Annotated in this window: 59 protein-coding genes, 1 tRNA gene and 1 pseudogene (1 of these 61 running past the window's edge); 9 read left to right on the top strand and 52 right to left on the bottom strand. The window is 39.6% G+C overall.

Features of this window, described 5'->3' with window-relative positions; all coding sequences use genetic code 11:
• The 10 genes from HMPREF2795_RS03540 to HMPREF2795_RS03495 form a co-directional block, all read right to left on the bottom strand.
• Positions 1-594 carry the 5' portion of a class II fructose-bisphosphate aldolase gene (locus tag HMPREF2795_RS03540; RefSeq protein ID WP_001019005.1) on the bottom strand. 288 nt of this gene lie to the left of the window's left edge, so 594 of the gene's 882 nt are visible here — the first part of the coding sequence; its start codon is at positions 592-594; the stop codon falls past the left edge of the window.
• A 135-nt stretch (positions 595-729) separates the two neighbouring features.
• Entirely contained in the window at positions 730-2,061 is a 1,332-nt protein-coding gene (gene vncS, locus HMPREF2795_RS03535; protein WP_001254600.1) for a sensor histidine kinase VncS, read from the bottom strand.
• Positions 2,058-2,714, bottom strand: coding sequence for a response regulator transcription factor VncR (vncR, locus tag HMPREF2795_RS03530; protein WP_000697930.1), 657 nt, complete (start codon positions 2,712-2,714; stop codon positions 2,058-2,060). The genes vncS and vncR overlap by 4 nt, the downstream gene beginning before the upstream one ends.
• Positions 2,715-2,785: 71 nt before the next feature.
• A complete protein-coding gene (gene vex3 / locus HMPREF2795_RS03525; RefSeq protein WP_000903010.1) occupies positions 2,786-4,165 on the bottom strand; it encodes an ABC transporter permease subunit Vex3 in 1,380 nt (459 codons plus the stop codon).
• A gap of 43 nt (positions 4,166-4,208) precedes the next feature.
• Positions 4,209-4,856, bottom strand: a complete 648-nt coding sequence (gene vex2 / locus HMPREF2795_RS03520) for an ABC transporter ATP-binding subunit Vex2 (RefSeq protein WP_000173721.1) — start codon at positions 4,854-4,856, stop codon at positions 4,209-4,211.
• 13 nt (positions 4,857-4,869) lie between these two features.
• Entirely contained in the window at positions 4,870-6,147 is a 1,278-nt protein-coding gene (locus tag HMPREF2795_RS03515; RefSeq protein ID WP_007554556.1) for an ABC transporter permease, read from the bottom strand.
• A 133-nt stretch (positions 6,148-6,280) separates the two neighbouring features.
• Positions 6,281-6,366 (bottom strand) — tRNA-Leu (locus HMPREF2795_RS03510).
• Between the two features lie 81 nt (positions 6,367-6,447).
• Entirely contained in the window at positions 6,448-7,023 is a 576-nt protein-coding gene (locus HMPREF2795_RS03505; protein ID WP_000158714.1) for a cysteine hydrolase family protein, read from the bottom strand.
• Entirely contained in the window at positions 7,023-7,811 is a 789-nt protein-coding gene (gene codY, locus HMPREF2795_RS03500) for a GTP-sensing pleiotropic transcriptional regulator CodY (RefSeq protein ID WP_000940720.1), read from the bottom strand. The genes HMPREF2795_RS03505 and codY overlap by 1 nt, the downstream gene beginning before the upstream one ends.
• A gap of 272 nt (positions 7,812-8,083) precedes the next feature.
• A complete protein-coding gene (locus tag HMPREF2795_RS03495; RefSeq protein WP_000671070.1) occupies positions 8,084-9,661 on the bottom strand; it encodes a degradosome RNA helicase CshA in 1,578 nt (525 codons plus the stop codon).
• A gap of 339 nt (positions 9,662-10,000) precedes the next feature.
• On the opposite strand from HMPREF2795_RS03495, the gene HMPREF2795_RS03490 reads away from it, so the two are divergent.
• The 4 genes from HMPREF2795_RS03490 to HMPREF2795_RS03475 all read left to right on the top strand — a co-directional run bounded on the left by HMPREF2795_RS03490 (position 10,001) and on the right by HMPREF2795_RS03475 (position 14,737).
• A complete protein-coding gene (locus tag HMPREF2795_RS03490) occupies positions 10,001-11,317 on the top strand; it encodes an FAD-containing oxidoreductase (protein ID WP_000958915.1) in 1,317 nt (438 codons plus the stop codon).
• Between the two features lie 95 nt (positions 11,318-11,412).
• Entirely contained in the window at positions 11,413-12,756 is a 1,344-nt protein-coding gene (gene murT, locus HMPREF2795_RS03485) for a lipid II isoglutaminyl synthase subunit MurT (protein WP_000770010.1), read from the top strand.
• Entirely contained in the window at positions 12,756-13,538 is a 783-nt protein-coding gene (gene gatD / locus HMPREF2795_RS03480) for a lipid II isoglutaminyl synthase subunit GatD (RefSeq protein WP_000263198.1), read from the top strand. The genes murT and gatD overlap by 1 nt, the downstream gene beginning before the upstream one ends.
• A 116-nt stretch (positions 13,539-13,654) precedes the next feature.
• Positions 13,655-14,737, top strand: a complete 1,083-nt coding sequence (locus tag HMPREF2795_RS03475) for a M24 family metallopeptidase (RefSeq protein ID WP_000040944.1) — start codon at positions 13,655-13,657, stop codon at positions 14,735-14,737.
• Positions 14,738-14,785: 48 nt separating this feature from the next.
• Here HMPREF2795_RS03475 and HMPREF2795_RS03470 read toward each other — a convergent pair whose 3' ends face one another.
• The 19 genes from HMPREF2795_RS03470 to HMPREF2795_RS03380 form a co-directional block, all read right to left on the bottom strand.
• Positions 14,786-15,328 (bottom strand): GNAT family N-acetyltransferase, encoded by a 543-nt coding sequence (locus tag HMPREF2795_RS03470; protein ID WP_000645370.1) that lies wholly within the window; start codon positions 15,326-15,328, stop codon positions 14,786-14,788.
• Between the two features lie 397 nt (positions 15,329-15,725).
• A complete protein-coding gene (gene nadE / locus HMPREF2795_RS03465) occupies positions 15,726-16,550 on the bottom strand; it encodes an ammonia-dependent NAD(+) synthetase (RefSeq protein ID WP_000058042.1) in 825 nt (274 codons plus the stop codon).
• The gene (locus HMPREF2795_RS03460; protein ID WP_075228245.1) at positions 16,547-18,007 is read right to left on the bottom strand and encodes a nicotinate phosphoribosyltransferase; all 1,461 of its coding nucleotides are present in this window, start codon (positions 18,005-18,007) and stop codon (positions 16,547-16,549) included. The genes nadE and HMPREF2795_RS03460 overlap by 4 nt, the downstream gene beginning before the upstream one ends.
• A 107-nt stretch (positions 18,008-18,114) precedes the next feature.
• On the bottom strand, positions 18,115-18,603 hold the full coding sequence (locus tag HMPREF2795_RS03455) for a DUF6773 family protein (RefSeq protein ID WP_075228244.1): 489 nt from the start codon (positions 18,601-18,603) through the stop codon (positions 18,115-18,117).
• Positions 18,593-18,802, bottom strand: a complete 210-nt coding sequence (locus tag HMPREF2795_RS03450) for a helix-turn-helix transcriptional regulator (RefSeq protein WP_061862855.1) — start codon at positions 18,800-18,802, stop codon at positions 18,593-18,595. Before HMPREF2795_RS03450 ends, HMPREF2795_RS03455 begins: the two co-directional genes overlap by 11 nt.
• A gap of 147 nt (positions 18,803-18,949) precedes the next feature.
• Positions 18,950-19,546, bottom strand: coding sequence for an HAD family hydrolase (locus tag HMPREF2795_RS03445; protein ID WP_075228243.1), 597 nt, complete (start codon positions 19,544-19,546; stop codon positions 18,950-18,952).
• A gap of 51 nt (positions 19,547-19,597) precedes the next feature.
• Positions 19,598-20,008 carry a GNAT family N-acetyltransferase gene (locus HMPREF2795_RS03440; protein WP_075228242.1) on the bottom strand — a complete coding sequence of 137 codons (411 nt, stop codon included), beginning with the start codon at positions 20,006-20,008 and terminating at the stop codon, positions 19,598-19,600.
• A gap of 98 nt (positions 20,009-20,106) precedes the next feature.
• Positions 20,107-21,480, bottom strand: coding sequence for an amino acid permease (locus HMPREF2795_RS03435; protein ID WP_075228241.1), 1,374 nt, complete (start codon positions 21,478-21,480; stop codon positions 20,107-20,109).
• A gap of 82 nt (positions 21,481-21,562) precedes the next feature.
• Positions 21,563-22,045 carry a transcription elongation factor GreA gene (greA, locus tag HMPREF2795_RS03430; protein ID WP_000818756.1) on the bottom strand — a complete coding sequence of 161 codons (483 nt, stop codon included), beginning with the start codon at positions 22,043-22,045 and terminating at the stop codon, positions 21,563-21,565.
• Positions 22,046-22,401: 356 nt separating this feature from the next.
• The gene (mltG, locus tag HMPREF2795_RS03425) at positions 22,402-24,144 is read right to left on the bottom strand and encodes an endolytic transglycosylase MltG (RefSeq protein WP_075228240.1); all 1,743 of its coding nucleotides are present in this window, start codon (positions 24,142-24,144) and stop codon (positions 22,402-22,404) included.
• Positions 24,145-24,225: 81 nt separating this feature from the next.
• Complete coding sequence (locus HMPREF2795_RS03420) at positions 24,226-24,720, bottom strand: GNAT family N-acetyltransferase (protein ID WP_075228239.1); 495 nt, start codon at positions 24,718-24,720, stop codon at positions 24,226-24,228.
• On the bottom strand, positions 24,717-25,232 hold the full coding sequence (locus HMPREF2795_RS03415) for a GNAT family N-acetyltransferase (protein WP_075228238.1): 516 nt from the start codon (positions 25,230-25,232) through the stop codon (positions 24,717-24,719). The genes HMPREF2795_RS03420 and HMPREF2795_RS03415 overlap by 4 nt, the downstream gene beginning before the upstream one ends.
• 8 nt (positions 25,233-25,240) lie before the next feature.
• Positions 25,241-26,575, bottom strand: coding sequence for a UDP-N-acetylmuramate--L-alanine ligase (gene murC / locus HMPREF2795_RS03410; protein WP_001140867.1), 1,335 nt, complete (start codon positions 26,573-26,575; stop codon positions 25,241-25,243).
• Between the two features lie 11 nt (positions 26,576-26,586).
• On the bottom strand, positions 26,587-27,183 hold the full coding sequence (locus HMPREF2795_RS03405; RefSeq protein ID WP_000192399.1) for a divisome accessory protein ZapJ: 597 nt from the start codon (positions 27,181-27,183) through the stop codon (positions 26,587-26,589).
• A 58-nt stretch (positions 27,184-27,241) separates the two neighbouring features.
• Positions 27,242-30,328, bottom strand: a complete 3,087-nt coding sequence (locus tag HMPREF2795_RS03400) for a pilus expression-regulating Snf2 family helicase (RefSeq protein ID WP_075228237.1) — start codon at positions 30,326-30,328, stop codon at positions 27,242-27,244.
• 91 nt (positions 30,329-30,419) lie between these two features.
• Complete coding sequence (locus tag HMPREF2795_RS03395; protein ID WP_075228236.1) at positions 30,420-31,586, bottom strand: MalY/PatB family protein; 1,167 nt, start codon at positions 31,584-31,586, stop codon at positions 30,420-30,422.
• Positions 31,587-31,590: 4 nt separating this feature from the next.
• Positions 31,591-32,685: a cystathionine gamma-synthase gene (locus tag HMPREF2795_RS03390; RefSeq protein ID WP_075228235.1), complete on the bottom strand. Its 1,095-nt coding sequence runs from the start codon at positions 32,683-32,685 to the stop codon at positions 31,591-31,593.
• A 145-nt stretch (positions 32,686-32,830) separates the two neighbouring features.
• Complete coding sequence (locus HMPREF2795_RS03385; protein ID WP_075228234.1) at positions 32,831-34,789, bottom strand: peptide ABC transporter substrate-binding protein; 1,959 nt, start codon at positions 34,787-34,789, stop codon at positions 32,831-32,833.
• A 200-nt stretch (positions 34,790-34,989) separates the two neighbouring features.
• A complete protein-coding gene (locus tag HMPREF2795_RS03380; RefSeq protein WP_075228233.1) occupies positions 34,990-36,612 on the bottom strand; it encodes a putative polysaccharide biosynthesis protein in 1,623 nt (540 codons plus the stop codon).
• 105 nt (positions 36,613-36,717) lie between these two features.
• On the opposite strand from HMPREF2795_RS03380, the gene HMPREF2795_RS03375 reads away from it, so the two are divergent.
• Complete coding sequence (locus tag HMPREF2795_RS03375; protein WP_070459105.1) at positions 36,718-38,163, top strand: UDP-N-acetylmuramoyl-L-alanyl-D-glutamate--L-lysine ligase; 1,446 nt, start codon at positions 36,718-36,720, stop codon at positions 38,161-38,163.
• 41 nt (positions 38,164-38,204) lie between these two features.
• Here HMPREF2795_RS03375 and HMPREF2795_RS03370 read toward each other — a convergent pair whose 3' ends face one another.
• The 23 genes and pseudogenes from HMPREF2795_RS03370 to HMPREF2795_RS03260 all read right to left on the bottom strand — a co-directional run bounded on the left by HMPREF2795_RS03370 (position 38,205) and on the right by HMPREF2795_RS03260 (position 54,336).
• Positions 38,205-38,852: a DUF1803 domain-containing protein gene (locus tag HMPREF2795_RS03370; protein ID WP_070459103.1), complete on the bottom strand. Its 648-nt coding sequence runs from the start codon at positions 38,850-38,852 to the stop codon at positions 38,205-38,207.
• Positions 38,836-39,348 carry a YiiX/YebB-like N1pC/P60 family cysteine hydrolase gene (locus HMPREF2795_RS03365; protein ID WP_070459100.1) on the bottom strand — a complete coding sequence of 171 codons (513 nt, stop codon included), beginning with the start codon at positions 39,346-39,348 and terminating at the stop codon, positions 38,836-38,838. The genes HMPREF2795_RS03370 and HMPREF2795_RS03365 overlap by 17 nt, the downstream gene beginning before the upstream one ends.
• Before the next feature lie 122 nt (positions 39,349-39,470).
• Positions 39,471-39,797, bottom strand: coding sequence for a DUF2568 domain-containing protein (locus HMPREF2795_RS03360; protein WP_070459097.1), 327 nt, complete (start codon positions 39,795-39,797; stop codon positions 39,471-39,473).
• Positions 39,798-39,850: 53 nt separating this feature from the next.
• Positions 39,851-40,786, bottom strand: a complete 936-nt coding sequence (locus HMPREF2795_RS03355; protein WP_075228232.1) for a manganese-dependent inorganic pyrophosphatase — start codon at positions 40,784-40,786, stop codon at positions 39,851-39,853.
• Between the two features lie 84 nt (positions 40,787-40,870).
• Entirely contained in the window at positions 40,871-41,155 is a 285-nt protein-coding gene (locus tag HMPREF2795_RS03350; protein ID WP_075228231.1) for a GIY-YIG nuclease family protein, read from the bottom strand.
• The gene (locus tag HMPREF2795_RS03345; RefSeq protein WP_000229054.1) at positions 41,145-41,891 is read right to left on the bottom strand and encodes a tRNA1(Val) (adenine(37)-N6)-methyltransferase; all 747 of its coding nucleotides are present in this window, start codon (positions 41,889-41,891) and stop codon (positions 41,145-41,147) included. Before HMPREF2795_RS03345 ends, HMPREF2795_RS03350 begins: the two co-directional genes overlap by 11 nt.
• 49 nt (positions 41,892-41,940) lie before the next feature.
• Positions 41,941-42,303 (bottom strand): S1 RNA-binding domain-containing protein, encoded by a 363-nt coding sequence (locus HMPREF2795_RS03340; protein WP_000689622.1) that lies wholly within the window; start codon positions 42,301-42,303, stop codon positions 41,941-41,943.
• 1 nt (position 42,304) lies between these two features.
• Positions 42,305-43,705 carry a bifunctional Cof-type HAD-IIB family hydrolase/peptidylprolyl isomerase gene (locus HMPREF2795_RS03335; RefSeq protein WP_075228230.1) on the bottom strand — a complete coding sequence of 467 codons (1,401 nt, stop codon included), beginning with the start codon at positions 43,703-43,705 and terminating at the stop codon, positions 42,305-42,307.
• Positions 43,706-43,785: 80 nt separating this feature from the next.
• Positions 43,786-44,289, bottom strand: coding sequence for a GNAT family N-acetyltransferase (locus HMPREF2795_RS03330; RefSeq protein ID WP_075228261.1), 504 nt, complete (start codon positions 44,287-44,289; stop codon positions 43,786-43,788).
• Positions 44,290-44,510: 221 nt separating this feature from the next.
• The gene (gene rpsR, locus HMPREF2795_RS03325; RefSeq protein ID WP_075228229.1) at positions 44,511-44,750 is read right to left on the bottom strand and encodes a 30S ribosomal protein S18; all 240 of its coding nucleotides are present in this window, start codon (positions 44,748-44,750) and stop codon (positions 44,511-44,513) included.
• Between the two features lie 32 nt (positions 44,751-44,782).
• The gene (gene ssbA, locus HMPREF2795_RS03320; RefSeq protein ID WP_000609604.1) at positions 44,783-45,253 is read right to left on the bottom strand and encodes a single-stranded DNA-binding protein SsbA; all 471 of its coding nucleotides are present in this window, start codon (positions 45,251-45,253) and stop codon (positions 44,783-44,785) included.
• 11 nt (positions 45,254-45,264) lie between these two features.
• Positions 45,265-45,555, bottom strand: coding sequence for a 30S ribosomal protein S6 (gene rpsF / locus HMPREF2795_RS03315; RefSeq protein WP_001151786.1), 291 nt, complete (start codon positions 45,553-45,555; stop codon positions 45,265-45,267).
• Positions 45,556-45,683: 128 nt separating this feature from the next.
• Positions 45,684-46,340, bottom strand: a complete 657-nt coding sequence (locus HMPREF2795_RS03310; RefSeq protein ID WP_000268637.1) for a CBS domain-containing protein — start codon at positions 46,338-46,340, stop codon at positions 45,684-45,686.
• A gap of 459 nt (positions 46,341-46,799) precedes the next feature.
• Positions 46,800-47,510 carry an ABC transporter ATP-binding protein gene (locus tag HMPREF2795_RS03305; RefSeq protein WP_075228228.1) on the bottom strand — a complete coding sequence of 237 codons (711 nt, stop codon included), beginning with the start codon at positions 47,508-47,510 and terminating at the stop codon, positions 46,800-46,802.
• Positions 47,510-48,274 (bottom strand): ABC transporter ATP-binding protein, encoded by a 765-nt coding sequence (locus tag HMPREF2795_RS03300; protein WP_075228227.1) that lies wholly within the window; start codon positions 48,272-48,274, stop codon positions 47,510-47,512. Before HMPREF2795_RS03300 ends, HMPREF2795_RS03305 begins: the two co-directional genes overlap by 1 nt.
• Positions 48,274-49,230 carry a branched-chain amino acid ABC transporter permease gene (locus HMPREF2795_RS03295; protein ID WP_075228226.1) on the bottom strand — a complete coding sequence of 319 codons (957 nt, stop codon included), beginning with the start codon at positions 49,228-49,230 and terminating at the stop codon, positions 48,274-48,276. The genes HMPREF2795_RS03300 and HMPREF2795_RS03295 overlap by 1 nt, the downstream gene beginning before the upstream one ends.
• A 3-nt stretch (positions 49,231-49,233) precedes the next feature.
• Positions 49,234-50,103, bottom strand: a complete 870-nt coding sequence (locus HMPREF2795_RS03290) for a branched-chain amino acid ABC transporter permease (RefSeq protein ID WP_075228225.1) — start codon at positions 50,101-50,103, stop codon at positions 49,234-49,236.
• Between the two features lie 113 nt (positions 50,104-50,216).
• Positions 50,217-51,377 carry an ABC transporter substrate-binding protein gene (locus HMPREF2795_RS03285; protein ID WP_000726157.1) on the bottom strand — a complete coding sequence of 387 codons (1,161 nt, stop codon included), beginning with the start codon at positions 51,375-51,377 and terminating at the stop codon, positions 50,217-50,219.
• An 88-nt stretch (positions 51,378-51,465) separates the two neighbouring features.
• Positions 51,466-51,735 carry a YlbG family protein gene (locus tag HMPREF2795_RS03280; protein WP_000486587.1) on the bottom strand — a complete coding sequence of 90 codons (270 nt, stop codon included), beginning with the start codon at positions 51,733-51,735 and terminating at the stop codon, positions 51,466-51,468.
• Between the two features lie 75 nt (positions 51,736-51,810).
• Positions 51,811-52,404 (bottom strand): annotated as a pseudogene (locus tag HMPREF2795_RS03275) (ATP-dependent Clp protease proteolytic subunit); the annotation flags it as partial.
• 169 nt (positions 52,405-52,573) lie between these two features.
• On the bottom strand, positions 52,574-53,203 hold the full coding sequence (gene upp / locus HMPREF2795_RS03270; protein WP_006150334.1) for a uracil phosphoribosyltransferase: 630 nt from the start codon (positions 53,201-53,203) through the stop codon (positions 52,574-52,576).
• Between the two features lie 89 nt (positions 53,204-53,292).
• Complete coding sequence (locus HMPREF2795_RS03265) at positions 53,293-53,760, bottom strand: deoxycytidylate deaminase (protein WP_075228224.1); 468 nt, start codon at positions 53,758-53,760, stop codon at positions 53,293-53,295.
• An 18-nt stretch (positions 53,761-53,778) separates the two neighbouring features.
• The gene (locus HMPREF2795_RS03260; protein ID WP_004252362.1) at positions 53,779-54,336 is read right to left on the bottom strand and encodes a TetR/AcrR family transcriptional regulator; all 558 of its coding nucleotides are present in this window, start codon (positions 54,334-54,336) and stop codon (positions 53,779-53,781) included.
• Positions 54,337-54,460: 124 nt separating this feature from the next.
• Between HMPREF2795_RS03260 and HMPREF2795_RS03255 the strand changes: the two genes are divergently transcribed.
• From HMPREF2795_RS03255 to HMPREF2795_RS03240, 4 genes are read left to right on the top strand one after another with little or no spacing between them, the layout of a single operon-like run.
• Positions 54,461-55,306, top strand: coding sequence for a DegV family protein (locus HMPREF2795_RS03255; RefSeq protein WP_075228223.1), 846 nt, complete (start codon positions 54,461-54,463; stop codon positions 55,304-55,306).
• Between the two features lie 56 nt (positions 55,307-55,362).
• Positions 55,363-56,529, top strand: coding sequence for an aminoacetone oxidase (locus tag HMPREF2795_RS03250; protein ID WP_007554923.1), 1,167 nt, complete (start codon positions 55,363-55,365; stop codon positions 56,527-56,529).
• Between the two features lie 50 nt (positions 56,530-56,579).
• Entirely contained in the window at positions 56,580-57,101 is a 522-nt protein-coding gene (locus HMPREF2795_RS03245; protein ID WP_000400057.1) for a DUF1697 domain-containing protein, read from the top strand.
• Positions 57,102-57,111: 10 nt separating this feature from the next.
• Positions 57,112-57,567, top strand: a complete 456-nt coding sequence (locus HMPREF2795_RS03240) for an 8-oxo-dGTP diphosphatase (RefSeq protein WP_001081772.1) — start codon at positions 57,112-57,114, stop codon at positions 57,565-57,567.
• Positions 57,568-57,671 lie beyond the last annotated feature (104 nt).

The following is a 57,671-nucleotide window of genomic DNA, read 5'->3' as shown; positions in this document are numbered from 1 at the left end:
TTCAGTCAATTTTTGCAAGTGGTCAAGGTGAAGACCTTTCCAGTTTGCTGGGTAAGGACCGTGGATGTTACCGATACCAGCTGCCAAGAAGTCAATACCAGTTGCAACCATTGCTTTAGCGTCTTCAATTGGAGCCAATTCACCGTCACCGATGATTCCGTCTTCTTCACCACCGATAGTTCCAACTTCAGCTTCTACTGATACACCATTTGCGTGAGCAAATTCTACAACTTTACGAGCTTTTTCAAGGTTTTCTTCAACTGGAAGGTGTGAACCGTCAAACATAACTGAAGTATAACCAACTTGAATACACTCAAGTGCATCTTCGTAGTGACCGTGGTCAAGGTGGATAGCTACTGGTACAGTGATACCCATTGATTCAACAAGGTTAGCGATCAAGTTGCGAGCAACTTTGTAACCACCCATGTATTTAGCAGCACCCATTGAAGTTTGGATCAAAACTGGAGCTTTTTTAGCTTCTGCTGCGCGCAAGATAGCTTGAGTCCACTCAAGGTTGTTTGTGTTAAATCCACCAACTGCATAACCGTTGTCACGAGCTGCTTGGACAAATTTTTCTGCTGAAACGATTGCCATTTTATCAGGCCTCCTGTATATTTTTATGGGACATCCCATTTACATTGTTCATTTTATCACTTTTTAGCAAAAAAAGCTAGTTTTTCCCATACTTTAGATTGAATTTCTTCCAATTAGATAGATGTAAACCCTTTCTTAATCACTTTCCAACTCGGTCTGAGGTAGCTTCATGAAAAATACTAGGTGATCTTCAGCTCTTTCAAAATGATAGTTAATTTCTTCATTTTCTAATAAACTTTTGACCACGAAAAGTCCCAAGCCAGCTCCCTTACTTTGTCGACTAGAAGCCGTAAAGGATTGTTCAAACTTATCTTGCTCCTCAGGTGTACAGGCGTTCTCAATGAAAACCCAACCATCTTTTGCTCCAATTTTTAGATAGCCTCCTTGAACAGAGTGTTTCACAGCATTACTGATAAGATTGGAAAGAATAAGCTTGAGTACAGAAGGATTTAGATAAGTTTGTTGGTTAGTCAGTTGATTGTCTACAGTGATTTCTCTCTCTTTGGCTAATAAGTCATAGTCCTTCAATAGAAGATTGGTCATATCCAAAAGATTGATTTCTTCCTTCTTATCTCGCAATTCCTGTACCGAAGAAAGGGATAGAATTTGCTGGACATGGTGACTTAAATCATCCACAATTCCTAGAGAAACTCCAAGGTAATGGTCTCTATCTTTATAACGTCCGATATTGGCTTGCATATTTTCCAGAAGAATCTTCAGACTAGCAAGAGGTGTCTTGAGCTCATGGGAAGCACCTCTCAAAAACTCTACCTTCATTTTTTCTAGTTGGAGGATTGCCTCATTTTTCTCATGCAAGTCTGCAATAACGGTCAAGAGATGCTGATAGAGACTATTAATCTGGTCTTTGAGATCACCAATCTCATCCTTGGAATCCACGCGCAAGCGTACTTGAGCATCCAAGTCCATCATCCGTCGAGTCACTCGTTTGATTTCCAAAATCGGAGCTACAATGGTTTTCGCATAGATAAAGGCGATGAGGAGCGAAATGATGAAAGACGCTAATAAAGTATAAGGCAGAAATTGAAGACTGATGTCTTCTGCTTCTTTCTGCAAATCCATAGAGGCTAAAAACTGCAAGGTCATAGTCTGACCATCCTTGGTTTGAACTTCTCTTTCCTCAATGACCAAGGAGGCTGTTTGTCGTTCTTTATCAATGGGAAGATTGTCCTTGACCTCCAACTTATCTTGGGTCATCTCTCCCTTGATAGATCCCTTAATATCACTACTTTGAGAATAGAGTTCAAGGACTTCCTGGATAGTTTGACTGTCCTTTCCTTGGAGGGATTGTGCAATTTCGGTAGCCTTGAGGCCTATGCTCTCCTGACGGTGACTGAGATAGGTCGATGGAAAGAGGAAATAGATGGCCAAATGCAAACAAATGACCAAGGTAGAAAATACCGAGAAGGTATAGATAAAAATTTTTTTAAATAAACCTGAACGTCTCATTTTCTCTCCAATTTATAACCAACGTTGCGCACGGTAAGAATACAGTCTAAATCCAATTTTTTCCGTAGTTCCTTGATATAGACATCGATCACTCTGTCAAAAGGGATCTCATCTGTCATCTTCCATACAGCATCGATAATCTGCGACCGTGTTAAGGCTCGACCTTCATTTTTAACCAGATAGTCTAAAATTTCCAGTTCTTTTGCATTCACTGCAACCTCTTGGCCAGCCACTTTGGCGCTATAACTGTCAAAGTCTACCTCGGTGTCTCTATAGGTAAAAATACGACCAGTATCATAATAACGTTTAAAGATGGCATCCACTCGTACTTTTAACAAAGATAGAGAAAAAGGCTTTTCCAAATAACCATCTGCTAATGCAGCAAAGGCACTCATCTTATACTCCTCGTCTTGAAAAGCTGTCAACATCAAAACAGGAACTTGACTGGTCTTGCGGATTTCTGATAAGACCTCTAAACCATTGAGTTTAGGCATTTGAATATCTAGGAGAACCAAGGCAACCTGATGATGAGAAAATTGTTCTAAGGCCTCAAGGCCATCTGCTGCCTGAAGGGTTTCATAGCCACAATCCGCCAAGTAATCACTAATTCCCTCACGGATCATGTCTTCATCTTCTACAATTAGAATTTTCATATAAATCCTTTTCTAACAAAAATGCTACCTATATTATATCTCATTTGAGTGAGAATAGGTAGCAGGTTTTTTTATTCACTATCCAACAAGAGTTCTTTTGGTTGTTTAAAGAGGAGATTGCTGGAAGCAAGTGCCATAACTAGTACTACTAGAACCAAGCCAAGTACAAAGATGATGGCAAAGTCTGAAGGTTGAATAGAAATATCCAAACTTGAAAGAGTCTTGCTAAAGCCGTCAACTTCTGCACCACCACCGAGATTGGAAGCTTGGGCTGCCTTACTTGCCTGCTTAGCCACATCTGATGTGACATTGGCTAGTACTGTATTTCCAATAGCACGAGCTGTATAATTAGCTAGGAAGTAGGCTGAAATGAGAGCTGGAATAGCAATCATAACTGCTTCTGTGATAAATTGACCTAGAATACTTGCTTGTTTAAGACCAATTGAAAGGAGAATTCCAACCTCTTTACGACGGGCGTTAATCCAAAGTGTGAGTAAGAGAGCAAGTAGTAGAACAGAAAAGCTCAAGCTACCCCAGAAAAGCAGATTAGCCATCTTGTACATGCCGGAGATGGATTGTTCAAGGGCAGGATAGTTAGATGAACTCTTAATCAAGCTATACATTTTCCAGTTGATGCCGTTTATTGACCCTAGTTCTTGCATGACACTATCTAGGTTCTTATCTCCAGCTACAAAGAAGGTAGCATCGCCATAGATAGCTGTATCTTCAGTATAACCATAGAGCTGGGCAGCTGTGTGAATATCTGTGATAGCTGTATTCTCATAAAGTTCTTGTGAGTAGGTCACAGCAGATTTGTTATGTCCATCAAAGAGTCCTTTGATCGTTACTTCTACTGTTTCCTTGGCTCCTTTTTCATTATCGGCATCGTAAATATTGGAGTTCAGTTTGACCTTATCTCCTACCTTCCAGCCATGTTTAGCAGCCAAGTCTTTGTGCATGAGAATCTGGTATTTGTCATCGTTTGTTAAATGCTCACCTTCAACTAGTTTGTAAGAGCCTGATACAAACTTGTCTTCTTTAGAAGAGTCATTAACACCTGTTATCATCAAACTACTTCCAAAACGTTGAGCTCGATCTGGCGTTAGATTTTTCTTGGTTTCAGGTGTCTCAATCAATTCGTAGCCTGTTAAATCACCGATAGCATTGATACGTTTGATGTAAGATTCGATGGCCTTATTTTCAGTAATTTTTTTAATATCTTCACCCTTGATATTCCCTGCACCACGTGGAGTTCCTTGGTTAACTCTACGATTGATTTGCATAGAAAAACTATTGGTGATATTCTTAAAGGTTTCTTGAGAAGCCTTGGCTGTCGCACCCTTGATAGACAAGCCGATCAAACTCAAACTAGCCATCAAGAGAATGATGAGAAAGATCACAAGCGACTTAAAAAATTTTCTTGTGACATAGGCAAATGCGTTGTGTAACATAAGATTCCTTTCTAGATTTACTTCGCTTATATATTTAAAAGTTTTAGTTACTATTTCTTCTTGTTTCTGTCAGCTTTTTATCCTTCAATTCCAGTGTAATATCTGACGCCTGTGCTACTTCCTTACTGTGGGTCACAACGATCACACACTTGCCTGTTTTCTCAGCAAGAGATTTGAGCAGGTCAATGATATCCCCAGCTGTCTTAGGATCTAGGTTTCCTGTTGGTTCATCCGCTAAAATCACTGGTGCTTCCGATACAAGGCTACGAGCAATGGCCACCCGTTGTTGCTGCCCTCCTGATAATTGGAGAACATTCCGCTTGATTTGACTTTCATCTAAACCAAGTTCAAGAAGGATATCCTTGCTAGCTTTTTTATTAACCAAGCGGATATTTTCCAATGGAGAAAGATAATCAATCAAGTTATAGTTTTGGAAAACCAAAGAGATATGGTGCATGCGATGATAAGAATAACCTTGTTCACGAATATCCTTGCCTTCGAATAAGATAGCTCCTTCGACTGGGCTATCAAGTCCTGCTAATAGAGATAAGAGTGTTGACTTCCCAGCTCCTGAGTCTCCGATAATACTATAAAACTTGCCTGGTTCAAAATCGTAATTGATTTTATATAATACTGCTTCTGCAGTGTTCTTGTAACGATAAGTAAGATCTTGTAATTGTAGTAAAGTCATGATTTCTCCTTTATTAACTGATGGATGATAAAATTTCTTTCGGTGATTTTCTAAATAAAAAGATAAAACAAAGTGCAACTGACAAGGAGCTAATCACAAGGAGAAAGACATAAGATTCTCCAAATGAAAGAAGACTTGTTGAAAGATTAGTCGCTTTGGCCAGTGTATCTTGTAATGCGACTTGATCGCCACTTGCTAGTACAGTTTTTAAAAGATAGGAAGTAATGGCATTTCCTGCAAGAAATGCTGGTAAAATTGCTGCCAATGAAACCAGGATAACTTCCAGGCAGAATTGACTAAAGATTGCTATTTTTCCTTTTCCTAGCGCCAATAAAATACCAACCTCGTAGACTCGCTCTCGTAACCAAAGTGACAAGACCAAGACCAGAGCTCCTACACCAGCAATCATAATACCATAGAGGAAAATTTGTAGGAAGGTTTGGAAGGTCGAAACTGAATCCTTGATTTGTTCAAAGGCCTTATTTTCCTTTTCCACTTGAAAGCCTTGATTTTCAAGAGATAACTTTTCAACCTCTTGAATGATGTCATCCATATCTTTGGGATTTTCAAGATAGAAACGGGCTGCAGTGATTTGATCTTCCTTATTTCCAAGAAGAGTTTGGCTACTTTCGAAGTCTGTATAGACCGTGTTTTCACTAAAATCTGAGCTAAGACCAGTGAATTTTTCTTGCTTCTTACCTGAGAAAATACCTACGATTTCATAGTCTAGCCTTTGTCCACTATTTCCTTCCACTTGAGCAGGATTTAAGCTAATCTTATCCCCAAGTTTTAAGTTATTCTTCTTAGCTAATTCTTCATGGACTAAGATTTTTTTACTGTCCCCTTTTTCGAGATGTCTTCCTTCTTTAAGGGTAAAGGCAGAGCTTGTAAAGGAGACATCCTTAGAAGAATCTTCTAAAGCAATCAAAGTGATAAGATTTTTTTCAGCCTCTGTCAAATCATCCCTTTGGATACTTTGTTCTCCAGTAATGACTTCTTTGTCAGTTAACTTGGCTATTGTTTCAAGCTCAGGTGAAATCTTCTCAAGGCCCTTTATCTTTTTAAGGTCATCTAGTTGAGACAGTTGAAAAGTCTGATCTGCTTCTATTCTTTTAATAGAAAAAGATGTATTCAATGAACGATAGAGATTATTTTCTACTGTTTGGTTGGACTTCATAAGCGTCAAACAAGCCGATATTCCTGCCAATAAAACAAATAGAATCAAGAATAATATGAGACTTCTCAGTCGTTTTCTGCTGATGTAAGCCCAAGCTCTTTGAGTGGGATTCATATAGCACCTCCATGTTTCTAAGTCTATTATAATATCCAAATATGAAATGTTTATGAAATCACAAAAAAAGAGCAAAATCTTTGCCCTTGTTTATATAAAAATAAAGAGCTAGCTGAAGCTAACTCTTTTCCTATGCGGAGAGAGGGACTTGAACCCTCACGACCTAAAGCGGTCACAGGATCCTTAGTCCTGCGCGTCTGCCAATTCCGCCATCCCCGCGTCGATTACTTTACTAGTATATCAACTTTCACAAACTTTGTCAACACTTTTTTCAGATTTTTTTCATTTTTTTTGAATACATTATTCTTTGATTTCAACTAGGTTTTCATCAAGGAGTTTCGCTCCTAATGTATTCTTAAAATGTCCAAGTGCAAACTGGTGGTTTTCAGGCCAAATAGATGCGACTGCTGGCTTAACAACTTCTATCTGATAACCCAGATTATAGGCATCGATAGCCGTATGCAATACACAGATATCTGTCAGAACACCTGTTAAAATGACTGTATCCACGCGACGCTCTCTCAGACGGATATCCAAATCTGTGCCAGAAAAAGCCGAATAGTGACGTTTGTCCATCCAGAAAACACGACTATCGCCAGCATATTCCTGATAGAACTCGGCTAACTTACCATATAGATTACGCCCGCTAGTCCCAATCAGATTATGAGGGGGAAATAGTTTACTTTCTGGATGAAAGACATCATTTTCCTCATGAGCATCAATGGTAAAGAAAATATAATCTCCACGGTCAAATGCTAATCTAGTCACCTGATTGATCGCTTCTGATATAGCTTGAGCAGGAGCTCCAGCTGTCAATTTTCCATGATCCGCTACAAAATCTTCTGTATAGTCAATCGAAATTAAAGCCTTAGTCATTAATAATCCCTCTTTTTCACTTCTTCAAAGATATCTGGGATCAAGACCTTAAGATAAGTTCCCTTCATCCCCAGTGAACGACTTTCAATAATTCCTGCAGATTCGAGTTTTCGAAGGGCATTGACAATCACAGAACGCGTAATACCGATACGGTCTGCAATGACTGACGCAGTTAATTGTCCTTCATTGCCATTCAATTCACCCAAAATAGCTGACACTGCTCGTAACTCAGAGTAAGAAAGAGTGTTGACTGCCATAGTTACGGCTGTACGACGACGGATATTTTTCTCGTCTTCTTCACGTTGGAAGTTCAAAAGCTGAATACCAACCACCGTACTAGCTATCTCAACAAGAATCAAATCCTCATCTTCGAATTTCTTATCATTACGCCAGATAATCAAAGATCCCAAACGAATCCCAGAAACATGGATTGGAGCAATTGTTGTCAAACCTTCTGAGAAATCTGCACGACTCTCAACTGGAAAGATGCTTAATTCGTGATCTACAGTCAGATTTGCTTCTGTATCGTAAATCATGTTTGCACCTTGAATATAGTCCTCAGGAAAAATTTTTGATTGGAAAAATTGCTCTACACGATCATTATTAGTCTTGTAACGCATGAAGTATCCCAAAAGACGTCCCTTACTATTTAGGATACAAGCGTTGCAATCAATAATATCCGCTAATTGGCGTGTGATGGCATTATATGGAAGATCATCTTGTAATTTCTCCTCCGCACGCTTCAGGATAGACGTAATTTTTCTCGTTTTTTCTAATAAATGTGCCATTTTTCACCTCGTATTTAATCGCTTCCATTATATCATAAATTGATCATTATTTCAATAATTATCTGAAAATTGTTTATTGAATTGCAATTCATGACTGTTCGAAAATTTTTACTAGTTTTTTCTAATTTTCTTGTTGACAGGTTCCTAAATTTTTGATAATATAATATTACAAGATAGCAAATATATAAATCTATTTTCTCGTATTAAACTTTTATTAACTCTCGGTCTCCTTATATATAAAAGCGATCCACCTCAGTGAACCGCTTTTTTTATTATTTATCACCCTTGTTACGGATTACAAAACCAGTTTTCTTCTCACTTGAAGTATTACGTGGTTTTTTATTATCCTTACGGTAACGTTTTTCCTTCTCAAAGCGGTCGTTTTTGCGACTGCCTTTTTTGAAATCATCTCGACGTTCACCACGACGATTGTCGCGACGGCGATCACGATCTCGACGATCCTCACCACGACGTCCTCCCTTGCCTTTACCACCGAAGCCATTACCTGATGGTTTAAATGGCAGTGGTTTCTCACGCGCAATTTCAACTTCTGGAAGACTATCTGGATCCTGAACTGTCAAACTTAGGATGTACATTGCCAATTCTTCTGGGCTGAATTCAGCTGCAAGTTTACGGGCATCTTTTGCGAATTTGTCAAAGTTTCCACGAACAGTCTCTTCAGCAAAGTCACGTTCAATTTTCTTCAACGCAACATGCTTTTTAGCTTGGAAGGCTTCTTCTGCTGTCGCTGGTTTCAACCCCTTCATGCGTTTCTTGGTCAAGTTTTCGATGATTTGAAGATAGCCCATCTCATTTGGTGCTACGAAAGTAATCGATTGACCTGACTTACCAGCACGACCTGTACGACCAATACGGTGAACATAGCTTTCAGGATCTTGTGGGATGTCATAGTTGTAGACATGTGTTACACCAGAGATATCCAAACCACGAGCTGCTACGTCAGTTGCTACGAGGACATCCAGGTTACCATTTTTGAAATCACGAAGGACACGAAGACGTTTGTTTTGGTCAAGGTCTCCATGAATCCCTTCAGCACGGAAGCCACGGATTTTCAGACCACGAGTCAACTCATCCACACGGCGTTTTGTCCGTCCAAATACGATTGCCAGTTCTGGTTGCTCTACGTCCATGAGACGAGTCATAGTGTCGAATTTTTCTTGTTCCTTAACACGGATATAGTACTGGTCAACTAGTTCTGTGGTCAACTCTTTAGCCGCAATCTTCACATGCTCAGGTTCTTTCATGAACTGAACCCCGATACGTTTGATAGCTTCTGGCATAGTTGCTGAAAAGAGTAAAGTTTGACGATTTTCTGGGACACGTGAGATGATGGCTTCAATATCCTCAAGGAAGCCCATGTTGAGCATTTCGTCTGCTTCATCAAGGATTAGAGTTTCAATATCTTGCAATTTCAATGCCTTGCGTTTGATCAAATCTAGGAGACGACCTGGTGTTCCCACCACGATATGGGCACCAGATTTAAGAGCCTTAATTTGTTTTTCAATGCTTGAACCACCATAAACAGAACGGACTTTTACACCCTTGCTTCGACCAAAACGGAAGAGTTCTTCCTGACTTTGCACAGCTAGTTCACGTGTTGGTGCAATGACCAAAGCTTGAATGGTTGCTTCTTCTGTACGAATCTTTTCAAGGGTTGGCAAGCCAAAGGCTGCGGTTTTTCCTGTACCTGTTTGAGCTTGTCCGATAACATCTTTTCCTTCAAGAGCCAGAGGAATGGTTTGCTCTTGGATAGGACTTGCTTCTACAAATCCTGCTTTTTCAATTTCTGCTAATAAATCAGCAGAAAGGTTAAATTCATTAAATTTCACGTTATTCTTCTTTCTAAAGATGGTGCGAAGCCATCCTATAGCGCTTAGTTTATACTTTTCTTGTCATGACGTACTTTCATATCTTTTATGAAAGACCGTGTTGCTTCTTTTCCACTAAAGAAAAGTACTGCTTTTTTGCAACCTATCTAGTATAACACAAGAGAGGGTCAAAAGATAGTCTAACCTCCTGATTAAATCATGTAAACGATTTTTCTATCGATTTTCTTCACTCAAAAAGTATTTGTTAGAGCATTCGGTTCCTGAAACTATTTTCCGTAGCAGATTTGTGCAAAAGTTTTTTTCTTGTGCTAGAATGAAAATCGAACAGGAGGAATAAAAATGTTAACATACGATTTAATTGTAATAGGATTTGGTAAGGCAGGTAAAACGCTTGCTGGAAAACTAGCTTCAGCTGGTAAAAAGGTTGCCCTTATCGAACGTAGTAAGGCGATGTACGGTGGAACTTGTATCAATATCGGTTGCATCCCAACTAAAACCTTGCTAGTTGCTGCTGAGAAAGACTTGTCTTTTGAGGAAGTCATGGCTACTAAAAATACGGTTACTACACGCCTCAATGGAAAAAATTATGCTACTGTAGCTGGTACAGGTGTAGATATCTTTGATGCTGAAGCACACTTTGTCTCAAACAAGGTTATTGAAATTCAAGCTGGTGATGAAAAACAAGAACTAACAGCTGAAACTATCGTCATCAACACTGGTGCTGTTTCAAATGTATTACCAATCCCAGGTCTTGCTACAAGTAAGAACGTCTTTGACTCAACAGGAATCCAAAACTTGGAACAATTGCCTGAAAAACTTGGAATTCTTGGTGGTGGAAACATTGGTCTTGAATTTGCTGGTCTTTACAACAAACTCGGAAGCAAGGTAACAGTCTTAGATGCAATGGACACTTTCTTACCTCGTGCAGAACCTTCCATCGCAGCTCTTGCTAAACAATACATGGAAGAAGACGGCATCGAATTGTTTCAAAACATCCATACTACTGAAATCAAAAACGATGGTGACCAAGTTCTTGTTGTGACTGAAAATGAAACCTATCGTTTCGATGCCCTTCTCTATGCAACAGGACGTAAACCAAATGTTGAACCTCTACAACTTGAAAATACAGATATTGAACTAACTGAACGTGGTGCTATCAAGGTGGACAAACATTGTCAAACAAACGTTCCTGGTGTCTTTGCAGTTGGAGATGTCAACGGCGGCCTTCAATTCACTTACATTTCACTTGATGACTTCCGTGTTGTATACAGCTACCTTGCTGGTGATGGCAGCTACACCCTTGAAGACCGTCTCAATGTACCAAATACTATGTTCATCACACCTGCACTTTCACAAGTTGGTTTGACTGAAAGCCAAGCTGCTGAATTGAAGCTTCCATACGCTGTTAAGGAAATCCCTGTTGCAGCTATGCCTCGTGGACATGTAAATGGTGACCTTCGTGGTGCCTTCAAAGCTGTTGTCAATACTGAAACAAAAGAAATTCTTGGCGCAACTATCTTCTCTGAAGGTTCACAAGAAATCATCAACATCATCACTGTTGCAATGGACAACAAGATTCCATACACTTACTTCACAAAACAAATCTTCACTCACCCAACCTTGGCTGAGAACTTGAATGACTTGTTTGCGATTTAATAGATTTAATAATAGAAAGCAGCCCTCCTTGGGCTGTTTTTCTTTTTCTAAAATCTCAAATCTGTCTTTTTCAGCATTTATGATATAATAGAAACATGAAATTAAAAACTACTTTGGGCCTTCTTGCTGGGCGTTCTTCTCACTTTATTTTGAGTCGTCTTGGACGTGGAAGTACGCTGCCTGGAAAACTTGCCCTTCAATTTGATAAAGATATTTTACAACATTTAGCGAAGAACTATGAGATTGTTGTGGTAACTGGTACCAATGGAAAAACCTTGACAACCGCTCTCACTGTCGGTATCCTTAAGGAAATTTATGGTCAAGTTTTAACTAATCCAAGTGGTGCCAACATGATCACAGGGATTACAACGACTTTCTTGACTGCAAAATCTTCAAAAACTGGAAAAAATATTGCGGTTCTTGAAATCGATGAAGCTAGTCTCTCACACATCTGTGACTATATCCAGCCTAGTCTTTTCGTCATTACCAATATCTTCCGTGACCAAATGGACCGCTACGGTGAGATTTATACGACCTACAACATGATTTTGGATGCTATTCGAAAAGTTCCTACTGCTACTGTTCTGCTGAATGGTGACAGTCCTCTTTTCTACAAGCCTGCTATTCCAAATCCTGTTCAGTATTTTGGCTTTGATATGGAAAAAGGTCCAGCAAAGCTTGCTCACTACAATACTGAAGGTATTCTCTGCCCAGACTGTCAAAGTATTTTGAAATATGAGCTTAATACTTATGCCAACTTAGGAGCTTATATCTGCGAAAACTGTGGATGTAAACGCCCTGACTTGGATTACCGTCTGACAGAATTGGTTGAGTTAACCAACAATCGCTCTCGCTTTGTTATTGACGGACAGGAATACGGTATTCAAATCGGTGGACTCTACAATATCTACAATGCTCTGGCTGCGGTTGCTATTGCGCGTTACCTTGGTGCTGATTCTCAACTGATTAAGCAAGGATTTGATAAGAGTCGAGCTGTTTTTGGACGCCAAGAAACCTTCCAAATCGGTGACAAGGAATGCACACTGGTTCTCATCAAGAATCCTGTTGGTGCTACCCAAGCTATTGAAATGATAAAACTCGCTCCTTATCCATTTAGTCTATCTGTTCTCCTCAATGCGAATTATGCAGACGGGATTGATACCAGTTGGATTTGGGATGCTGATTTTGAACAAATTACTGAGATGGATATCCCAGAAATCAACGCCGGTGGCGTTCGTCATTCTGAAATCGCTCGTCGTCTTCGAGTAACTGGTTATCCAGCTGATAAAATCACTGAAACAAGTAGTCTGGAACAAGTTCTTAAAACGATTGAAGTCCAAGACTGCAAACATGCTTATATCCTTGCGACTTATACTGCTATGCTGGAATTCCGAGAATTACTGGCCAATCGTCAGCTTGTTAGAAAGGAGATGAACTAATGGTTTATACTTCACTTTCCTCAAAAGACGGCAACTATCCTTACCAGCTAAATATCGCCCACCTCTATGGCAATCTCATGAATACCTACGGGGATAATGGGAATATCCTCATGCTCAAGTATGTGGCTGAAAAGCTAGGTGCTCACGTAACAGTTGACATCGTTTCTCTCCACGATGACTTTGACGAAAATCACTATGATATCGCCTTTTTCGGTGGTGGTCAAGACTTTGAACAAAGTATCATTGCTGGTGATTTGCCTGCTAAAAAAGTAAGCATCGATAACTTTATCCAAAATGATGGTGTTGTTCTAGCTATCTGTGGTGGCTTCCAACTATTGGGTCAATACTATATCGAAGCTTCTGGAAGACGTATCGAAGGTCTCGGTGTTATGGGACACTATACACTCAACCAAACCAACAACCGCTTCATCGGTGATATTAAAATTCATAACGAAGAATTCGATGAAACCTACTTTGGCTTTGAGAACCACCAAGGCCGTACCTTCCTCTCAGATGACCAAAAACCACTCGGTCAGGTCGTATACGGAAACGGAAATAATGAAGAGAAAATTGGCGAAGGCGTTCACTATAAAAATGTCTTTGGTTCTTATTTCCACGGACCTATTTTATCCCGTAATGCAAACTTAGCCTATCGCTTGGTCACTACTGCCCTCAAGAAAAAGTATGGTCAGGACATCGTCCTTCCAGCTTATGAGGACATTCTCAGTCAAGAAGTTGCTGAAGAATACAGCGATGTGAAAAGCAAGGCAGATTTTAACTAAACTTCCTATTTCCAGCATGCCATAGGCTGTTGGAATTTTTTTAAGCTCTTTTCCCCTTCTCTCTTGCATTTTCTACTATTTTTTGCAAAAATAGAGGGGTAGAAAGAAGGTAACATATGTCTAAATTACAACAAATTGTAACATATCTTGAATCAGAAAAGCTAGACGTCGCTGTCGTATCTGACCCCGTCACTATCAATTACCTCACTGGTTTTTACAGTGATCCACACGAACGCCAAATGTTCCTCTTTGTCCTTAGAGATCAGGAACCACTTCTCTTTGTTCCAGCTCTTGAAGTTGAGCGCGCAACAAGCACTGTCTCTTTCCCAGTTGTTGGTTATGTAGACTCTGAAAACCCTTGGAAAAAAATCCAAAATGCCTTGCCACAACTTGATTTCAAACGTGTCGCAGTTGAGTTTGATAACCTCATCTTGACTAAATACCACGGTTTAAAATCTGTCTTTGAAACTGCTGAATTTGAAAACTTAACTCCACTAATCCAGCGTATGCGCTTAATTAAGTCAGCTGACGAAGTACAAAAGATGATGGTAGCAGGTGTCTATGCAGACAAGTCTGTCAAAGTTGGTTTTGACAATATCTCTCTTGACAATACTGAAACTGATATTATCGCACAGATTGATTTTGCCATGAAACGCGAAGGCTATGAAATGAGCTTTGATACTATGGTCTTGACAGGTGATAACGCTGCAAATCCACACGGTATTCCTGGAGCCAACAAGGTTGAAAACAATGCCCTTCTCCTTTTTGACCTCGGTGTAATGGTCAATGGTTATGCATCAGATATGACTCGTACAGTCGCTGTTGGTAAACCTGACCAATTCAAGAAAGACATTTACAACTTGACTCTTGAAGCCCAACAAGCTGCCCTTGACTTTATCAAACCTGGTGTCACTGCGCATGAAGTAGACCGTGCTGCCCGTGAAGTTATCGAAAAAGCAGGTTATGGTGAGTACTTCAACCACCGTCTCGGTCATGGTATCGGTATGGATGTCCACGAATTCCCTTCAATTATGGAAGGAAACGATATGGTTATCGAAGAAGGCATGTGCTTCTCTGTTGAACCTGGTATCTACATCCCTGGTAAAGTCGGTGTCCGCATCGAAGACTGTGGTGTTGTGACAAAAGACGGCTTTGACCTCTTTACAAGTACCAGCAAAGATTTGCTTTATTTTGATTAAAAAGTATATTATAAAAAAAAATAAGATGGAAAAGCTTAACTTTCCATCTTATTTTTTGATTTGATAATAAATTTTATCAGCTCTATAACCTTTTCGTTCAACTGCATTTGGAATCGTCTTCCAAAAAGTCATACCCGCCTTTTCCATAACACGACCAGATGCTGGGTTTAGACTTACATAGCAAGCATCAACCTCTTCAAATCCAATCTCATCTAGACAGTATGATAAAACTGCCTTCAAGGCTTCTGTCATGAGTCCTCGTCCCCAGTAGTCCATCCCTAAGATATATCCAATCTCACAGCTAGAGTTTTCTTCATCCACACTAACAAGACTGATATCTCCAATGGTATGGTCTGAATTTTCTTTAAGACAAATGGCCCATTTGTAGTAATTTGGATCGTCATAGGATTTTACCCAATTGCCAATAGAATTTTGAGTCTGTTCAACATTCAGGTGTGGATTCCAAGTCACATAAGTCAGATTTTCTGAGCGTGAAGCCCAATTATCAAACATGGCTTGAGCATCACCTTCCACAAATCTCCTCAGTATCAAACGTTCTGTCTTAATAGTTTGTGTCCCTAGTGCTTTCATAATGGTAACTCTCTTTCTATTTGAATGTTCAAGCTAAAAAGGTCCACTGGACCTTCTTAGCTTTCTTATTTCTAGGCTCGGGGTAAAAACACTACACTCATAAACATTGAGAAAACAACAGTTTCCTCTAATTTCATGACGCAGTCGCTGTCTGGCTTGAAATGCACTTTAGCAAGTTTTTTCAAGCCTAGTCAGCCTTGCGGGGGTGAGACAAGGAAAATCGAACTCTTCGAGTTACCGACCTGCCTCGTTTCCCTATTCCTAGATTCGGGGTAAAAACCTCCACTGGAGGTTATTCTTGCTTTCTAATTTCTAGGCTCAAGGTAAAAAGGTCCCCCGGACTTACTCTCACTTTCTTATTTCTAGGTGAGAGGGTAAAAACCTCCACTGGAGGTTTTTACTCCCAAAACTTATCAAATACGGTGATTGGTAAGTGGCGTTTGTGTTGGCCTTTGTACCACCATTTTTCAATGGTGGCTTGGGCTTCTGGGCTGACTTGCTTTCCTTCGAGGTAATCATCAATTTCATTGTAAGTGACTCCCAAGGCTACTTCATCTGCAATGCCTGGTTTTTCTTCTTCCAAATCTGCTGTTGGGATTTTTTCATAGAGGGCTGGATCAGCTCCAAGTTCCTTCAAAAGCTGTTTTCCTTGGCGTTTATTGAGGCGATAGAGTGGGAGAATATCTGCACCACCGTCACCAAACTTGGTAAAGAAACCTGTGATATTTTCCGCAGCATGGTCTGTCCCGATAACAGCTCCGCTATGAGCACCTGCAAGGGCATATTGGGCAATCATTCGGCTACGAGCCTTGATATTTCCTTTGTTAAAATCGGAAACAGGACTGCCTGTTGCTTCTACTGCTGCCGTCATAGCATCAGCAGAGTCCTTGATATTCACTACCAGGCTCACATCTGGCTGGATAAAAGCTAGGGCTTTTTGGGCATCTGCTTCATCAGCTTGCACTCCATAAGGCAAACGAACAGCGATAAATTTATAGCTGTCGTCACCTGTTTCTGATCGCATTTCTTCCATGGCTAATTGAGCCAAGCGTCCTGCCAAGGTCGAGTCCTGTCCCCCAGAAATTCCTAAGACAAATGTCTTTAAAAAAGGATGTTTTTTCAAGTATCTTTTCAAAAAGTCAATCGAACGACGGATTTCTTCCTGGGCATCAATCACTGGTTTAACCCCCAGTTCTTGGATAATGGTCTCTTGCAAACTCATTCTTCTTCTCCTTCACCTAGAGCTTCCTTACGCATTTTATCAATCAAGTCCATCTTGTCCTGCCATACATCACGAGCCAAGTCGACAGGGTAATGTTGTGGGTTAAGAACGCGTTTGTATTCGTCCCAGAGCTTGTCAAATTCCTTACGAGCATAGGCTTGAATTTCAGGCAGTGTTGGCAAGTCATAGACCAGTTTACCATCCTTAAAAATATCAACCAAGAGAGGAACAGCATCAAAATTACGGACAGTTTTCTTGATGTAAGTATAGGTTGGATGGAACATCTTGATTTCAGTCATGCTAGCAACATCGACACCATCATAGGTAATGTAGTCACCTTCTGACTTGCCTTTTTCACGACTGGTGATGCGCCAAACTTGTTTCTTCCCTGGCGTTGAAACCTTCTCTGCATTGTTTGAAAGCTTGATGGTATTGCGCATATGACCGTTCTCATCTTCGATGGCAACAACCTTGTAAACTGCTCCAAGTGCTGGTTGGTCATAAGCAGTGATGAGCTTAGTCCCTACACCCCAGACATCAATCTTAGCTTTTTGCATTTTGAGGTTAAGGATGGTATTCTCATCAAGGTCATTTGATGCATAGATCTTAGCATCTGTAAATCCTGCCTCGTCCAGTTGTTGACGAACTTTTTTAGAAATATAGGCGATATCTCCAGAGTCAATACGGACACCAAGGAAATTAATCTTATCACCAAGTTCACGCGCAACCTGAATTGCTGCTGGAACACCGATCCGAAGAGTATCGTAGGTATCCACTAGGAATACACAGTTTTTGTGCGTTGAGGCATAAGCCTTGAAAGCCTGATAATCATTGCCATAGACTTGTACCAAGGCGTGAGCATGAGTCCCTAGAACAGGAATACCGAAGAGCTTACCAGCACGTACATTACTAGTTCCATTGGCACCACCAATGACAGCGGCACGAGTTCCCCAGATAGCTGCATCCATTTCTTGAGCACGACGTGTACCGAACTCCATCAAAGGCTCATCTTCAATGACTGAACGAATACGAGCCGCCTTAGTCGCAATCAAGGTTTGAAAGTTGACGATGTTCAAGAGAGCTGTTTCAACCAATTGACACTGAGCCAAAGGACCTTCCACTTGAACAATCGGTTCATTGGCAAATACCAAATCCCCTTCTTGAGCAGAACGTACAGTCAATTCCAACTTGAGATTACGGAGATATTCCAAGAAAGCACCATGATAACCAAGTGACTCCAAATAAGCAATATCGCTATCCGAAAAACGCAAATTTTCAAGGTATTTCACAATTCGTTCCAAACCTGCAAATACAGCATAACCGTTTTTGAAAGGTTGTTGGCGGAAATAAACTTCAAAAACTGCTTTCTTGTTATGAATGCCTTGGTCGAAGTAAACTTGCATCATGTTAATTTGATACAAATCAGTGTGCAAAGTTAAACTATCATCTGGGTACATATACTGTCCTTCTTCCCTATTTGTAAAAAGATGAAAATGTTTCTTCTTTTCTCATAAATTAGTACTATTATAACACATTTTCTCGATATTGATAAAAAGCTAACAAGCTATTCCATGCTCTCGAGTTCATCCATATCTTTTTCATACTTTTTCTGAGCCCATTCACCATAACTTTTTAATCCTAAGTTTCCAATAAAGACCCAAGGAAGATAAAGGAGATATGTAATGACCCATGCATAAATATACTTAATATGAAGAGGGTTGTGCTGATAAATTTCGATATTGAACTGGTAGTTCTGTAGCATCAAGGTAGCTGTAATCACTAGAGTTAATAATAGGCAACCTAAAATTGTAAAATGAAAACGACTATAGTAGGTCACACCTAGACTTCGAGCACGGTTGAAAAAGTAAAAATTCCCTATGATTATAATTACGAGAAGCATGCTAGGATTAAAAAGGCTTGGTGCTAACACTGATATGAAATAAGCTAGAAACAATAATCCGATAGAAATATGAAAACTCTCTGCACCAGCTTTATGAAGTTGTTGCTCTTCTCTTTCATCTAATAATTGATAATAATAAAATCTATTTTTCATCTTCTTCCTCCCAAAATAATTGGTCTAAAGTTTTGCCTAAGCATCTGCAAATGGACTGGCAAAGGGAGAGACTAGGATTATATTTCCCAGCTTCTATCAAACCGATAGTCTGTCTAGTCACACCTACAGCTTCTGCCAAGTCACCTTGTGTCATATCATGCTCTACTCGAGCTAGTTTTAATTTTAAATTCTTAACCACTTCTTACCTCCTCCTTAATTTTAAAAGTCGCGCTTCTTCTAAGTTCATTATATCATATAGTTTATATTATGCAATATATATCTGTCAATTTGTACGATTTTTTTAACAAGAAACTCTCTACCAGCTAAATGATAGAGAGTTTTCTGCTTATTCAAATTTTTTCAAAATATCTACAACGTCACTTCTCTGTTTGACTTGATAGGCTCTGATTCCTAGACTTTCAGCCATCTTAGTGTTGTCTGCTATATCATCAAGAAAGACACAATTTGCTGGATTCAACTGATATTTATGGAGGATTTCTTCAAACATTTTTCGATCAGGTTTGATAGCCTTGATATCACAGGAAAGAACAAAACCATCTAAAATCTTTTCTAGAGGTGCTAGTTGATCTTTCAATAATTCATAAAAAACTGGTGAGGTATTAGATAGAACAAAAATACGATGGCCATTTTTCTTTAAACGTGCAAGAAGCGGAAAGACTTCCGTGTAAATATCGATATAGGCAGGCCAGTTCCAAATGATTTCTTCAACCTTTTTCTGATAGCAATCTCCTAACAGGGAAAGAACGTTATCAACCAATTCTTCTCGAGTCAAGGTCCCCAGGTCCAATCTTTCCCAGAGTCCCGACTGAAAAATAGCCTTGTCTAAAATTAGATAATCTTTCTGAGTTTTAGCTACAGCCTTCAAAATCTTATCCTTGTTCCATTCCAGTAGAACATTACCCATATCTAGTATGATATCCATTAACTCACCTCCATTATGAAGTGCCACTCTCTTCAATCGTTCATTTTCCGTTTACAACTCTTTTTGATAATAGTGCCTTTGTCCAGTATACGGATAGTCTTTTAAGGTAAAGACTTCCTTGTAGCCCTGCTTTTGATAAAAGGCTGGCGCTTGAAACTGATAGGTATTCACAAAAGCAAAGCGACAGTTTCTCTTCTTAGCTTCACTCTCTGCTTGCTGCAATAGTTGGGAGCCGAATCCTTGTCCTCGCAAATCCTCTTTCACAAATAAATACTCGATTTCTAGCCAATTTCCAAAGGTCTCTGCTACTAAACCAGCCATGAGTTGACCGCTATCATCTTCGACATAAAGGTTAAGTGGCTCACTTTCAGCTGCTTCTCTCTTAGAACGATTATAGGAGCGAATCAAATTCCCTATTTCCTGTGATTTCTGAGTCTCTGTATTATCCAATCGAATGTGCATCAAAACCTCCTCGAAGATACTTATAGCTTGATTATAGTCTTATTACCAAGAGCTGTCAAACTAGAAAACTCATCAACCTAAGTTGATGAGAGTAAAACTTATTTTCTAAATTTCCATTGGCTATAAATACCAAATGCGACAATCCAGATAGCTGAACCTCTAGCTCCCATTACAGTTGATTCTTGTAAGAAGAGTGTTCCAAATACAAAGATAAAGAAGAGCATGGTCAGAGGATTTAGCAAGCGGTATTGAGGCATGAGATAGCCATTTGCCATAAAGTCTTTAGACTTGCGATACTTGAGATGGGCTACCATAATCAAGATGTAGATGGCGATATAAACACCTGATGAAGAAGCTGTAATCAAAGCAAAGGCATCTGATACGCCAGGAAGTACATTGATGAAGGCTGCAAAACCAATCAATACGGCAGAAGCAATGATTGCATTCTGAGGAACGTTGTGACGTGAGAGCGTGTCTGCCTTAATAGCTTTCAAGAAACGATTTGGTGAATCATGGGCAATTTGGTACAAGTGACGACCTGTTGAGTAAAGGGTTGAATTCAAGGCTGACGCTGCTGAAGTCAAGACAACAAAGTTAATTAAAGCTGCAGCCCACTTAAGACCAACAAGTTCAAATACCGTTACAAATGGTGAATCTGTCGCAGAAAGCTCACGCCAAGGAATAATAGACATGATGGCTAAGAGAGCTCCACCGTAGAAAAAGATAATTCGCAAAGGAATTTCCTTAACAGCCTTAGGCAATACTTTTCGAGGATCCTTGGTTTCAGATGTTGTAACACCGATAAACTCAATCATCAAGTAAGCAAAGAAAACCATCTGGAAGGCCATGACAAAGTTCATACCTCCATTTGGGAAAAGGGAGAAGTGTTCACTGATATTAGCAAGACTTGCTGAACCATAAGGCGTTTCAAAGCCAGTCAAAACTAGAAAGACACCTGTCGCAATCATGGCAAGAATGGCCACGATTTTGATCATAGCAAACCAAAATTCTACTTCACCAAAGATTTTAACGGCAATCAGATTGACCAATCCCAAAATTGTTAGGAATACAACCTGAATCAACCAAGATGGCCAGGATGGAAACCAAAACTGAACATAGTGAGCAATAGCCGTGATCTCAGCCATACCGATAAAGACTACTGAGAGCCAGTATGACCAGACTGAGAAGTAACCCCAGCCCTGACCAAGATAACGCGTGATAAAGTTGATAAAGGTATGTTGCTCCGGATCTTGGTACAACATTTCCCCGATAGCACGCATCATAAGATACATAAAGCCACCCGTAATCATATAGACCAAGACGATTGACGGACCTGTCAAACTTATAGAGCGACCAGCCCCTAGAAACAGTCCCGTTCCGATTGTTCCTGCAATCGCCATAACCTGAACATGACGATTGGTTAACCCACGTTCCATTTTATTTTTCTTTTTGTGCTTATTTTCTGAATTCATATAGTCTCCTCTAGTTTTTAGAATTAAGAAAAGGAGTGATGGGAAGCGCTTTCCCTGTATCTACTCCTTCTTTTCATTCCTATTAAACTGTTTTTTCTACTTTTAAGATTTTAACATCATAGCTTCCTACAGGTGTTTCAATCGTAGCGGTATCACCTGTTTTCTTACCAATCAAGGCTTGCCCAATTGGGCTTTCATTTGATACTTTACCTGCAAAGGCATCTGCACCCGCTGATCCCACGATGATATATACTTCTTCGTCGTCTTCACCAATTTCTTGGATTGTTACTGTTTTCCCGATAGCAACTTCATCTTGAGCAACCGCATCGCTATTGACAATCTCAGCATAACGGATTTTTGTTTCCAAGCTAGAGATTTGTCCTTCAACAAAGGCTTGCTCGTCCTTAGCTGCTTCATACTCACTATTTTCTGACAAGTCACCGTATGAACGCGCAATCTTGATGCGTTCTACAACTTCTGGACGACGAACTAGTTTCAACTCTTCTAATTCTTTTTCGAGTTTTTCCTTTTCTTCAAGGGTCATTGGATATGTTTTTTCTGCCATTTTTCTCAACTTTCTTTTGATTAAATTTAAATTTCTTTAGGTAGTAAAGCAAAATTATGTGGTAAACCACATAATTTTACAATGAAGACAAAGTCTTTTTAAAGCTTTCCTTAAATGATTTTAGTCAGTATCGACCTTTTAAAATTTGTGCCTAAACCGAATGATTCTATCACTTCTAGACTCAGGTTCAAATAAGAGGTAAGTTTTTACTTTCGCAATTTCCGAACGCTTAAACTTGTGGATTTCAGGCGTTTCTGATCATAGCGGAAAGACTGGTAGGACTTGCTTTGATGAGCGTGAAAAGAAGAGATTCTTTTCTACATTCACGGATTTAATAGCAAATCTTGTTCTAAGAGTTAGTTTGAACTACTTGATTGTGTCAGTTTACTGTTAACATGCTCTGCAACGTTTCGATCATGTTCTTCTCGTGTCGTTGCAAAGTAAACCTTGCCATCTTGTACATTAGCTACAAAGTAAAGATAGTCGCTCTTAGTTGGATTGATACTTGCTTCAATTGCATCCAGACTTGGACTGTCTACTGGGCCAGGCATTAAGCCAAGGTTTGTATAAACATTATATGGTGAATTGATTGTTGTATCAATTGCTGCATCATCTGCCAAGCTAATATTTTGTCCTAGCTTACCTTCTGCATAGAGAATAGCAATATTACTTTGGAGCGGCATACCAAGGTTCAAACGATTATAGAAAACTCCAGCGATCAGTTTGCGATCATCAGTTTTCAAACCTTCTTTTTCCACAAGTGATGCGATGGTGAGGAGTTCATTCACTGTCAAGTTCTTTTCTTTGATTGCAGTGTAATGTGCTGACAAGTTTTTGTCCATAGCTGCCACCATTTCATCAATCAAGCTTTCAATAGTTGTGCTTTCTTTGATAGCATAAGTTGCTGGGAATAGGTATCCTTCTAAACGATAACGAACACCACTTTCTTTAGTTGGTAGACTTTCGAGAAGGGTTGGATACTTAGCAACTAATTGAGAGATGAAGGTTTCATCTTGCACTTTTGCCAAGAAGGCATCTGCAGTTAAAGGTTCTTTAAAGTCTCCTTGAAGCTGACCAACTGTTTGTGCGATTTGATCAAGGGTATAACCTTCGGGGATTGTAAGATTTGCAAGTGCAACCTCTTGAGGTTGAGGTGTTCCACCCTTTTGCAATTCTTTGATGATATCATCTGTACTCATGCTCTTTTGCAAATTATAGTAACCAGATTTTAGATCAGAGTAGTCTTTATACTTAGCATAAAGGCTAAAGATAAAACCATGTTTTACCAATCCAGAGTTTTCTAAGGTATCACCAATTTGCTGAAGATTAGCCCCTTCTGGAATCTGAACCGTGACATACTGTTTTGAATTTGCATCAACCGATTGGAGTGCAGATTCGACATAACGGTAACCAAAGAATCCACCCACACCTAGTAAAATCAATAAAACAAATACTGTTACGAAAAATCCTTTCAAGCGTGATTTTTTCTTTTTCTTGATTGGTTTCACTGATTCTTTACGACTTCTTCTAGGAAGTTCCGTTCTAGTTTCAACTGGAGCAACTGGTTCTTGACTTGGAGTTTCTTTTGCAAGAACTGTTGGTTTCGGTTGAGGTTTAATATTCTTTCGAGCAGGACTTGGTTTGGCCTGATTCGTACGATAAGAAACTGGAATCCTTGTCGAAATAGCATTGAACTCTCTCTCTTCTTCCACTGGTTGAGCAGGTTCAAGAGGCTTGACAGGTTGAACAGGTTCTGTCGTTGGTAGAGGATCTGGAGCTACAGTTGGCTCTGAAGCTACAACTGGTTCTGGAGCAACAGAAGTTTCAACTGAATCATCTTGTAAAACTGGACGTGGTGGAACTGCTGGAGCATTAGCAAGCAATTCATCCACTAAAGAAACAGAATTGGCCATCAAGTCTTCTACCGAAGGCTCTTCCACTGGTTTTTCCGCTTCTGAACTATTACTTAAATTTGAAAACAAATCATCGTTGCTACTTTTCGTATTTGAGAGGCCGTCTTCTCTTTTTAATCTTTCTAAATCTCTTAAAATTTGTTCTTTAAAACTTAACTTTTCTTCTTCTGGAGAATTTTCGCTCAAAGGTGTTACCTCCTTGTTGATAATCCATAATATTATATCTTAAAAACTAAAGAAAAGCAACCATAGATGCCTTTCTGATGCCTAATTCGTGTTTTCCCAGACCATATCATACCATTCTTCACCAGCAAAAGTCGACTTGGATTTTCCTTCATTCACAAAACCATGTTTTTCATAATATCCAATAAGATAGTCATGGCAGGTTAGATTGATTCCCTCACGCTCATGCTTAAGAGCTACCTCTTTCAATGCTGCCAGTAGTTTTTTTCCCAATCCTAGAGATTGAGCTTTTTTAGCTATAGAAAGACACGTAACAGATATATAACCACCTGCTCTATGACTGTGATCTTGTATGTCTTCTGTAAAGGACTGGTCTTGTAAATGTCGATGAGGGACTACTGGTCCCTCAATATAGCCTAGTATTTCCCCCTCTTTTTCAGCCACTAAAAAACTGGTCTTAATTTCCTTCAGATGAGCTTCAAAAACAGGACGAGGAATGGCTTCTTCAATTGAAAAATTTTCTAGTTCAATTTCAAAGATACGATCTAAATCTGTCAATCTAGCTTGTCTAATAATCATATTTCCTCCTGATAATAGGGATTCTGCCATCGCATGAGAAAGTCAACTTCACTGCTCCTTTCTCCATCTACGATCCCCTGTTCTACAAATCCATTCATTTCAAAGTAGGCCAGCAACTCATCCTCACAAAGCAGATAAATACCTGGTCTATCTTGCTGACGGGTAACTTCCTTCAAAGCTGCTAGCAACAAAGTTCCAAAACCTTGCCCTTGGTAATCGGGATGAACAGCTAAATCTTCAAGGATGATTGAGTTCTCATTAATGAATTCCTCACCTCCAATCTCAAGCATCCATTTTCTTAAAGAGGGAATAGGAAGTATCGTCGCAGTGATATAAGCAATCCCTTGATCATCCAGGCTAGCTAAGAGAAACGTACCCGCATGGTTGCGGATACGTTCTTCTATTATTTTTCTATTCAATATTTCTAGGGAGCTTGAAATACTTTCTTGTATCAAGTAAATCTGATCAATATCTGATTGCTGAGCTTCCCTGATTTTAATTGGAAATTCCATGATCTTCCTTACTGAACATTGCTTGTCAAATTAGACAAGAGACGTTCGAATGAATATTCATAAGTTTGGATATCGCCAGCTCCCATGAAAACATAGACAGCATTGTCATGGTCTAGGAGTGGAGAAACATTTTCAACTGTGATAACTTGATGTTTCTTGTTGATTTTATTGGCAAGGTCTTCTACCTTGACATCACCATGGTCCACCTCACGAGCTGAACCGTAGATTTGTGCGAGGTAAACTGCATCAGCCTGATTCAAGGCTTGGGCAAAATCATCCAACAAGGCAATTGTACGAGTAAAGGTATGTGGTTGGAAAATTGCCACGATTTCCTTGCTTGGGTATTTTTGACGTGCAGCATCTAGCGTCGCAATGATCTCAGTTGGATGGTGAGCAAAGTCATCGATGATAACCGTATTATTAACAACCTTTTCTGTAAAGCGACGTTTCACTCCACCAAAAGTCTTCAAGTGTTCACGCACTAAATTCAAATCAAAGCCAGCAGTATAAAGCAAACCAATCACTGCTGTGGCATTCATGATATTGTGGCGACCGAAAGTTGGAATGTGGAATTGACCCAACTCTTGACCACGGAAGTGAACGGTAAAGGTTGAACCTGTTGTAGAACGAAGCAAGTCACTTGCTACAAAGTCATTACCTTCTGTTTCAAAACCGTAATAATAGATTGGGGCATTTGCTGTAATCTTACGCAACTCAGCATCTTCACCGTAAACGAACAAGCCTTTAGTAATTTGTTTGGCATAATCATTGAAGGCGTTGAAGACATCTTCCAAGCTTGTGAAATAGTCAGGGTGGTCAAAATCGATGTTAGTGATGATAGAGTACTCTGGGTGATATGGCATGAAATGGCGCTCATACTCGTCTGATTCAAAGACAAAATACTTGGCATTTGCAGAACCACGACCTGTACCATCTCCGATCAAGTAGCTAGTGTCAGTAATGTGTGACAAGACGTGAGAAAGCATCCCAGTCGTTGACGTCTTACCGTGTGCACCAGCAACTCCCATGCTGATAAAGTCACGCATAAAGCTACCAAGAAACTCATGATAACGTTTGTAGCTGATACCATTTTGGTCAGCATAAGCAATTTCAACATTGTTATCTGGACGGAAGGCATTACCAGCGATAATTTCTAAATCTCCTTGAAGATTTTTTTCATCAAAAGGTAAAATTGTAATTCCTGCTTGCTCTAGTCCACGTTGTGTAAAGTAGTACTTTTCAACGTCAGAACCTTGCACCTTGTGCCCCATTTGATGTAACATCAAAGCCAAGGCACTCATACCTGATCCTTTGATTCCGATAAAATGATAGGTTTTTGCCATTTTCTTCCCCTCTATTCGCTCATTCTAGTCAAGTTAAGCTCTTGGGCCACTTGACGTTCTTGTTCTTTTTGTTTACTTTTTTTGTTATAAATTTGGCTTTTCTTTAAAAAGTCATAATTGTTTTTCTTGGAATGACTTGTTTCACCATCTGAAATTGGATGTTCCACTTGAGAAACTGTTTCTGCCAAAATATAGTGAGACTGACCTAACTTCTGACTATATTTCGCAAATTCTCCTGGATTTTCTTTTTGAAAAGGTGCTGTCGGTTGATTTGCTGGACGCACATTGCTTGTCTTCGGTTGACGTCTCGTATGACTTACATCCTGAGTCAAATATCGAGCCGAGCGCTTCTTTTTCAAATCCGCGCGCGCTTCTTCACGCGCTAATTCAGCATAGGATTTTTCTTTTTTCTCAATCGGTTTTACAAGAGGCTTTGCTTCCTCTTGTTTTTTGTCTTTAGTGATTGGAGACCATTCCAAGTAGTTTTTATCTTGGTAATCACCTTTTATATTACTGATGAAATCAGACTCATCATAGAGATTCATAACTGGCATTTCTGTCAACATGACTTCATCATCTGCCACTATTGGAAATCGTTTTTGTGTCATATTTATTTCCTTTCAATACACCATTATAGCGTAATGTCTTGATTTTTCAAGTATAGGCTCATGAAATCCCTAAAATTTCTCGTATTTCAGCTAGACTCAGACTACCACGAGACTCTGTTCCATCCAAGATTTCAGAAACAAGATTTTTCTTTTTCTCTTGTAATTCTTGAATCTTTTCTTCAATTGTACCTCGAGTCACAAGGCGATAAACTTCAACAGCTTGCTCTTGCCCCATACGATGGGCGCGACCGATAGCCTGCGATTCAACTGCAGGATTCCACCATAAGTCTACTAAAATGACTGTATCGGCACCAGTGAGATTGAGACCGACCCCGCCGGCCTTTAGAGAAATTAAAAATACATCGCGCTCCCCTTGATTAAAGGCTTTGGTCATCTCTTGACGTTCTTGTGAAGGAGTTGAGCCCGTAATTTTAAAGGAAGTCAAGCCTAAGTCAGGCAGCTCTTGCTCAATCCGATCCAGCATACCTCTAAATTGTGAGAAAATAAGTACACGGTGTCCACCTTCAGCAATCTGAACCAGCAAATCTCGTAAACTATCCAGCTTTCCGCTCTCTCCTTGGTAGTCCTCCATAAAGAGCGCAGGCGTATCACAAATCTGACGCAGACGCATGAGTCCAGTCAAAATTTCGACGCGATTTCGTTGAAATTCCGAATCGCTTACCTGTCCCAAACGTTCCTGCATCTGTTGCAGTTGAGCAAGATAGATAGCTTTTTGTTGATCCTCCAGTTCATTCTTATAGACAACTTCAATCAAGTCAGGCAACTCTGTCAAAACCTCTTCTTTCTTACGTCTCATGACAAAGGGTTTGATAAATTGAGCCACTCTCTCAGTTGATAGTTTCATAAAATCCTTCTTAGCAGGTAAGAGACCTGGTAAGACAATCTGAAAAATCGACCAGAGTTCTCCCAGATGATTTTCAATCGGTGTTCCTGATAGTGCAAAGACAGATGGAACCACAAATCGTCGCAAACTTTGAGCAATCTTCGTTTGTGCATTTTTCATGACTTGAGCTTCATCTAGAAAAAGAAAATCAAAAGATAAGTCTCGATAAATTTCACTATCTTGACGGAAAGTAGCATAGCTTGTCACATAAATCTGATGATTTTCTGCCAAAATTGACTCTCGATGAGATTTTAAGCCATGCACGACCACGACATCCAAATCTGGAGCAAACTTTTGAAATTCATCAGTCCAGTTATAGATTAAGCCAGACGGAGCAAGGATTAGGACACTAGTATCTGCTTGAACATGACTACTTAAAAAGGCGATGGTTTGCAAGGTCTTCCCAAGTCCCATATCATCTGCTAAAATCCCACCAAAGCCATAATGGTGAAGCATCTGAAGCCACTGAATTCCCTTTTTCTGATAGTCTCTAAGTTCTGCTTGGATATTCAGCTCTTTCATCGGAAAATCTTCTGGATGCGTCAAATCATGGGCCAGATTGCGAAATTCTTCGGTGAAAGAAATTTGATCCTGATCCTTAAATAGATGAGATAGGGTATAAGCTAGGGATTTACGAGCTCGAAAAGCTCCATCTTGTAGGTCCTCTATCCCTAATTCTTCTAAATCCTGACGGATACGCTTGGTCTGATCATCGAAATAGTAAACCTGATTCGAAGAGCTGATGTAATAATCCTGCTTCTCAACTAGCGCTTTCATCGCTCGATCGATTTCTTCTTGATCTATATTTTGAAAATCAAATTGAATTTCTAATAGGCTTCCCTTGGATGAGATGTGTACTTGAGGCTTCTGAACCTGATAGAGATCTTGCAAGCTCTCAGAAATCTTTAATTCTCCAAGCGCTTCAAAAGCTGGTAAAACCTCCTGAAAGAAGGTATGAACTGCATCAGCTTTCAAACTTTGACGCCATGAACGAAAATCTGCTTCAAATCCAGCAGATAGAGCCAACTGAAAGACTTGCTTCTCCAGTTGAATATCACTAGCAAAAGGAAGACTCTCCAGTTCATTGCGATTTGTTACTAAGCAAGTTTCATACTGAAACTGCATATCCAAACGAATAGAACCATCCTCTTCTCCTTCCATGTAGAAAGAAGGACGGAAAGACTGAATTTGAAGCGCATCAGGGGATTTTACCTCTCCTATGTCTTTAAACTGCGACAAGGTCGAAGCTAAAAGATCTCGATCACTAGTATCAAATTGTAAAATCTTTCTACCACCTTTATCAATAGGGACTTTTTTTAATTTTTCTATAAGTCTAGCTTGTTCTTTAGACAGAAGATAAAATGTACCTTTAGTAAACAAGACTTGTCCCTTATAAAACGAATTAAGTCCTACCTGTTGAAAAATTTCCATCTCAAAATAGTTGGACTTTTCTTCAATTTGAAAGGTAAACAAACCTGCTTGACCATCAAAATCTTGAAATACAAGGTGGTGATAATTCGAAATCTGATGGTCAAATTGAAATGCATCTAAGCCCATCAGCAGACTAACACCCTGCTCAAAAAAAGACAGTGGGAAATAGAGATGACGACCTTGATTCTGGAAAAAGAGAGTATCCCCTGCTTCATCTTCTAGAAGTCCCCGAAGGAAATCCAGAACAAACTGACTACTTTCATCAAAACGACGAATATTCAAGGAAGTTTCATATAACTTCCCAATCATATAGGGTTTGCTAGTTTCTAAAACCTTCAGAAAAAGGGGTATATCTCGGATTACATAGAATTTCTGTGTCTGGATAAGACCGACTCTCAAAGTCCAAATAATGCGATTAGTCCCTGCTTCCACCTGACCTTGAGCAGACAACTGATAGATTTCAGAAAGACTAGGAATTTGGACAGATTCTAAAAACTTTCCTCCAAAAGTAACCTGAGTTTCGACTTTTTCCTTTTTTTCGTGCACATTTTCCAGATTTTCCAAAAGTTCCTTACCAATGTGATCGTTTTTCAGGTAATGCTCTAGTGCTGCCAGATGCACACAAAACCCTCTTTTTTGGAAAAAATCACAAGCACAAAAAACCAAATCATCATCCAGGCTATAGCGAATTTCTTCATCTGCTACACGCGCATAGAGACGATGGTCTTTCTCTTTGATAATTTCAATCTGACTAGTTTCGTAGAGTTGAGCTCCCTCCATTCGAAGCTTCCCTGGAATCAATTTAGCCATATTTTCCCCTTTACTTTATCCCTTAATTATACCACATTTCTTCTTACGAAAATAGCCTTCTCAGAAGAGTTCTCTTCTTGAAGGCTAATGGTTAAAGTTTCGTAAATGTTGAGATGATTCGTTGGCAAACTTCTTCCAAGACAGATGTCGGCATGGCTACATTTAAGCGAGCATGGAGGGCTCCTTCTTCACCAAAGTCCAAGCCCCTATTCAAGATAACCTTGGCTTCATCTCTTAAGAGACTTCTTAGCTCTTCATCGCTAATATCATAGGCTGAAAAATCAAGCCAAATAAGATAGGTTCCTTGAGGTTTCATGACCTTGATTTTCGTTTCTTTACCAAACAAATCCACTACATAATTGATATGCTTCTCAATCAGTTCTTTGAGTTCTGTCAACCAATCCTCCCCATAGCGATAGGCAGTTTCTGTTGCTAAATATCCCAAACCTGAGATTTCATGTTGATTATTGGCTAGCTGACGTTTTTGGAAAGCAAGTCTCAACTTTGGATTCTCGATAATAGCGTAAGAATTTTTCGTTCCAGCAATGTTAAAGGTCTTGGTAGCACTGCTTAAAATCAATGAAAATTCTTTAAAATCTTCATTTACCGTATTGAATGACTGGTGTTGATTTCCAAACAAGGCTAAATCTTGGTGAATCTCATCAGATACTAGCAAAACTCCATGTTTTTGACACAGTTGTCCAATCTTTTCCAAGACTTCTTTCTCCCAAACCCGTCCACCAGGATTATGAGGATTACAGAGAACGTAGAGCTTCACATCCTCTTCGATAAAATCTTTCTCCAATTGATCAAAGTCAATCTCAAAAAGTCCATCTTTTTCTACTAGAGAGTTGGTGATTAATCGACGATTGTTGAGCTTAATGCTCCGAGCAAAAGGAGGATAAACCGGTGTGTTAATCAGAACCGCTTCACCTTCTTTGGTAAAGGCTTGAATGGCTGTTGAAATGGCTGGTACTACTCCTTCGATAAAGACTAGAGCATCCTTATCAAAACGATAACCATGGTGTTTTTCTTCCCAGTCTTGAACGGCTTCAATCAAACCATCACTAGCATAGGTATAGCCATAGACTAATTGCTCCGCATAGTCATGGACAGTCTGACGAATCTCAGGTAAGACTTCAAAGTCCATATCAGCAATCCAGGCCGGCAATACTTGACGGTCAGTCTCTGCTTCTTTCCATTTATAAGTATGATGTCCAAAACGATTGGGCAAAGTCGTAAAATCATATCTTCCCATAGTCTTATCCTTCCAAGGCTTGACGCAAATCTTCAATCAAATCTCTAGCATCCTCAATACCAATAGACAAGCGCAAGAGGTCATCGGTCAGTCCATAAGAATGACGAACCTCTGCAGGAATGTCTGCATGGGTTTGAGTGGTTGGATATGTAATTAGACTTTCTACACCACCCAGACTTTCAGCAAAAGAGAATACTTTCAAAGTATTTAAGATATGAGGGATGCGCTTCTCATCTGCCACTTTAAAGGAAATCATTCCCCCACGACCTGTATACAAAACTTCTTTGACTGCAGGTGATTGTTCCAAAAAGGCTACGATTTCCTGAGCATTAGCTGTTGAGCGCTCCATACGAAGTGACAAGGTCTTGAGACCACGAATCAATTGATAACTATCAAATGGTGACAAGACAGCCCCTGTCGTGTTGAGATTGTAAAAGAGTTTTTCGTACAAATCAGCATTATCTGTCACAACTACACCAGCTAGAACATCATTATGGCCTGCAAGGTATTTTGTCGCCGAATGAAGGACAATATCTGCTCCATCTTCAATTGGACGTTGGTAAATCGGGCTATAGAAGGTATTGTCGACGACAACTTTAGCATCCTTAGCATGAGCTAATTGAGCCAATTTTTCAATATCAAATTCCAACATCAAAGGGTTGGTTGGCGTTTCGATATAGAGTACATCCACATCCTTTTCTAGCTCGGCAATTAGTTCTTCTTCTGTGTTAGCATAGGTAAAGTGGAAACGTCCTTCCTGCTCCACTTGATTGAACCAGCGGAAAGAACCACCGTAAAGGTCACGGACAGCCAAAACCTTGCTTCCTACTGGAAAAACGCTAAAGGCTAACACAATCGCAGACATACCTGAACTAGTCGCCAAAGCATAGTTGGCTGATTCAATAGCTGCCAAAACTTCCTCTGCCTTGCTACGAGTTGGGTTTTTGGTGCGGGTATAGTCAAATCCAGTTGATTGACCAAATTCTGGGTGCTGATAAGTCGTTGAAAAGTGAAGTGGTGTAACCAAAGCACCTGTTGCCTCATCAGACTTGATCCCTGCTTGTGCTAAAATTGTGTTGATGTGAAATGATTTACTCATACAATACCTCCAAATCTATAGTAACTATTGTACCACTTATTTTGTATCCTTCGTTTTCTTGTTTTCAAGAGCTAGTTATAGTTTCAAACTATATAAAAACGATAGCTTCTTAAGAAACTATCGTTTTTCCTGTTGAATAGACTGATTATTTAATGTGTTTAGCTAATTCTTCTTGGGCTTTTTTATTAGATTCTTCTTTTTCTTTCAGCCATTTTTGTCTAGCTTTTTCATACTCATCAGCCGTTACAGTCTTATCTTGCAACTTGAGGTACTTGTATGATTCGACACCCTTATTTCCAGCTTGTGAGAATGGCGATGAGAATGGAACTGTCTTTCTCAAGGTCGGTGTTCCACCCTGAGAAACGTTTGGAATAGCAAGGGCGCTATCAACGAGCCAAGCTTGAACTTCAGCATATTTTTCATAACGTTTTGCTGGTTCTTGCTCCTTGTTCGCTTCTTCTAGCATTTGAGTGTAAGTATCCAGACCAACTGCCTTAGCCTTGTCATTTACCTCACCTGGTTCTAGACCAATGTTTTGCAACATACCACCGTTATTGACATTTAAGATATCAAGATAACTTGATGGATCCAAGTAGTCCGCACTCCAACCGCCATTATAGATATCAAAGTCTTTTTGAGCTGCAGTTTGAGCGAGGTAGCCAGAATTATCGTAATCATCTGTTGATAATTGTTGGATATCGATAACCACATTCTCAGCTCCTAGAACAGATTCGATGGATTGTTTCAAAGAGCTTGCTTCAAGTACGCCTTTTTTAGCTGATTGGTCAACTGTTACATCCAAGTGGATTGGGAATTGCACACCCTTAGCTTCCAATTCTTTCTTGGCTTCCGCAAATTTAGCCTTAGCCTTTTCAGGATTGTAGTATGGGTCTTGCGCATCTGCAAAGTTGATTCCTTGCCATTCTTGGCCATAGTTGACCATCTTTTCTGAAACAACATCACCAAAGTCTTTTCCGTTGATGCTTACAAATGTAGGAGGTACAACTAGGTTACGAATAATCTTCGTTGCTCCGTCTTCCCCTTGAGATTGAGCTCCATAGGCTGTACGGTTATAAGCATAGTTAAAGGCTTGACGGAAGTTTTTATTCAGAACTGCTTCTTGAGTTGATTTCTTTTCGATATCTGAGGACTTAGAAGTGAAGTTATAAGACTTTCTGTCCAAGTTGAAGTTCAAGTAATAAGAAGTTGCATTTTGCATACTATAGATGATGTTATCCTTGTTCTTCTCTTTAATTCCTTCAAAGCTTGAGCTATTTGGATAGAGACGTGCGTAGCTGTAGACTCCTTCTACAAAGTTACGAGCTAGTGCATCTTGGTCACTACCATCATAATAGGCCAATTTCACATCATCTACAAAGACATTTTTTTCATCCCAGTAGTTGGGATTTTTCTTGAACTCGATGACAGATTTTGAAACAAAGGATTTCATCAAGAAAGGTCCATTGTACAAAATACTAGAAGGGTCTACCTTACCAAAGTCGTCCCCTTTTGATTTCAGGAAGTCTGCATTGACAGGGAAGAGAATGGTTGATGTTGTTTTAGAATTCCAATAAGATTCTGGTCGTGTCAAAGTGTACTGAACTGTTTGGTCGTCAATCGCCTTAACACCGACAGTTGAAAAGTCAGTTGTTTTTCCGTTGATATAGTCACCCAAACCAGCAACAGAATCTTGTACGAGGTACAAAGCTTCGGATTTTTTATCAGCTGCATATTTCAAACCAGTTACAAAATCTTGGGCAGTTACTGGAGCATATTCTTCACCTTCAGAGGTATACCACTTAGCATCTTTACGAAGTTTATAAGTGTATGTCAAACCGTCCTGAGAAACACTCCAGTCCTCTGCTAAGGATGGAACGTAGTTACCGTATTGGTCATTTTCCATCAACCCATCTACCAAATTGGTAACGATGTCATTGGTTGTTGCACGATTTTCTGCAAGATAGTTCAAACTAGACGGATCGCTAGAATAGACATAGTTGTATGTCTTTGTAGAACTAGCTGAGTTGCTACAAGCCGCCAAGAGTAGACCGGCACTTAGGGCAAGGCCTGCCAGCGTCAGATATTTTGCCTTAGACTTTTTCATTTCCAGAACCTCCAAATTTAAATATTTGTATCATTATACAGCTATTGTTTTTTTTAGTCAAGTGATTTTATCTATTTTTTACCAAATTATAGATTTTTTTCTACTAATTTTATGTTTTATCCTATTTTTAAATAAAAAAATGAACAATTTGAACTTTTCCGGATAGAAAAGTTCAAACTGTTCGTTTTATTTATAAACTATTATGATAATTTCAAACGTGCTCGCAACTGGTCAGCTTTTGCCTGACCAATAACCTTATCCAAAAGTCGAGTATAGAGAGTCATGAATCCATAGAGCCCGCCACCGATAGTACCGATTATAGCAACATAGATGAAACTCCAGAAACGTCCACTTGGTTGGAATACAAATCCTATCATCCATTGTAAGAAGCCTACCAGGATAAACATGACTAAAGTCAAAATTGTGACTAAAATTGTTCTCTTCAGAATAATCTTTCGACGTGCACCTGTCACCTCACAGATATCTCGGTACATCAAGACATTTGGAATGATGAGACCAATTGTCGTTGAAATGAGGGGACCATAACTATGGAAAATCGCAATTGATGGTAATTGAAGAACAATCTTAGCAATTGAGCCATAAACAAAATACAAGACTGCTTTACGATTACGAAACATAGCTTGAAGCATCGGTGACAAGACCATGTACAAACCAAGAATAGTTGACTGTAAGACTGCAAAAACAAACAAGCCCATCGCCAAACTATCTGGCTTACCATAAAAGACTGTATAGAGAGGTTCACCAACCATGACTACTCCAACAGTTGCTGGAAGTAAGAATAAGAAGAGCATGGTGATACTATCTTGAACGAGACGAGAAGCCGCTGGCAAATCCCCCTTGACATAGTTCTCTGTCAAGAGAGGTAGCCCAACGCTACCAATCGAAACTCCAACCGAAATCAAAATCATGGTGATTTTATTAGGATTGGCGGAGAAATAAGAAAACATGACAACCAAGTCTTCATTACTGTAGTTGGTAAACCACTTCATACTATTGATAAAGGTCATTTGGTCCAAGATTTGGAAAAGCTGAATAGCCGAACCAGTCAAGATAAACGGAATTGCTTCCTTAATCGTATCAACCAAAAGACTCTTACTGTCAATCTTATCTCGTGTTTCAAAAACTTTTTGGAGCAATCCTTCCTTATAAAGGAAATAAAGCAAGACTGCAAAACTAGCTACCATTCCCACAAAAGCTGCAAAGGTAGATTGGGTAACAGCTGATAGATAATCCTTTGAACCGAGCTTCATGATGATAAAGGTTGCTAAGAGCATCCAAATGACACGGATAACCTGCTCAGCAATTTGACTCATGGCATAGGGCTTAAGATTATTCATCCCTTGGAAAAATCCACGGATAACACTCATAGACGGGAATATCAAGACAGCCCACGCTAGACTTTGCATAATGGGGATCAAGTCCTTACCGACTCCAGAAAGGTCCGCCAACCAAGGTGCAAAGAGGTATAAAATCAAGGCAAAGGCAAGTCCTAGCACAGTCATAAAGCCTAAGAAGCTCCGAATCAGGGCAAAACTATGCTCTTCCTCATGCATGGTATTGTATTTAGCGACCTGCTTAGCGACCGCTACCGGGATACCTGCTGTTGAAATCAACAAGAACCAGGCGTAGATATTGTAGCCCATGGTGAAGAGGCCATTAGCCTTAGCTGCATAAGTCCCCATCCAGATATACCAAGGGATGATGTAGATGGCCCCGAGCAGGCGACTGATAAAGTTACTAGCCGTTAGCCAGGCAGTCCCTCGTAACATCTGGGCCTGCTGATGATTATTTTCGTTAGACATAACTTCCTCATTCAATTTTAATAACTAGGAAATGTTCCTTATCTTCCATTATAAACTTTTCCTTGTTACTTGTAAAATTCAGACTTTCGGTTTACAATAGAAAGTATGATAAAGATTGAAAACGTATTAGATATTTTAAAGAAAGATGATCTCTTCCGTGAGATCATCGACCAAGGACATTACCACTACAACTACAGTGATGTCGTTTTTGATAGCATCTGCTACGATAGCCGAAAAGCACAAGAAAATTGCCTCTTTTTTGTCAAAGGAGCAGCCTTCAAAAAAGAATTTCTCCTTTCGGCAATCGCACAAGGGCTTGGTTGGTATGTAGCAGAACAGGACTATGAAGTCGGTATTCCCGTTATTGTCGTTAGCGATATTAAGAAAGCCATGAGTTTGATTGCCATGGAGTTTTATGGCAACCCTCAGGAAAAATTAAAATTACTTGCTTTCACTGGTACTAAAGGAAAAACTACAGCAGCTTACTTCGCCTACAACATCTTAAGTCAACAACATCATCCAGCTATGTTGTCAACCATGAACACGACTTTGGACGGTAAGACTTTCTTTAAATCTGCTCTAACAACTCCTGAAAGCATTGATCTCTTTGATATGATGGCTCAAGCAGTTGATAATGGAAGAACCCACCTTATCATGGAAGTATCCAGCCAAGCTTATTTGGTAAATCGAGTGTATGGTTTAACTTTCGACGTGGGAGTTTTTCTCAACGTCACACCAGACCATATTGGTCCTATTGAACATCCAACCTTTGAAGATTACTTCTACCACAAGCGTCTCTTGATGAAAAATAGCCGAGCAGTTGTCATTAATAGCGATATGGACCACTTCTCTGTTCTAAAAGAACAAGTTGAGAACCAAGAGCATGACTTCTACGGTAGCCAGTCAAATAACCAGATCGAAAACTCCAAAGCCTTTAGCTTCTCAGCTACTGGTAAATTAGCAGGAGACTATGATATCCAGTTGATTGGACATTTCAACCAAGAAAATGCAGTCGCTGCTGGACTTGCCTGCCTTCGTTTAGGTGCTAGTCTGGAAGACATTAAAAAAGGAATCGCGATAACTCGTGTCCCTGGCCGCATGGAAGTCCTCACTCAGAAAAATGGCGCAAAAGTTTTCATTGACTACGCCCACAATGGTGACAGTCTTAAAAAACTAATCTCAGTGGTTGAAACACATCAGACTGGAAAGATTGCTCTAGTACTTGGCTCAACTGGAAACAAGGGAGAAAGCCGTCGTAAGGACTTTGGACTTCTTCTCAATCAGCACCCTGAAATTCAAGTCTTTCTAACGGCTGATGATCCAAACTACGAAGATCCAATGGCTATTGCAGATGAAATCAGTAGCTACATCCATCATCCTGTTGAAAAGATTGCTGACCGTGAACAAGCTATCAAGGCTGCGATGTCTGTTACAGGTCAAGAACTGGATGCTGTCATTATCGCTGGTAAAGGAGCTGACTGCTACCAAATCATCCAAGGTAAGAAAGAAGACTATCCAGGTGATGCAGCCATCGCTGAACGTTATCTATAGTAAATTTAAAGAAGGCTAGGAAATTTCCTAGTCTTCTTCTATTATTTTATAAAGATGAGTCTTTCTTTATCAAATTCTACAGTCAACTCATATTTTCCATCTTCATTTTGAACGATATAACCTAATAAGACTAAACTATCAACAAAGATATCACGTCGTTTCTGCATGAGTTGATCTTTTTTGAGGAACTTGAGTAAAAAGGTAGTCATGTACTTGAGGGCATACTCAGGATTGACATCCCCTAAAATTCCGTAGAGCGCCTGCTGTTCTTCCGTCAAAGGATACTGATGCTTGACCTTATAAAAATAATTAGACAGTGTCATCTTTTCTCTTGCAAAATCGGTATATTCTTTTAAGATAGCTGCATTGGTTTGATTGCGCAATTCGGTCTGAAAATCTTTCTCCAGGATTTCTTGATAGATTGGGCTATCATCTCTCACAAAGACTTCTTGGTCCAGTTCAAGAGATTCTGTAGATTCTAGAAAGGGAAGATTGAGATAATAGCGTTTGTTTTCTCTCAAAATCAAACCCGCCTTAATGTATTCCTCCAAGAGCTTGTCAACTGCGACCTCTGGAAACTGAGCCTTGATTTCACGGAGGATAACATCATCATGCTGATCAAGATAGTCTACCAAATCTCTAAAGAATGGTTGTCGCGTCAAACGAGATGGATTAAAAATCTGAATCATGAAGATTCCTTTCTTTACAAACTAAAAGTGGTGATGCTGCTAATTGACTCGGGTTAGTGCCGGACTGATTCAGAGGTACAGGAAGCCCCAAATCTCGATAATATTCTCTCCAGAAATCACCAATCTCCTTCGTCCCATCCCCAAACTTCATGGGAATGGTCTCGAAAATAGGAAGAATTTCTGCTACAAACTGAGAACAGTAAAAACCAGCTCCGTTGGGATAAAAGGAAGCATTGTAGGGAGCCCCTAAAAGGCTCTCTGCCAGCTTCTTGACTCCTTTCCTATCGATTTTCGGATAGCTATAGAGGTCATATACTTTCCCGTCTTCAAAAAAATCTTCAGATAATTGTGCAATGACACCACCTTCAACCGTTGCATGATAAACCTGTCCGTCCAAAAAGATGGCCACATGGCTATAGTGACCAGTAGATTCCTGGATGGCCTGTCCTATATCCGAATCATCTTTCACAAAAATCAAATCGCCATTTTCTAACATACTTCTCTCCTAGCAAAAAAGGAGCCGAAACTCCTTTAGCTATATGGAAAACATCGTTTTCTCGTGTCAATCTCCAGTCAAATAATTACCATTTAAATAATTCATTAACTATATTCCAAGAATCACTCTAGCTGAAAATAATAAAGTAGCACCAAACTTCCAAAAGACAGAGCTAAGTAGAAGATGCCTATTTGCAATCCATACAAATGCCAAAAACTACCACTAACTAAAATAAAAATCGACGTCTCAGCAATGAGGCGATGCCATTTTTTAAAAGCATGTGGAGATTTTGGCGCCATATATCGTGCCCATAATAAGATTAATAGAACTGCTATAAGAAAAAATAGGAATTTTTCCTGCCAAGAAATTTGTATTACAGACACGGAGAAAAGACCAAGGATTGCTACAAACTCAACCAAAAAGCGTAGCCCTTCAATCAATCGCATCATGCTATCACCTTCTATAAATAGTCAAATTAACAGTTCCAAATATTCCTTAAATATTACCCATTAAAGCTTTCTGTCAATTGTGGCACCACTTGTTTCTTACGTGAAACGGCACCTGGAAGGAAAGCATGGTTGTTTTCAAGTTTGAAGTTGAAAGCTGCTTCTACCTTGTCCATATTAGCACCAAGAGCAAGGATTTCTGAGTTTGAGTTAACGATATCTGTGATCATCAAGACAAAGTCAGAGTAGCCATTTGCTGTATTTGCGGCTTGGATGGCTGCTTCGATTTCAGCTTGGCGTTCCAAGACTTCAGCAATATCAACTGTATTCACTTGGGCAACACGTACGTTGTTACCGTTCAATTCAAAAGTCTTTGCATCGATATCAATCAATTCTTCAGCAGATTTGCTTGCCAAATTTGTACCAGCCTTGAGCATGGCAAGACCGTATTCTTCCAAGTTCACACCAGCTAATTCAGCCAATTCAGGCGCAATCACCTTATCAGATGGGTGTGTTGTTGGAGATTTCAAAAGAAGGGTATCTGAAATCAAACCTGAAAGCATCAAACCTGCAATTTCTTTTGGAACAGCTACACCATGCTCTTTGAACATGCGGTAAACGATAGAAGATGCTGATCCAACTGGTTCCAAACGCATGTAAAGTGGGCTTGCAGTTTCAAAGTTAGCCACACGGTGGTGGTCCACCACACCGTAAACTTCTACTTCAGCAATATCTGAAACTGATTGTTGGAATTCATTGTGGTCAGTCAAGATAACTTGTTCTGCACCTTCCGCTTTAGCAGATGTGATCACGCGCGGTGCTTCCACACCAAAATAGTTCAATACGAAAGCTGTTTCTTCATTTGGAGTTCCTAGAGCCACCGCTTCTGTATCCAAACCATAAGCTTCTTTTGCAAGATAAGCAAAGGCTACAGATGAACCAATAGCATCTGAATCTGGATTTTGGTGTCCAAATACTAGAATCTTAGACATGATAATACCTCGTTTCTTTATTCACTCTATTGTAGCATTTTTTTCAATTTTTGACAAAAGTAAGAGGAGTCAAAGAACTCCCCTCTACTCTTCAAAATGATTGATTAAATTTTTTTCTTGGTTGTCAGATAAAAATCTTTCCTTCTGTGGCCTCTTCTTACGTTTTAGAAGCGCTTCGGCTGACATGGCTTCTTCTTTACTATCGAAACCTTCTACATAGATAAGTTTTACTGGCAACCGAGCTCGTGTGTACTTGGCTCCCTTACCACTATTGTGAACGGCGATTCTTTTTTTGACATCCGTTGTATAGCCAGTATAGTAGGTACCATCACAACACTCTACCACATACATGTAAGCCTTATGATCCATAGTAAATCTCTTGAATTTCTGGAGTATAGGAACCATCATCATTATGAACAATGAGTGGTGGCAGAACCTTAAAACCACTAGTGGAGCCGTCCTTGATGGCTTCAATCAAAAGCATATTGGCTTCTTTCTCCCGTTTAGGGTAAACAAATTGCAGACGCTTTGGAGCTAGATTATGCTGTTGAAGCGTATCTAAGATATCTAACAATCGATCAGGACGATGGACCATGGCCAAACGCCCATTGGATTTGAGAATACTTTGGGCACTACGGCAGATTTCCTTAAGATTGGTCGTAATTTCGTGCCGAGCCAACAAATAGTGCTCACTCTCGTTCAGATTAGAATTTGGGTCCACCTTAAAATAGGGAGGGTTGCATAAAATCAAATCAACCTTACTCCCCTGAATGTAAGCAGGCATATTTTTCAAATCATCACAAATGACCTGCATCTGTTCTTCTAAGCCATTTAATCGGACTGACCGGTCAGCCATATCCGCCAATCGTTCCTGGATTTCAACAGACAGAATTTTCGCCTTAGTACGACTACTGGCAAAAAGTCCAACAGCTCCATTACCCGCACAAAAATCCACTATTAAGCCATTTTTAGGAAAGCGAGGAAAGCGTGACAAAAGTACACTATCCACCGAATAGCTAAAAACCTCTCTATTTTGAATAATCTTGATATCTGTAGAAAAGAGCTGATTGATTCTCTCTCCTGATTTTAATAATTCTTCTACCATACTTCTATTATAACAAACTATATTAACATTTCAAGAGAGAAAAAATCAATTAAGACTTTTTCTTATTTAGATTAGAGATAGCTTCCTTGGTCCAGATAGGCATCATGCGAGCCAAAGGAGCAAATCCGTATTTGACACGGTCACTTGAAAAACGTCTCCGTCTCGGTAACTGATGTTTCTCTTCTTCCAAAGTCCGAATAGAAAGACTTGCTTTACCTGTATATTCGTCCAAATCGACAACCTGAACTTGAACTTCTTCACCGATTTTCAGTACATCATAGATATTCTCAATAAATCCTGTACGAATTTCAGAAATGTGAATCAAACCTGTGATACCAGTTTCTAGCTCCACAAAGGCTCCATAAGACTGAATCCCTGTAATTCGCCCAGTTAGCTTATCACCTATTTTCATACTAGTCCTCGATTTCAATCGTTTCGATGACGACATCTTCAACCGGCTTGTCCATTGCACCTGTTTCTACACCTGCAATTGCATCCAGAACTTCATAAGAGGCTTCATCTGCAAGCTGTCCAAAAACTGTGTGACGACGATCTAGGTGAGGAGTTCCACCTTGTTCCGCATAAATTTCTGCAATTGGTTCTGGCCAACCACCACGAGCAATTTCTTTCTTAGAGTATGGCAAGTGTTGATTTTGCACGATAAAGAACTGGCTACCGTTTGTATTTGGTCCAGCATTAGCCATAGAAAGGGCTCCGCGGATATTGTAAAGTTCCTCTGAAAATTCGTCTTCAAATGACTCACCATAGATTGATTCGCCACCCATACCAGTATCAGTTGGGTCTCCACCTTGAATCATAAAGTCTTTAATAATACGGTGGAAAATGACCCCGTCATAGTAACCATCTTTTGACAGAGCGATAAAGTTGGCTACTGTTTTTGGTGCATGTTCAGGGAAAAGCTTAATACGCATATCTCCATGATTTGTTTTAATAGTCGCAATCGGACCTTCTACTGCTTCAATGTCTACTTGCGGAAACTGTAATTCTTTTTCTACCATACCAAATCCTTCTAAGGCATCAAAGATGCCATCTTCTTCTAGTGTTTTTGTAATATAATCTGCTTTTTCTTTGATTTCATCATGAGAAATCCCCATAGCAACACTAATACCTGCATAATCAAAGAGTTCTAAATCGTTAAGACCGTCTCCAAAGACCATGACGTTCTCAGGTTTAAGACCTAAATGTTCTACAACTTTTGCTACACCAGCTGCTTTTGAACCTGAAATTGGTACAACATCTGACGAATGTTCATGCCAGCGTACCATACGCAAAGTCGATGCTAAACTTTCAGGCAAAGTCAGGTCATCTCCCTGATCCTCAAAAGTCCACATCTGATAGATGTCTTCTTTTTCATAAAAATCAGGATCAACATCCAAGTCAGGATAAATTGGATCAATGGCCTCACTAATCAACTCAGTTCTAGTGGAGAGTTTAGCAGTATGACTACTAACTAAACCATAGTCAATCCCCACTTCCTTAGTCCAAGCAATATAGCTTTCAACCTTATCTTTAGAGATTTTGTTACTATCAATCACATTGCCTTTTTTATCCTCAATATAGGCACCATTCAGAGTAACAAAAAAGTCAGGTTTAAGTTCGCAAATCTCTGGCACGACACCGAAAATCCCACGACCAGTCGCAATCCCAGTTAAAATACCTTTTTCACGTAATTGTTGAAATACTGTTGGAATTGAGGTTGGGATAAAACCAGTCTTTGAGTTTCGCAAAGTATCATCAATATCAAAAAAAACAATCTTTATTTTTTTTGCCTTATATCTTAATTTCGCATCCATCTCATTACCTCCTTCAATTCACTCTTTCCATTATACCATAAAGTAGAGGAATCCCACATCCCCAATAAAGTCCTTGTCTCTTATCCGAATTCCTTTACTAGATACAAAACCAAATCATCATTATTTTGGCTAGTTGCATTCATTTCCAAGGGTTGATTTCGATACCAGACACCTGTCCCATCTGGAATGTAGCCCCGTCTGATATACAATCTCTGGGCAGGGCCATAGCCTAAGTGCAAACCTACGCCAAGAGTGACCTTACTCGAAACAAACTTGACTCGTTTTTCTGCTTCTTCTAGCAGTTGATTCCCAATCCCTTGATTTCGAAAAGGCTCAAACACATTAAAATCTGATAATTCTGGATAGACTTCTGCAAAAGGACCATGTTTAGCAGAGGGCAAAATGGTAACGTAGCCCGCTACAGCACCATCAATCTCTGCAACTAAGACTCCTCTCTCCCCACTTTCCTGTTCCAGAAAATATCTAGCCAAAATTTCCTCTCTACCAGGCCAACCTTGATTCATAAATCCATGAGATAAGGATTCAATATCAGACTTAATCATATTTCTAATCGTAAAATTCATCTTTGACTTACCCACCTTTACTCTTTCTATTACCATTATAGCACGCCAAGGTCAGAAAAAAACTATCTCGTGAAAAAAGACCCAACCGGGTCTGAAAAAGAGGTCCACTGAACCCAAACTCGCTTTCACATTTCTATGCTCGTGAAAAAAGACCCAAACGGGTTTTAATTCGCTTTCTTGTTTTCATGCTCATGAAAAAGAGGTCCACCCGGACCCCTTTTTTAATCTTCGTTTACGAAAGGCATCAAAGCCATTACGCGAGCGCGTTTGATAGCTGTTGTTAATTTACGTTGGTTTTTAGCTGAAGTTCCTGTTACACGACGAGGAAGGATTTTCCCACGTTCTGAAACGAAACGGCTAAGAAGCTCAGTATCTTTGTAATCAACATATTCAATTTTGTTTGCTGCGATGTAATCAACTTTTTTACGGCGTTTGAATCCGCCACGACGTTGTTGAGCCATGTTTTTTTCTCCTTTATAGTATTAATTGTCCATTAGAATGGTAAATCATCATCTGAAATATCCAAAGGATTCGTTGTTCCGAATGGATTTTCATCACGTGAAAAGTCAGGTACTGATTGAGTAGGTGCTGAATAGTTTGAACTTGGTGCAGAATAAGCTCCACCAGTATGTCCTTCACGCACACTACGGCTTTCCAACATTTGGAAATTCTCAGCCACGACTTCCGTCACGTAGACACGTTGTCCTTGCTGGTTATCGTAACTACGAGTCTGAATACGACCTGTCACCCCGATAAGCGAGCCTTTTTTAGCCCAATTAGCAAGATTCTCAGCCTGTTGGCGCCACATAACGACATTGATAAAATCAGCCTCACGTTCGCCATTTTGACTCTTAAATGTACGGTTTACTGCAAGAGTAAAAGTCGCAACTGCTACATTTGATGGGGTATAACGCAACTCAGCGTCACGAGTCATACGCCCTACAAGTACAACATTGTTAATCATAATCTACCTTCTTACGCGTCAGTTTTGACGATCATGTGACGAAGAATGTCAGCGTTGATTTTTGAAAGACGGTCAAACTCTTTAAGAGCTGCATCATCATTTGCTTCAACGTTAACGATGTGGTAAAGTCCTTCGCGGAAATCTTGGATTTCGTATGCAAGACGACGTTTTTCCCATGTTTTTGATTCAACAACAGTTGCACCGTTGTCAGTCAAGATAGAGTCAAAACGTGCTACCAAAGCGTTTTTCGCTTCTTCTTCAATGTTTGGACGAATGATATAAAGAATTTCGTATTTAGCCATTGATATGTTCCTCCTTTTGGTCTAATGACCCCAAGACTTTGCAAGGGGTAAGTGAGGTTTGCTCACAATAAATTATTATACTAGAAAAAATTTTTTTTAGCAAGTAAAAACTGCTTCTATTTTATTTTTTACAGTTTTTTTGCTAAAGTTTGTGTAATTTCTTCAACTTGAATATTCTCAGATTCAAATTTCTGTTTAAAGGTAGCTAGATCAACCGTTCCCTCAATTTGAACTTCGATAACAATCTTACCATCTTTACGTGGAATATTAACAGTATGAGAAATATTTAGATTTTCCTCAACGATTAAAGAAACAATCTTACCAAGTACCCCAACTTCATTTTCTGTGATAAAACGAACACGGATTCCCTCTTCGCCATAACCAGAAATTTCAAGAAATGCTCTGAACACATCACGGTCAGTAATGACACCATAGACTTGTCCATTATCAATAACTGGTAAGATTCCAATCTTATTTTTCAGCATAAGGTAGGTTGCATCTTCCAAACTTGCATAACCTGAGACAGTTACAACATCACGAATCATGACGTCCTTTACTTTTGTTTTATTGAGCAAGTAATTCATCTCGAAGATTGAAAGACTCGTTGCTTTTGACGGACTGGCTTCAGCAATTGTTCCTTCTGTTACTAGACCAACTAATTTATCATTTTCAATAACAGGAAGACGATGCAAACCTTGTTCGCGCATCAAGTCTGCTGCATGTGCTACAGTCGTATCTGGGCTAATATATACGACCTTTCGTGTCATAAAATCTTTAACTGCCATAGGAACTCTCCTTTATGTTTATAGCTTTATTATACACTTTTTACGAAAATCAATCAAACGCTTTCATCTATTTTTCAAGATTCTGAAAACTCTGAAATACTATAAAAAGAGCCCTATATTAGGACCCTCAATCTTATGATTATGTAATTTATTTGGCAATCTTTCCCGCAGACTAAAACAATCCACTGGATCTGATGATTGTCGAACAATCTCTATCCGCCGGCTAAAAAAGTTCCACGGACTAATGTGGATTGCTTGTTCAATCTTTATCTACCGACTAAAACAATCCACTGGATTTGATGATTGCCAAGCAATCTTTATCTGCCGACTAAAAAGGTCCCACGGACTAATGTGGATTGCTTGCGCAATCCTTATTCGCAACCTAAACTAGTCTCCCAGACTATGCGAAGATTACTACGTAATCCTTATCCGCCGACTAAAAATGTCCCCCGGACCTTTTTAGCCACCTAGATATGCTTTTCTGACTTCGTCTGATGCTGCGAGTTCTTTACCTGTTCCTGAAAGAACGATTTTACCTGTTTCAAGAACATAGCCTCGATCTGCGATGGCTAGTGCTTTATTGGCATTTTGCTCGATCAAAAGAACAGTTGTACCTTGTTTTTGAATATCTTGAATGATATCAAAAATTTCTTGGATGAAAATTGGTGCAAGCCCCATTGATGGTTCATCTAAGAGAAGAAGTTTAGGCGTTGACATAAGCGCACGTCCCATAGCAAGCATCTGTTGCTCACCACCAGAAAGGGTAGCTGCATCTTGGTTTTTACGTTCTTCCAGACGAGGGAAACGTGAAAAGACTTTTTTCAGATTTGCTTGGTTCTCTTCACGATTTTTCTTAAGAAAGGCTCCCATCTCCAAGTTTTCCATAACAGTCAAACCTGAGAAAACATGACGTCCTTCTGGTACTTGAGAAAGTCCTGATGCCACAATCTTCTGTGCAGGCATCTTTTGGATTTCTTGTCCCAAAAATTCAATTTTACCAGAACTTGGGCGCACAAGACCTGATAGGGTACGAAGGATGGTTGTTTTACCAGCACCGTTAGCACCGATAAGTGAAACAACTTCCCCTTCATTAACTTCAAAGCTCACATCACGTACAGCTTGAATCATACCGTAGTGAACTGAGAGGTTTTCAACTTTTAACATAGACATTAGGCTTCACCTCCAAGATAAGCTTCGATAACACGTTTATTGCTCTTGATTTCATCTGGTGTCCCATGAGCAATCAAACGACCGTACTCTAAAACATAGATTCGCTCCGTAACTTCCATAACCAAGTTCATATCATGTTCAATCAGCATGATGGTAATCTTGAATTCATCCTTGATGCGACGGATCAACTCAGTCAATTCTGCAGTTTCTTGTGGGTTCATACCTGCTGCTGGCTCATCCAAGAAGAGAATTTTAGGCTCTGTAGCAAGGGCGCGAACAATTTCCAAACGACGTTGTTGGCCATAGGCTAAGTTTTTAGCTAAGGTTTCAGCATCACCATCCAAATCAAAGATTTTTAGTAATTCTAAGGCTTTAGCCTTTAATTCTTTTTCATTCTTATAAAAAGCAGGTAAGCGCAAGAAGCTTGCAAAAACATGTTGTTTATGATGGTTACTAAATGCAATCAAAACGTTATCCAAAACTGTCAAGTCTTTAAAGAGGCGGATGTTCTGGAAGGTACGCCCTAAACCAAGAGATGCGATTTTATAAGGTTGCTTACCATTTAGTAAGTGGCCATCCAAGGTTACTGTTCCTTCGCTTGGTTCATAAACTCCTGTCAGTAGGTTGAAAAGAGTTGTTTTCCCAGCTCCGTTCGGTCCAATCAAGCCAACAAGTTCACCTTCATTCAATTCAAGAGTTACATCTCCAACAGCTGTCAGACCACCAAAATGCTTGGTTAACTGTTTTACTTCAAGTAATGCCATTAGTTTTGTCCCTCCTTCTTACCTTTTTTAAAGAGTCTTGATAGGCTCAATTCCCATGTTCCAAGTAGACCACCTGGTCTGAAAATCATAACGAGTACCAAGGCCAAAGCATAGATAATCATACGAATGCTAGCTACGTCTTGAAGGAACATATTCAAAATACCAAGAACAATGGCAGCAACAATTGCTCCTGTAATTGATCCCAAGCCACCAAATACAACGATAATTAAAACGTTGATAGAGTTGATAAAGCTATAATCTTTTGGCACAACAGAGCCGATAAATCCTGCTTGAAGCGAACCTGCAATACTTGCAGTCATAGCTCCAAATACAAAAGCAATAATTTTGATCTTAGTTGTATTGACCCCAACTGATTCAGCAGCGATTTCATCTTCACGAACGGATAAAGTTAGACGACCGATTGGACTACGAAGGAAATTTAGTGTTGCAATTGTTGTAATCACAGCAAAGAAATATACCATTTGCCAGGTTGTAAAGTTTGGAATACCAAGGATACCAGCAGCTCCGTTAGTTAGTTCACCGCCATTAATAATAAAGATTCGAATGATCTCAGCAACACCTAATGTCGCAACAGCAAGGTAGTCCCCTTTCAAACGTAGAGTTGGAATACCTACGATTAAGGCAACTAAACCAGCAATAATGGCACCAAGCAACATTGCTCCAAAGAAAGCTCCATAAGTTGGAGATTTAGAACCAATAATAGCTGCAGCATAGGCACCGATAGCCATAAAACCAGCATGTCCTAGTGAAAACTGACCAGAGAAACCAACAATCAGGTTAAGACCCACAGCCAGAATAATGTTAATCCCGATTTGTTCTAGGATTTGAATATGGAAAAGGTTTAGAACTCCTAGTGAAACTAATAAACTAATCAAACCGTATCCAAGCAACAAAAGGAATAACCAGAGAATATTAACTTTTAAATTATCTTTCATTGTTTACACCTTCTCTTTCACATTCTTACCGAGGATACCAGCTGGACGAACAATCAAGATCAAGAGCAAGATTCCATATACGATGGCATCTCGGTAATCTGACATTCCAAAGGCTGTTGCGAAAGTTTCCAATAGTCCAATTACAAAACCTCCAAGAGCAGCACCAGGGATGATTCCGATACCACCAAGAACAGCAGCAACGAAAGACTTAATACCTGGAGTCATACCCATCAATGGTTCAAGAGAGTTATAGTAAAGTGCAATCAAGACACCCGCTGCACCAGCTAGAGCTGAACCCAATGCAAAGGTGAAACTGATTGTACGGTTCACGTTAATCCCCATCAGCTGAGCAGCATCACTATCTACAGAAACGGCACGCATGGCTTTCCCCATCTTGGTTTTTTGTACGATGAGTTGTAGAAGAACCATCAAAACAAGTGAGACAGTCAAAATCAACAATTGAATATTTGTTAGACTGATTGGTCCCAAGTCATAACGAACTGTTTGGATTGCTTGAGGGAAGGCACGTGTGTTGGCGCCTACCAGATAGACCATCCCATACTCCAGTAAGAAGGAAACCCCGATGGCTGTAATCAATACAGAGATACGAGTTGAATGACGTAATGGACGATAAGCTAGGAACTCAATGATAACACCGAGAATTGCCGTTCCAATCATCGATAAGATCAAGGCAACAAAGAAATTTAATTGCAAGGAATTAATCAAGAAATAACCCATGAAAGCACCCATCATATAAATATCACCGTGGGCAAAGTTAATGAGCTTGATAATTCCATAAACCATAGTATAACCTAGGGCTAGCAGCGCATAGACACTCCCCAAGATTAGACCATTGACAAGTTGTTGAAGCATATGGTTCACTCTTTCTAAGTTTTTTTTTAGGATTTTTATAAAAAAATAATCCTTTCATAAACACCGAAACAGGGAGTGAGTAAAAGCTCATTCCCCATTTCCTGTATCTATAATTATGGTTTTACGACTTCTGCCGCTTCTACTTTACCATTATTCATGGTCATCATGAAGGCTGTTTTCACAGTGTTGTGATCTGCATCAAAGCTTGTTTGACCTGTAACACCTTCAAAGTTTTGTGTTTTAGCAAGATTGTTCTTGATATCAACTGAAGTTTTTGCACCTTTTGCTGCATTAGCTACAAGGTAAACTGAGTCATAAGCAAGAGCTGCAAATGTTGAAGGATCTTCGTTGTATTTTGCACGGTAAGCTTCAAGGAAGGCTTTTGCTTTATCTGAAACATCAACAGTAGTTGAAAATCCTGAGATGAAGTAAATGTTTGTTGCTCTTTCAGCAGTTGCTTGTTGAACAAATTCCGCACCGTTGAATCCATCACCACCGATGATTGGTTTATCAATTCCCATTCCACGAGCTTGGTTTACAATCTTACCAGCTTCTGTATAGTAACCTGGCAATACGATTGCATCAAAGTCTTTATCTTTGATTTTTGTCAAAGCTGCTTGGAAGTCAGTGTCACCTGATACAAACGTTTCATCTGCTACGATTTCGCCTGAGAATGAATCACGGAATGATTTTGCAATTCCTTTAGCATAGTCGCTTGAGTTATCAGTATACAAGACAACTTTCTTAGCGTTCAACTTGTTTGTAACATAGTTAGAAATGATTTTCCCTTGGAAGCTATCTTGGAATGTTCCGATGAAAAGGAAATCTTGACCTTTTGTCAAACCATCTTGAGTAGCACTTGGAGAAATCAATGGAACCCCAGCTTGTGTAGCATTTGCTACTGCTGCTGCAGTTGCACCTGAAGTTGCAGGTCCTACGATTGCTGCTACTTTAGATTGAGTAACAAGGTTTGTTGAAACTGAAGCAGCTTCAGCAGTTTCAGATTTGTTATCTTTGTCTACTACTTCGATCTGTTTTCCATCGATACCACCTGCTGCGTTGATTTCATCAACTGCAAGTTGAGCACCCTTTTGCTCAGATGTACCGTAAGATGCTACAGCACCAGTTTCTTCAAAGTTGAAACCAATTTTAACGACTTTCTCATCCACTGGGTTACCAGTTGAATTTGAAGCTCCTGTCTTCACTTCTCCACAAGCTGCTAAAACAGCTACACTTGCAAGAGCTACAAGTGATAAGGCAAATTTTTTCTTCATGTTTATCTCCTTTTAATTTCTTAATTTAAATTACATGTTAAGAATATACCGAATTATCTGAAAATTGTCAACACATTTATCTTAATTTTTACATGATAACGTTTTCGCTATTTCTATAGAGACTACCAACAAAGGGAGTTTCCAATTCTTGGATATGACATCGTCGCACTTTTTTGATAAATCTCTCTTTTCCTAAACGGCTAACCAGTTCTTCCACTTCTTCTGTTGGGACATACAGTTGCAGATAACGGTGTTTTTTAGAGTGGTAACAAATATCACCATAATGATCGAGTTTTTTTGCATCACGATTATAGTATAGGTAGATAATCAGACCAGACCGATTCTCTTTTTGAAACATATTACAACTTCCTTCTAACAATCTTCTTACTATTATATCAAAAAAAGCAAACTCAGTCGAGTTTGCTTCAAAAGATTAATTCAAAGAATTATTAGCCATGATTTCATCAATGAAACCATATTCAAGTGTTTCTTGAGCACTCATCCAGTAATCACGTTCAGCATCTGCATGGATTTGCTCAACTGATTTACCAGAGTTATCTGCAAGAATTTGCTCCAAAGTCTTACGAGTTTTTAGCAAGTGTTCAGCAGCGATAGCCATATCTGTTTGCTGAGTACCACCACCTGTACCACCCATTGGTTGGTGAATCATGTACTCTGCATTTGGAAGCATGAAACGTTTACCTTTTGCTCCACTTGAAGCAATAATTGTTCCCATTGAAGCTGCCATCCCCATAACGATAGTTTGGACATCTGCCTTGATAAAGTTCATGGTATCAACGATTGCCAAACCAGCTGATACAGAACCACCAGGAGTATTTACATAAAGGTAAATATCTTTTGTACTATCTTGGGCATCCAAGAAAAGCAATTGAGCGATGACTGAGTTCGCCATATTGTCTTCGACTGGTCCAGTCAACATGATGATACGATCTTTTAAAAGACGTGAGTAAATGTCATATGAACGTTCTCCACGACTTGTTTGTTCAATAACTACAGGAATCATTCTTTTCTCCTTCTGATTTCAATATTTCTTAGTCAAACGACTCGATACAGGATTATTATATATTTTTGGTCAAAAAAGGTCAAATTTTTGCTCCATTCTAAAGACAGACACAAAAATTCAACCTCCTTTCGAAACTAAAACCAATGAACAGTTTTAGTCTATGCTTAGAATCTTATTTTGTACCGAACAAGCGGTCTCCTGCGTCTCCAAGACCTGGAACAATATAACCATGTTCGTTCAAACGTTCATCCAAAGCTGCAGTAAAGATTTCTACATCTGGGTGAGCTTCTTGAAGAGCTTTTACTCCTTCAGGAGCAGATACCAAGCAGACAAACTTGATGTTTGAAGCCCCACGTTTTTTAAGGGAATCAACAGCCAAGATTGCTGAACCACCAGTTGCAAGCATAGGGTCAACCACAAAGATTTGACGTTGGTCGATATCTTCAGGTAATTTTACTAAGTATTCTACTGGTTGAAGGGTTTCTTCATCACGGTACATACCGATGTGACCAACTTTTGCTGCTGGAACCAAGCTTAATAGTCCATCTACCATCCCGATACCTGCACGTAAGATTGGAACAATCGCTAATTTTTTACCAGCCAATTGTTTTTGAACTGTTTTTGTGATAGGTGTTTCGATTTCAACGTCTTCAAGTGGAAGATCACGAAGTACTTCATATCCCATCAACATTGCAATCTCGTTAACTAACTCACGAAAAGCTTTTGTAGAAGTGTCAGTGCGACGCAAGATTGACAATTTGTGTTGAATCAGTGGATGATTAATAACTTCAAGTTTTCCCATTTTCAGAATTCCTTCTTTCAATTTATTCTTCTTATTATATCAAAAAATGGCTTAAAAAGCTTTCTAAACCATTTATTTTTTTATAATTTCTAGATTAGGTGAGCCTCTTGGAGAGCTGCTTGTACTGTTTCAAGTGGTAAATGGGTTAACTCTGTCCCTTTTTCGCGATAAAGATGTTGAGCATAGTCATCCATGCGGTATTGGTTGATATAAACAACACGCTCGCAACCTACTTGAAGGAGTTGCTTGGTACAGTTAAGACATGGGAAATGAGTAACGTAGGCTGTAAAGCCCTTTGGAACGCCACGCTCTGCCCCTTGTAAAATAGCATTTACCTCTGCATGAAGAGTGCGGACACAGTGGCCCTCAATCACCAGACAGTCGTGGTCAATACAATGTTCTGTTCCTGATACAGAGCCATTATAGCCTGTTGAAACAACCTTGTTATCCTTAACTAAAACGGCTCCTACCTTGGCACGTTTACAGGTTGAACGATTGGCAATCAATAGAGCTTGAGCAGCGAAATACTCATCCCAAGCCAGTCTTTTTTCTGTCATAGTTTTTCTCCTCTTAACTTATTTTTTGAAAAATGGCAAACGCAAATCTGCAATTTTCTCAGCAGGAACCTTCATTCCATCCTTGATCCATTTTAGCAAAACGGATACGATGGCAGAACTCCAAAAAGAATGCAGATAACTGCTAACACCCTTTGATTTTCCATAATATTTTTCCAAAAATTCCTGCATAGCTTGCACAAAGATTTTTTCCAAGTGATAGTCCAGGGCAAGCTGAATAACCTTGGCTTCTTTCTTGGCTTCTCGAAAAAGGTGAACCCAAACTAGATAGAGATCCGTCTTGACATCGTAATGACTTAGTTGCTCCATGATGTTATGGACGCTACGTTTAAAGACACTTTCTAAAATCTCTTCTTTGGAATCATAGTTTCGATAAAAAGCTGCACGAGAAACGCCAGCACGCTTGACTAACTCAGAAATGCTAATCTTAGCCAACTCCTTTTTCTCTAAGAGTTGCAAAAGAGCTGTTTCAATCGCTTCTCTGGTTAGCAAATTAGATTCTTGATTGGATTTTCTAAGATTTTCAAGCGATTTTTCAGATATTTTACGTTCAGACATAACAATTTCTTTCTAGTTGTGACAACAGAGAGGTACTACTTTTGTTTCAAGGGCTTTCATGATATAATTGTAAAAAAAGACAGAACCTTTGTCAATGTATAAGTGATAAAGATGGAGAAATTCTATGACTTGGAAGATTGTAGCTGACTCTGGTTGTGATTATCGCCAACTGGCAAACCTTGCTTTTGATACTGAATTTATCAGTGTCCCATTAACGATTCAAGTTGCTGACCAGGTCTTTGTCGATGATGCCAATCTGGATATTGATCAGATGATGGAAACTATGTATGCGACTTCTGAAGCTTCTAAATCAGCTTGCCCTAGTCCTGATGATTATTTACGAGCATTTGAAGGTGCCAAACATATTTTTGTAGTGACCATTACCGGAACTCTTTCTGGTAGTCAAAACAGCGCTCAATTAGCTAAGAATCTCTATCTCGAAGAACATCCTGATACTCAGATTCATGTCATTGATAGTTTGTCTGCTGGTGGGGAAGTTGATCTAATCGTTGAGAAAATCAATGATTTGATTGACCAAGGACTTTCTTTTGAAGAAGTGGTTAATGCTATTACTGCTTACCAAGAAAAAACTAAGTTATTGTTCGTTCTCGCTAAGGTTGATAACCTTGTTAAGAATGGTCGCTTGAGTAAGCTGATCGGTACAGTTGTTGGGCTCCTTAATATTCGTATGGTCGGGGAAGCAAGTGAAACTGGAACCTTGGAACTCCTCCAAAAGGCTCGTGGTGCTAAGAAGTCCCTTCAAGCTGCTTATGAAGAGTTAATCAAGGCTGGCTACGCTGGTGGGCGTATCGTCATGGCTCACCGTAGTAATGATAAATTCTGCCAACAACTCTCAGAACTCTTGCGTGAAAAATTCCCACAAGCTGAAATCAAGATTATCCCAACCTCTGGGCTCTGCAGTTTTTATGCAGAAGAAGGTGGACTCCTCATGGGATATGAAATTGACTAATAAATCAAACAGGAGATGACTTATCATCTCTTGTTTTTTTATGGTACAATACTTTTATGAAACATTTTGACACTATTGTAATCGGGGGAGGACCTGCTGGTATGATGGCTACGATTTCCAGTAGCTTTTATGGACAGAAAACCCTTCTCATCGAAAAAAATCGAAAACTTGGAAAAAAATTAGCTGGTACTGGTGGTGGTCGCTGTAACGTTACCAATAATGGAACTCTAGATGACCTATTAGCTGGCATCCCTGGGAATGGCCGCTTTCTATACAGTGTCTTCTCCCAGTTTGATAACCATGATATTATCAACTTTTTTACTGAAAATGGCGTAAAACTCAAGGTCGAAGACCATGGCCGCGTCTTTCCAGCCAGTGACAAATCTCGAACCATTATCGAAGCTTTGGAAAAGAAAATCATGGAGCTAGGTGGGCAAGTTGCCACTCAAACAGAGATTGTTTCGGTTAAAAAGATTGACGACCAGTTTGTCCTTAAGTCAGCAGACCAAACCTTCACTTGTGATAAACTCATCGTCACAACTGGTGGAAAATCCTATCCTTCTACTGGCTCTACTGGTTTTGGTCATGAAATCGCCCGACATTTCAAACACACCATTACCGAGCTTGAGGCTGCTGAAAGTCCATTGTTGACTGATTTCCCGCATAAGGCCTTGCAGGGAATTTCCCTAGACGATGTGACCCTAAGCTATGGCAAGCATGTCATCACTCATGACCTACTCTTTACCCACTTTGGTTTGTCAGGTCCTGCTGCGCTACGCATGTCTAGCTTTGTCAAGGGTGGGGAAATTCTCTCTCTAGATGTCTTGCCACAACTTTCAGAAGGTGACTTAGTTGACTTTTTAGAAGAGAACCGTGAAAAGTCCTTGAAAAATGCCTTAAAAACTTTACTCCCTGAACGCTTGGCAGAATTTTTTGTCCAAGGATATCCTGAAAAAGTCAAACAACTAACAGAAAAGGAACGCGACCAACTTGTCCAGTCCATCAAGGCTCTTAAAATCCCTGTAACTGGCAAAATGTCATTGGCTAAATCCTTTGTAACTAAAGGTGGCGTTAGTCTCAAGGAAATCAATCCTAAAACGCTGGAAAGTAAGCTAGTACCTGGACTCCACTTTGCTGGCGAAGTACTAGATATCAATGCCCATACGGGGGGATTTAACATCACTTCTGCCCTCTGTACCGGCTGGGTGGCAGGCTCAAACTAGAACTATAAATGATATAGTATCTAAAGATATTGGATAAGAAAGGAGCTATTTTGGAACATATTATTTTACTGAGAGGTGTTACACCGAATGGACAAAATGCTATCCCTAAAATGTCTTATCTGGTAGATATCTTAACAGAGGCTGGTTTTCAACACGTTCGAACTTATATTCAAAGTGGAAATATTATTCTTGAAAGCGACTTAGCCATAGAAGAAATACGAGAACAAGTCCATACTCTAATAAAAGAAAAAATCGGAGCCGACTTGAAAATGGTCATTAAAAATAAGAGTGATTTTACAAAAATTGTCCAAGAAAATCCGTTTGGAGAACACTATCTTTATGACCGTATACATATAATTCTTTTCCAGAATGCTATCCAAAGTCTACCATTAGAAAAATTGAATATTGACTATGGGGAAGAAGAAATTTGTATCGGCAACCATTGTCTTTACCTCTATCTCCCTAGAACTGCAAAACGAAAAAAGCTTAATACCAACTATCTCGAAAAGCTGTTCGGCGTTGATCTGACCATGCGAAAGTTAAACGTGGTAGAAAAATTACTAACAAAATAGGAAAAATAAGATGAACAGAAGAGAATCAGTCGAATTTGTCAACATGTGCTTGATTAAAAATGGGGACAAGGTCCTAGTTCAAGACCGAGTTAGTCCTGACTGGCCTGGCATTACCTTTCCTGGTGGCCATGTTGAACGTGGCGAATCCTTTGTCGATGCTGTCATTCGTGAAGTGAAAGAAGAAACTGGTCTGACCATTTCTAAACCCCAACTCTGTGGGATCAAAGACTGGTATGATGATGCAGATTATCGCTATGTTGTCCTCTTTTACAAAACTGAACACTTTACTGGTGAGCTCCAATCTTCAGACGAAGGAAAAGTCTGGTGGGAGGATTTTGAAAATCTATCTCATCTTAAACTAGCTACTGAGGATATGTCTGATATGCTTCGTGTTTTTTTGGAAGAAGACCTCAGTGAGTTCTTTTACTATAAGGATGGGGAAGATTGGTCTTACCAACTCAAATAACAGTAAATCGGCAGAGGTCTCTCCGCCGATTTTTAGCTTGTCTAATCTTCAAGCTAGGTCTGTGTCCTCCTACTAATACTCAATGAAAATCAAAGAGCAAACTA

The sequence above is a fragment of the Streptococcus sp. HMSC056C01 genome (assembly GCF_001811305.1).
Lineage (GTDB): Bacteria > Bacillota > Bacilli > Lactobacillales > Streptococcaceae > Streptococcus.
This window is presented reverse-complemented; position numbering and strand designations above follow the sequence as displayed.

Excerpts from the sequence above, each read along its gene's own strand:
- vncS (WP_001254600.1), bottom strand. The coding sequence starts at position 2,061 with ATGAGACGTTCAGGTTTATTTAAAAAAATTTTTATCTATACCTTCTCG.
- vncR (WP_000697930.1), bottom strand. The coding sequence starts at position 2,714 with ATGAAAATTCTAATTGTAGAAGATGAAGACATGATCCGTGAGGGAATT.
- vex3 (WP_000903010.1), bottom strand. The coding sequence starts at position 4,165 with ATGTTACACAACGCATTTGCCTATGTCACAAGAAAATTTTTTAAGTCG.
- vex2 (WP_000173721.1), bottom strand. The coding sequence starts at position 4,856 with ATGACTTTACTACAATTACAAGATCTTACTTATCGTTACAAGAACACT.
- HMPREF2795_RS03515 (WP_007554556.1), bottom strand. The coding sequence starts at position 6,147 with ATGAATCCCACTCAAAGAGCTTGGGCTTACATCAGCAGAAAACGACTG.
- HMPREF2795_RS03505 (WP_000158714.1), bottom strand. The coding sequence starts at position 7,023 with ATGACTAAGGCTTTAATTTCGATTGACTATACAGAAGATTTTGTAGCG.
- codY (WP_000940720.1), bottom strand. The coding sequence starts at position 7,811 with ATGGCACATTTATTAGAAAAAACGAGAAAAATTACGTCTATCCTGAAG.
- HMPREF2795_RS03490 (WP_000958915.1), top strand. The coding sequence starts at position 10,001 with ATGTTAACATACGATTTAATTGTAATAGGATTTGGTAAGGCAGGTAAA.
- murT (WP_000770010.1), top strand. The coding sequence starts at position 11,413 with ATGAAATTAAAAACTACTTTGGGCCTTCTTGCTGGGCGTTCTTCTCAC.
- gatD (WP_000263198.1), top strand. The coding sequence starts at position 12,756 with ATGGTTTATACTTCACTTTCCTCAAAAGACGGCAACTATCCTTACCAG.
- HMPREF2795_RS03475 (WP_000040944.1), top strand. The coding sequence starts at position 13,655 with ATGTCTAAATTACAACAAATTGTAACATATCTTGAATCAGAAAAGCTA.
- HMPREF2795_RS03470 (WP_000645370.1), bottom strand. The coding sequence starts at position 15,328 with ATGAAAGCACTAGGGACACAAACTATTAAGACAGAACGTTTGATACTG.
- nadE (WP_000058042.1), bottom strand. The coding sequence starts at position 16,550 with ATGAGTTTGCAAGAGACCATTATCCAAGAACTGGGGGTTAAACCAGTG.
- HMPREF2795_RS03460 (WP_075228245.1), bottom strand. The coding sequence starts at position 18,007 with ATGTACCCAGATGATAGTTTAACTTTGCACACTGATTTGTATCAAATT.
- HMPREF2795_RS03455 (WP_075228244.1), bottom strand. The coding sequence starts at position 18,603 with ATGAAAAATAGATTTTATTATTATCAATTATTAGATGAAAGAGAAGAG.
- HMPREF2795_RS03445 (WP_075228243.1), bottom strand. The coding sequence starts at position 19,546 with ATGGATATCATACTAGATATGGGTAATGTTCTACTGGAATGGAACAAG.
- HMPREF2795_RS03440 (WP_075228242.1), bottom strand. The coding sequence starts at position 20,008 with ATGCACATTCGATTGGATAATACAGAGACTCAGAAATCACAGGAAATA.
- HMPREF2795_RS03435 (WP_075228241.1), bottom strand. The coding sequence starts at position 21,480 with ATGAATTCAGAAAATAAGCACAAAAAGAAAAATAAAATGGAACGTGGG.
- greA (WP_000818756.1), bottom strand. The coding sequence starts at position 22,045 with ATGGCAGAAAAAACATATCCAATGACCCTTGAAGAAAAGGAAAAACTC.
- HMPREF2795_RS03420 (WP_075228239.1), bottom strand. The coding sequence starts at position 24,720 with ATGATTATTAGACAAGCTAGATTGACAGATTTAGATCGTATCTTTGAA.
- HMPREF2795_RS03415 (WP_075228238.1), bottom strand. The coding sequence starts at position 25,232 with ATGGAATTTCCAATTAAAATCAGGGAAGCTCAGCAATCAGATATTGAT.
- murC (WP_001140867.1), bottom strand. The coding sequence starts at position 26,575 with ATGGCAAAAACCTATCATTTTATCGGAATCAAAGGATCAGGTATGAGT.
- HMPREF2795_RS03405 (WP_000192399.1), bottom strand. The coding sequence starts at position 27,183 with ATGACACAAAAACGATTTCCAATAGTGGCAGATGATGAAGTCATGTTG.
- HMPREF2795_RS03400 (WP_075228237.1), bottom strand. The coding sequence starts at position 30,328 with ATGGCTAAATTGATTCCAGGGAAGCTTCGAATGGAGGGAGCTCAACTC.
- HMPREF2795_RS03395 (WP_075228236.1), bottom strand. The coding sequence starts at position 31,586 with ATGGGAAGATATGATTTTACGACTTTGCCCAATCGTTTTGGACATCAT.
- HMPREF2795_RS03390 (WP_075228235.1), bottom strand. The coding sequence starts at position 32,685 with ATGAGTAAATCATTTCACATCAACACAATTTTAGCACAAGCAGGGATC.
- HMPREF2795_RS03385 (WP_075228234.1), bottom strand. The coding sequence starts at position 34,789 with ATGAAAAAGTCTAAGGCAAAATATCTGACGCTGGCAGGCCTTGCCCTA.
- HMPREF2795_RS03380 (WP_075228233.1), bottom strand. The coding sequence starts at position 36,612 with ATGTCTAACGAAAATAATCATCAGCAGGCCCAGATGTTACGAGGGACT.
- HMPREF2795_RS03375 (WP_070459105.1), top strand. The coding sequence starts at position 36,718 with ATGATAAAGATTGAAAACGTATTAGATATTTTAAAGAAAGATGATCTC.
- HMPREF2795_RS03370 (WP_070459103.1), bottom strand. The coding sequence starts at position 38,852 with ATGATTCAGATTTTTAATCCATCTCGTTTGACGCGACAACCATTCTTT.
- HMPREF2795_RS03365 (WP_070459100.1), bottom strand. The coding sequence starts at position 39,348 with ATGTTAGAAAATGGCGATTTGATTTTTGTGAAAGATGATTCGGATATA.
- HMPREF2795_RS03360 (WP_070459097.1), bottom strand. The coding sequence starts at position 39,797 with ATGATGCGATTGATTGAAGGGCTACGCTTTTTGGTTGAGTTTGTAGCA.
- HMPREF2795_RS03355 (WP_075228232.1), bottom strand. The coding sequence starts at position 40,786 with ATGTCTAAGATTCTAGTATTTGGACACCAAAATCCAGATTCAGATGCT.
- HMPREF2795_RS03350 (WP_075228231.1), bottom strand. The coding sequence starts at position 41,155 with ATGGATCATAAGGCTTACATGTATGTGGTAGAGTGTTGTGATGGTACC.
- HMPREF2795_RS03345 (WP_000229054.1), bottom strand. The coding sequence starts at position 41,891 with ATGGTAGAAGAATTATTAAAATCAGGAGAGAGAATCAATCAGCTCTTT.
- HMPREF2795_RS03340 (WP_000689622.1), bottom strand. The coding sequence starts at position 42,303 with ATGAAAATAGGTGATAAGCTAACTGGGCGAATTACAGGGATTCAGTCT.
- HMPREF2795_RS03335 (WP_075228230.1), bottom strand. The coding sequence starts at position 43,705 with ATGGATGCGAAATTAAGATATAAGGCAAAAAAAATAAAGATTGTTTTT.
- HMPREF2795_RS03330 (WP_075228261.1), bottom strand. The coding sequence starts at position 44,289 with ATGAATTTTACGATTAGAAATATGATTAAGTCTGATATTGAATCCTTA.
- rpsR (WP_075228229.1), bottom strand. The coding sequence starts at position 44,750 with ATGGCTCAACAACGTCGTGGCGGATTCAAACGCCGTAAAAAAGTTGAT.
- ssbA (WP_000609604.1), bottom strand. The coding sequence starts at position 45,253 with ATGATTAACAATGTTGTACTTGTAGGGCGTATGACTCGTGACGCTGAG.
- rpsF (WP_001151786.1), bottom strand. The coding sequence starts at position 45,555 with ATGGCTAAATACGAAATTCTTTATATCATTCGTCCAAACATTGAAGAA.
- HMPREF2795_RS03310 (WP_000268637.1), bottom strand. The coding sequence starts at position 46,340 with ATGGCAGTTAAAGATTTTATGACACGAAAGGTCGTATATATTAGCCCA.
- HMPREF2795_RS03305 (WP_075228228.1), bottom strand. The coding sequence starts at position 47,510 with ATGTCTATGTTAAAAGTTGAAAACCTCTCAGTTCACTACGGTATGATT.
- HMPREF2795_RS03300 (WP_075228227.1), bottom strand. The coding sequence starts at position 48,274 with ATGGCATTACTTGAAGTAAAACAGTTAACCAAGCATTTTGGTGGTCTG.
- HMPREF2795_RS03295 (WP_075228226.1), bottom strand. The coding sequence starts at position 49,230 with ATGAAAGATAATTTAAAAGTTAATATTCTCTGGTTATTCCTTTTGTTG.
- HMPREF2795_RS03290 (WP_075228225.1), bottom strand. The coding sequence starts at position 50,103 with ATGCTTCAACAACTTGTCAATGGTCTAATCTTGGGGAGTGTCTATGCG.
- HMPREF2795_RS03285 (WP_000726157.1), bottom strand. The coding sequence starts at position 51,377 with ATGAAGAAAAAATTTGCCTTATCACTTGTAGCTCTTGCAAGTGTAGCT.
- HMPREF2795_RS03280 (WP_000486587.1), bottom strand. The coding sequence starts at position 51,735 with ATGTTTCAAAAAGAGAATCGGTCTGGTCTGATTATCTACCTATACTAT.
- upp (WP_006150334.1), bottom strand. The coding sequence starts at position 53,203 with ATGGGAAAACTTGAAGTTATTAATCATCCACTGATTCAACACAAATTG.
- HMPREF2795_RS03265 (WP_075228224.1), bottom strand. The coding sequence starts at position 53,760 with ATGACAGAAAAAAGACTGGCTTGGGATGAGTATTTCGCTGCTCAAGCT.
- HMPREF2795_RS03260 (WP_004252362.1), bottom strand. The coding sequence starts at position 54,336 with ATGTCTGAACGTAAAATATCTGAAAAATCGCTTGAAAATCTTAGAAAA.
- HMPREF2795_RS03255 (WP_075228223.1), top strand. The coding sequence starts at position 54,461 with ATGACTTGGAAGATTGTAGCTGACTCTGGTTGTGATTATCGCCAACTG.
- HMPREF2795_RS03250 (WP_007554923.1), top strand. The coding sequence starts at position 55,363 with ATGAAACATTTTGACACTATTGTAATCGGGGGAGGACCTGCTGGTATG.
- HMPREF2795_RS03240 (WP_001081772.1), top strand. The coding sequence starts at position 57,112 with ATGAACAGAAGAGAATCAGTCGAATTTGTCAACATGTGCTTGATTAAA.